Source organism: Psychrobacter okhotskensis (genome assembly GCF_965638355.1).
Classification (GTDB): Bacteria; Pseudomonadota; Gammaproteobacteria; order Pseudomonadales; family Moraxellaceae; genus Psychrobacter; species Psychrobacter okhotskensis.
In genome coordinates this window covers 2,306,859-2,364,529 of sequence record NZ_OZ281822.1, presented here as the reverse complement: position 1 = coordinate 2,364,529, position 57,671 = coordinate 2,306,859, and the positions used below count along the sequence as shown (strand labels likewise).

38 protein-coding genes and 1 tRNA gene (2 of these 39 cut by a window edge) are annotated in these 57,671 nt (G+C 44.8%); 23 read left to right on the top strand and 16 right to left on the bottom strand.

What is annotated here, in order from left to right:
• On the top strand, positions 1–834 hold the 3' portion of the coding sequence (locus ACSUPM_RS09775) for a ribonuclease Z (protein ID WP_201631964.1). 279 nt of this gene lie to the left of the window's left edge; the window shows 834 of its 1,113 coding nt (coding positions 280–1,113); the start codon falls outside the window, past its left edge; its stop codon occupies positions 832–834.
• Positions 835–860: 26 nt separating this feature from the next.
• On the opposite strand, the gene ACSUPM_RS09770 is transcribed toward ACSUPM_RS09775, so the two are convergent.
• Complete coding sequence (locus ACSUPM_RS09770; RefSeq protein ID WP_227502409.1) at positions 861–1,859, bottom strand: ATP-binding protein; 999 nt, start codon at positions 1,857–1,859, stop codon at positions 861–863.
• A 67-nt stretch (positions 1,860–1,926) separates the two neighbouring features.
• Here ACSUPM_RS09770 and ACSUPM_RS09765 point away from each other — a divergent pair, with 67 nt between their 5' ends.
• Positions 1,927–2,937: a serine/threonine protein kinase gene (locus ACSUPM_RS09765; RefSeq protein WP_227502408.1), complete on the top strand. Its 1,011-nt coding sequence runs from the start codon at positions 1,927–1,929 to the stop codon at positions 2,935–2,937.
• A gap of 82 nt (positions 2,938–3,019) precedes the next feature.
• On the opposite strand, the gene ACSUPM_RS09760 is transcribed toward ACSUPM_RS09765, so the two are convergent.
• From ACSUPM_RS09760 to ACSUPM_RS09750, 3 genes are all read right to left on the bottom strand, one after another.
• Positions 3,020–3,104 (bottom strand) — tRNA-Leu (locus ACSUPM_RS09760).
• A gap of 218 nt (positions 3,105–3,322) precedes the next feature.
• Positions 3,323–5,230: a sigma 54-interacting transcriptional regulator gene (locus ACSUPM_RS09755; RefSeq protein ID WP_201583291.1), complete on the bottom strand. Its 1,908-nt coding sequence runs from the start codon at positions 5,228–5,230 to the stop codon at positions 3,323–3,325.
• A 57-nt stretch (positions 5,231–5,287) separates the two neighbouring features.
• Positions 5,288–6,709 (bottom strand): two-component system sensor histidine kinase NtrB, encoded by a 1,422-nt coding sequence (locus ACSUPM_RS09750; RefSeq protein WP_025650534.1) that lies wholly within the window; start codon positions 6,707–6,709, stop codon positions 5,288–5,290.
• 134 nt (positions 6,710–6,843) lie between these two features.
• Here ACSUPM_RS09750 and rimO point away from each other — a divergent pair, with 134 nt between their 5' ends.
• The 12 genes from rimO to ACSUPM_RS09690 all read left to right on the top strand — a co-directional run bounded on the left by rimO (position 6,844) and on the right by ACSUPM_RS09690 (position 22,520).
• Positions 6,844–8,454, top strand: coding sequence for a 30S ribosomal protein S12 methylthiotransferase RimO (gene rimO / locus ACSUPM_RS09745; RefSeq protein WP_201583289.1), 1,611 nt, complete (start codon positions 6,844–6,846; stop codon positions 8,452–8,454).
• Between the two features lie 257 nt (positions 8,455–8,711).
• Positions 8,712–9,437: a UMP kinase gene (gene pyrH / locus ACSUPM_RS09740; RefSeq protein ID WP_010200240.1), complete on the top strand. Its 726-nt coding sequence runs from the start codon at positions 8,712–8,714 to the stop codon at positions 9,435–9,437.
• Between the two features lie 138 nt (positions 9,438–9,575).
• The gene (gene frr, locus ACSUPM_RS09735) at positions 9,576–10,130 is read left to right on the top strand and encodes a ribosome recycling factor (RefSeq protein WP_025650532.1); all 555 of its coding nucleotides are present in this window, start codon (positions 9,576–9,578) and stop codon (positions 10,128–10,130) included.
• A 322-nt stretch (positions 10,131–10,452) separates the two neighbouring features.
• Complete coding sequence (gene uppS, locus ACSUPM_RS09730; RefSeq protein WP_201583287.1) at positions 10,453–11,205, top strand: polyprenyl diphosphate synthase; 753 nt, start codon at positions 10,453–10,455, stop codon at positions 11,203–11,205.
• 267 nt (positions 11,206–11,472) lie between these two features.
• Complete coding sequence (locus tag ACSUPM_RS09725; RefSeq protein WP_025650530.1) at positions 11,473–12,282, top strand: phosphatidate cytidylyltransferase; 810 nt, start codon at positions 11,473–11,475, stop codon at positions 12,280–12,282.
• A gap of 185 nt (positions 12,283–12,467) precedes the next feature.
• Complete coding sequence (gene ispC, locus ACSUPM_RS09720; RefSeq protein ID WP_201583281.1) at positions 12,468–13,676, top strand: 1-deoxy-D-xylulose-5-phosphate reductoisomerase; 1,209 nt, start codon at positions 12,468–12,470, stop codon at positions 13,674–13,676.
• A gap of 351 nt (positions 13,677–14,027) precedes the next feature.
• Positions 14,028–15,404: an RIP metalloprotease RseP gene (gene rseP / locus ACSUPM_RS09715; protein WP_436879892.1), complete on the top strand. Its 1,377-nt coding sequence runs from the start codon at positions 14,028–14,030 to the stop codon at positions 15,402–15,404.
• A 264-nt stretch (positions 15,405–15,668) separates the two neighbouring features.
• Positions 15,669–18,092 carry an outer membrane protein assembly factor BamA gene (bamA, locus tag ACSUPM_RS09710; protein WP_201583277.1) on the top strand — a complete coding sequence of 808 codons (2,424 nt, stop codon included), beginning with the start codon at positions 15,669–15,671 and terminating at the stop codon, positions 18,090–18,092.
• Positions 18,093–18,270: 178 nt separating this feature from the next.
• The gene (gene lpxD, locus ACSUPM_RS09705) at positions 18,271–19,287 is read left to right on the top strand and encodes a UDP-3-O-(3-hydroxymyristoyl)glucosamine N-acyltransferase (protein WP_201583543.1); all 1,017 of its coding nucleotides are present in this window, start codon (positions 18,271–18,273) and stop codon (positions 19,285–19,287) included.
• A gap of 98 nt (positions 19,288–19,385) precedes the next feature.
• Complete coding sequence (fabZ, locus tag ACSUPM_RS09700) at positions 19,386–19,895, top strand: 3-hydroxyacyl-ACP dehydratase FabZ (protein ID WP_227693008.1); 510 nt, start codon at positions 19,386–19,388, stop codon at positions 19,893–19,895.
• A 175-nt stretch (positions 19,896–20,070) separates the two neighbouring features.
• Positions 20,071–20,850, top strand: a complete 780-nt coding sequence (lpxA, locus tag ACSUPM_RS09695; RefSeq protein ID WP_201583275.1) for an acyl-ACP--UDP-N-acetylglucosamine O-acyltransferase — start codon at positions 20,071–20,073, stop codon at positions 20,848–20,850.
• A 317-nt stretch (positions 20,851–21,167) separates the two neighbouring features.
• A complete protein-coding gene (locus ACSUPM_RS09690; RefSeq protein WP_025650522.1) occupies positions 21,168–22,520 on the top strand; it encodes a sodium-dependent transporter in 1,353 nt (450 codons plus the stop codon).
• A gap of 231 nt (positions 22,521–22,751) precedes the next feature.
• Here ACSUPM_RS09690 and tgt read toward each other — a convergent pair whose 3' ends face one another.
• Positions 22,752–23,903, bottom strand: coding sequence for a tRNA guanosine(34) transglycosylase Tgt (tgt, locus tag ACSUPM_RS09685; protein ID WP_025650521.1), 1,152 nt, complete (start codon positions 23,901–23,903; stop codon positions 22,752–22,754).
• Positions 23,904–24,343: 440 nt separating this feature from the next.
• On the opposite strand from tgt, the gene ACSUPM_RS09680 reads away from it, so the two are divergent.
• On the top strand, positions 24,344–24,937 hold the full coding sequence (locus tag ACSUPM_RS09680; RefSeq protein WP_025650520.1) for an SOUL family heme-binding protein: 594 nt from the start codon (positions 24,344–24,346) through the stop codon (positions 24,935–24,937).
• A gap of 79 nt (positions 24,938–25,016) precedes the next feature.
• On the opposite strand, the gene asd is transcribed toward ACSUPM_RS09680, so the two are convergent.
• Entirely contained in the window at positions 25,017–26,150 is a 1,134-nt protein-coding gene (asd, locus tag ACSUPM_RS09675) for an aspartate-semialdehyde dehydrogenase (protein WP_025650519.1), read from the bottom strand.
• Between the two features lie 426 nt (positions 26,151–26,576).
• On the opposite strand from asd, the gene ACSUPM_RS09670 reads away from it, so the two are divergent.
• On the top strand, positions 26,577–27,698 hold the full coding sequence (locus tag ACSUPM_RS09670) for an endonuclease/exonuclease/phosphatase family protein (protein ID WP_198015400.1): 1,122 nt from the start codon (positions 26,577–26,579) through the stop codon (positions 27,696–27,698).
• A 586-nt stretch (positions 27,699–28,284) separates the two neighbouring features.
• Here the strand turns inward: ACSUPM_RS09670 and ACSUPM_RS09665 are convergent.
• Positions 28,285–29,694, bottom strand: a complete 1,410-nt coding sequence (locus tag ACSUPM_RS09665; RefSeq protein ID WP_436879891.1) for a peptidylprolyl isomerase — start codon at positions 29,692–29,694, stop codon at positions 28,285–28,287.
• 163 nt (positions 29,695–29,857) lie between these two features.
• Positions 29,858–32,905 carry an LPS-assembly protein LptD gene (locus ACSUPM_RS09660; protein ID WP_436879890.1) on the bottom strand — a complete coding sequence of 1,016 codons (3,048 nt, stop codon included), beginning with the start codon at positions 32,903–32,905 and terminating at the stop codon, positions 29,858–29,860.
• A gap of 386 nt (positions 32,906–33,291) precedes the next feature.
• Here ACSUPM_RS09660 and ACSUPM_RS09655 point away from each other — a divergent pair, with 386 nt between their 5' ends.
• Positions 33,292–34,389: an aminoglycoside phosphotransferase family protein gene (locus ACSUPM_RS09655; RefSeq protein ID WP_227502406.1), complete on the top strand. Its 1,098-nt coding sequence runs from the start codon at positions 33,292–33,294 to the stop codon at positions 34,387–34,389.
• Positions 34,390–34,463: 74 nt separating this feature from the next.
• Positions 34,464–35,192 carry an N-acetylmuramate alpha-1-phosphate uridylyltransferase MurU gene (gene murU, locus ACSUPM_RS09650; RefSeq protein WP_025650514.1) on the top strand — a complete coding sequence of 243 codons (729 nt, stop codon included), beginning with the start codon at positions 34,464–34,466 and terminating at the stop codon, positions 35,190–35,192.
• Positions 35,193–35,331: 139 nt separating this feature from the next.
• On the opposite strand, the gene ACSUPM_RS09645 is transcribed toward murU, so the two are convergent.
• The 7 genes from ACSUPM_RS09645 to ACSUPM_RS09615 form a co-directional block, all read right to left on the bottom strand.
• Positions 35,332–35,448 carry a DUF2474 domain-containing protein gene (locus ACSUPM_RS09645; protein ID WP_373299586.1) on the bottom strand — a complete coding sequence of 39 codons (117 nt, stop codon included), beginning with the start codon at positions 35,446–35,448 and terminating at the stop codon, positions 35,332–35,334.
• 100 nt (positions 35,449–35,548) lie between these two features.
• Positions 35,549–36,565 carry a cytochrome d ubiquinol oxidase subunit II gene (gene cydB, locus ACSUPM_RS09640; protein WP_201606926.1) on the bottom strand — a complete coding sequence of 339 codons (1,017 nt, stop codon included), beginning with the start codon at positions 36,563–36,565 and terminating at the stop codon, positions 35,549–35,551.
• Complete coding sequence (locus tag ACSUPM_RS09635; protein WP_025650512.1) at positions 36,565–38,058, bottom strand: cytochrome ubiquinol oxidase subunit I; 1,494 nt, start codon at positions 38,056–38,058, stop codon at positions 36,565–36,567. Before ACSUPM_RS09635 ends, cydB begins: the two co-directional genes overlap by 1 nt.
• Positions 38,059–38,478: 420 nt before the next feature.
• Positions 38,479–40,956 carry an esterase/lipase family protein gene (locus ACSUPM_RS09630; RefSeq protein ID WP_201615768.1) on the bottom strand — a complete coding sequence of 826 codons (2,478 nt, stop codon included), beginning with the start codon at positions 40,954–40,956 and terminating at the stop codon, positions 38,479–38,481.
• Between the two features lie 881 nt (positions 40,957–41,837).
• Complete coding sequence (locus ACSUPM_RS09625; protein WP_436879889.1) at positions 41,838–43,028, bottom strand: tetratricopeptide repeat protein; 1,191 nt, start codon at positions 43,026–43,028, stop codon at positions 41,838–41,840.
• 220 nt (positions 43,029–43,248) lie between these two features.
• Positions 43,249–43,887 carry a 2-polyprenyl-3-methyl-6-methoxy-1,4-benzoquinone monooxygenase gene (coq7, locus tag ACSUPM_RS09620; protein WP_201606986.1) on the bottom strand — a complete coding sequence of 213 codons (639 nt, stop codon included), beginning with the start codon at positions 43,885–43,887 and terminating at the stop codon, positions 43,249–43,251.
• A 202-nt stretch (positions 43,888–44,089) separates the two neighbouring features.
• Complete coding sequence (locus ACSUPM_RS09615) at positions 44,090–45,430, bottom strand: MFS transporter (protein ID WP_025650508.1); 1,341 nt, start codon at positions 45,428–45,430, stop codon at positions 44,090–44,092.
• 294 nt (positions 45,431–45,724) lie between these two features.
• Here ACSUPM_RS09615 and ACSUPM_RS09610 point away from each other — a divergent pair, with 294 nt between their 5' ends.
• From ACSUPM_RS09610 to ACSUPM_RS09600, 3 genes are all read left to right on the top strand, one after another.
• Positions 45,725–45,871: a hypothetical protein gene (locus ACSUPM_RS09610; RefSeq protein ID WP_156915673.1), complete on the top strand. Its 147-nt coding sequence runs from the start codon at positions 45,725–45,727 to the stop codon at positions 45,869–45,871.
• A 21-nt stretch (positions 45,872–45,892) separates the two neighbouring features.
• On the top strand, positions 45,893–49,582 hold the full coding sequence (locus ACSUPM_RS09605; RefSeq protein ID WP_201576858.1) for an autotransporter assembly complex protein TamA: 3,690 nt from the start codon (positions 45,893–45,895) through the stop codon (positions 49,580–49,582).
• A gap of 61 nt (positions 49,583–49,643) precedes the next feature.
• A complete protein-coding gene (locus ACSUPM_RS09600) occupies positions 49,644–54,638 on the top strand; it encodes a translocation/assembly module TamB domain-containing protein (protein ID WP_101211703.1) in 4,995 nt (1,664 codons plus the stop codon).
• Between the two features lie 149 nt (positions 54,639–54,787).
• Here ACSUPM_RS09600 and hemP read toward each other — a convergent pair whose 3' ends face one another.
• Entirely contained in the window at positions 54,788–54,946 is a 159-nt protein-coding gene (gene hemP, locus ACSUPM_RS09595; protein WP_227672156.1) for a hemin uptake protein HemP, read from the bottom strand.
• A 300-nt stretch (positions 54,947–55,246) separates the two neighbouring features.
• Here hemP and ACSUPM_RS09590 point away from each other — a divergent pair, with 300 nt between their 5' ends.
• On the top strand, positions 55,247–56,314 hold the full coding sequence (locus tag ACSUPM_RS09590; protein WP_436879888.1) for an NUDIX domain-containing protein: 1,068 nt from the start codon (positions 55,247–55,249) through the stop codon (positions 56,312–56,314).
• Positions 56,315–56,787: 473 nt separating this feature from the next.
• Positions 56,788–57,671: the 5' portion of a lipocalin family protein gene (locus ACSUPM_RS09585; protein WP_201578004.1), read on the top strand. Its footprint extends 376 nt past the window's final position; the window shows 884 of its 1,260 coding nt (coding positions 1–884); it begins with the start codon at positions 56,788–56,790; its stop codon lies off the right edge, out of view.

The window sequence follows — 57,671 nt, the reverse complement described above, 5'->3', positions numbered from 1 at the left end:
TCTGGACGCCACGAACCACTAATGCTTATTGCACCAAAAGCCATCGCCAAACTCCTCGATGCCATTACTTTGACGACCGAGCTATACTTTCCCTTTGCCATCAACTTTATGGCGATAGAAGATGTATTATCAAAAGACAGTGAAGATGAGGGCAAGGTCAGTTTCAGTTTCGGCAGCCAGCATCAGCTTGATATTGATATCACCCCGCTATCACATCGTGTCGCCTCATACGGCTTTGGTATCACGCAAAACATCAGTCAGCGCACGCTTAATACGGACAAGTTGACCGCAGACGGCATTCCAGCAAGTGCACTGTGGGGCAAACTGCAGCAAGGTACAGATGTCATGACCGAAGATGGTCGCCAGCTTCGTTCAGCAGATTATGTCGATAATGCGGTGAAGCGTACACGGGTGGTAGTAGCAGGGGACAATGGTACGCCAGCTTGTCTCAGCGCTGCGCTGGTCGATACTGATTTGTTGGTGCATGAAGCCACTTATACTCAAGAAGTCTTAACCAAGATTCAAACCAAAAATCCAGACTTTGATCCTATGCATAGTAGTGCGCAATTGGTGGGCAAGTTTGCCCAAGATGTCGGACTTAAGAATCTAATTTTGACCCATTTTAGCGCGCGTTATCAAAGCTTTGATAACCCAAATAGCAATACGGCAAACATGGGACATATTCGCTTAGATGCGCAACGTGCGTATCAAGGTAATCTATGGCTGGCAGCGGATTTCGCTCAATATACAGTCGATGGTGCTGCTGATTTGGCAAGCAGTCAAGAGGATAACAGCGTGCAGTATCTAGGCTCTGCACGCGATAATGAAACGTGATTTATAGCTTGTTATTTGCCAGATTATTAGTCGTCAATTGAATCTACGATAGCCAATTGCGTTTTTCCGCTCCAATAGCGACTGAATTGATAAGCGACCCGTCCCGAGCGCCCACCACGTTCCGATGCCCAGCGCAAGGCATCGGCCCTGATAGTATCAGGCAGATTTTCACCTGCCAAATCAAGGGCAGTATCAGTATCATCAAGACTGGCTGAAATTTTCTGTTGCTCTAAATTCAGATAATGCTGAACAATATGTAAATAAGTCGTCTGATCCATGGGATGAAAGGTCAATGATAAGCCAAATCGATCCGATAACGACACGGTTTCATCAATCGTTTCATAGGGATTGACTTCATCTGTCTGCCCGTTATAAATGTCAAGATTGTCTTTCATCATCTGCGGTAGGAGACGACGGCGATTACTGGTGGCATAGACCAGCAGTTTGTCTTGCTCAGAGTCGAGCGCGCCATCAAGCACACTTTTTAGCGCCCGATAACTCTCGTCTTGACCGTTAAATGCCAAGTCGTCACAGTACACCACATAGCGACAACTACAATCTGCGGGCAGCTCATTGATCGCTGCACGAATCTTGTCTAGCACTTGTAGGTCATCCCGAGCAATCTCAATAATGCGCAAGCCTTCGCTATGATAAGCTTGTAGCAATGCGCGAATCAGTGATGATTTACCCGCACCGCGTGTACCCGTCATCAGCACATGATTGGCGGGATAACCTTTTAAGAACTGGCGCGTGTTTTGTACCAATTTTGCCTTTTGCGTATCGATACCATGCAAGTCGTCCAAGCTCAAAAACAGATTGACTGCCAACGGCTTTAAATGTCCGGTGCGGCCACCAACCCAGCGATAAGCGAGCTGAGCAGGATCAATCTCGATAGCTGGCGTGACTTGCTCTTGCAGATATTGACTGAGCAGCGCTAACAAAGGCGCGGGCAGGGCGTAATGAGCAGACGGATCAGAGGCTTCAGATGAAGGAAAAGGCTGAGATGTATTGGCTGATTGCGGCATAATGACTCTAACGGTTAAAGGTGCGTTTACATTAGGAATAGCGGTTTGATAAAGGTATCACCATATCATGAGAAACTGGTCAGATGAAAAAAATACTATGGAAAATAGTGCCAGTAATCTGTCGAATATACAAGCGTTGCAAGCGCACGCTCAGCAAGTATTGCCACTAATTACTCAAGCGTTGTCAGCAAAGCATTATCGTGAAATAGTGCATCAGCGTATTAGTAGCCAGCAAAGTAAGGGTAGCGAGACGGACTATCAAGGCTTAACGCGCGCTCAGCATTCAGAGTTTGGTAGGGTGATGATTAAATGGCAGTTAAATGAGGGTTCTGATCAAAATTTCGCTGATTTAAATCATGAAGCTAAGGTTTTGACATCTTTAGCTTCTTTAACAAAAAATAATCTGACCGCTATTGCTCCGCCCATCCTAGCCTATGACAACTCAACCATTCCCGCATTAAACCACTCTCAGCAGCTAACGATAATTGTCATGCCTTATTATCTCAATGCTAGCTTAGCAATGCGGATCAATGCTAATAATCATTCGTTATTGACCGTTCAACAAAAGCATCATTTTATCGTGCAGTCTGCTCATCTCATCACTAATTTACATAACGTTGGCTGGCTACATAATGATATTAAACCCAGTAATATTCTGCTAGATGGTCTGTTGCCAAATAGTGCGGATAATAGCAGGGTAATGCCTGATTTGTTATTGACAGATTTTGCCTTAGCGCAGCGTTTTCATGCCGCCAAAAAGTTACATCATCTTGCAGGCACATCAGCGTATCTCGCACCTGAGCGTTGGCAGGGGCAGGGCGCAACGGTGCAAAGCGATATTTATGCGTTTGGCATAATGCTGTATGAGATATTAATGGGCGAGCGACCGTTTAAGATAAATACTCAAAGTAGCGATGTATTAAACGAGTGGGCGACACAACATTGTCAACAACCGATTCCAAGACTGCCACTAGAGTATAGTTATTATCAATGTATTGTTGATAGAGCATTGGCGAAGCGGGTGGAGAAAAGGTATCAGATTATGGATGAGATGTTGGAGGGTTTAGAGCGTTTGTGATAATAAATGCCATATTTCAGACACAAAAAAACCTGCTAAAAAGCAGGTTTTGATATTTGGTCTAAGATGTACTATCCGAAAATGGTGGGGCTGGAGAGACTCGAACTCTCACACCTTGCGGCGCCAGAACCTAAATCTGGTGCGTCTACCAATTCCGCCACAGCCCCATTTTCGTTACTCTATCATTATTGGCGTTTAAATTCAAACACAACATAGATAGTTAACTGATTCGGTAGTGCGTCTCAGTGGTTGGCTATTATATAGAGTTTGAATGGTTTGACAAGCCCTTTTCGCAATTATTTTTAATTATTTAACGATTATTTTTGCTTGCTATGATAAATAACTGATTTTACTAAATTTTTAATTTAATGATTTTGCATTTTTATTACTCTTTGGTCTGTGTGTCTGCTGCTGACATATCAAGTTGCTGTAATTTGCGAGTCAGCGTATTACGTCCCCAGCCGAGTAAGTTGGCAGCCGCTATCTTTTTACCACCGCTGTGATTGAGTGCCGCTGTGAGCAACACTCGTTCAAATTCAGGCGTTGCCGTTTGCAAGATGTCAGTTTCGCCTGTTTGCAGTGCGTGCTGAGCCCACTCTGCTAGTGCTTGCTGCCAGCTTGGGTTTTTAGCACCATTCTGAGTTTGATTGCTCTGAATAGAGTTGTCTTGAATAAAGTTATTTTGATGACGGCTATGCAGGCTAGCACTGTGTTGCTGATGATTGTTTTGAGCAAATTCAGACGAGGACAACGTTTGTTGTGTCTGCAGCTCTGTGTTCGCTGGCATCCCTTCAAGCAGCTCTGGCGGTAAGTCATCAATCATGACCGTATCACCAGTCGCCATGACCGTCAGCCACAAGCAGACGTTTTCAAGTTGGCGGACATTGCCGCGCCAGTCGAAGGCTTGCATGATTTGTAGCGCGTCAGGTTGTAGCTGCTTGGATGCGGTATTCATTTGCTCAGCCGCGCGTTGCATAAAATAACGGGTTAAGGCGGGAATGTCTTCGCGGCGCGTCCGTAGCGGTGGCAGCGGTAGGCGAATGACATTGAGGCGATAAAACAAATCTTCACGGAATCGGCCTTGTTTGACCAGCTCTTCCAAGTTTTGATGGGTGGCGGCAATGATGCGCACGTTCACTTTGACCGGTTGCTGTCCACCCACACGGAAAAACTCACCGTTGGCCAGTACTCGTAGCAGCCGCGTTTGGGTGCTAAACGGCATGTCGCCGATTTCATCCAAAAATAATGTACCGCCATCTGCTTGCTCAAAACGACCTTGCCGTGTCGTCGTCGCGCCAGTGAACGCGCCTTTTTCGTGACCGAATAATTCCGACTCAATCAAATCGTGTGGAATAGCCGCCATATTTAGGGCGATAAAAGGCTGCTGGCTACGCGGTGAATGCTGATGTAAAGCACTAGCGACCAGCTCTTTCCCTGTGCCTGATTCACCAGTAATCAAAACGGTAATAGGTGAGTGCGCCAATCTGCCAATGGCACGAAACACTGTTTGCATCGCTTGTGATTGACCGATGATACCGCTGGGGTTGTCATTGGCTGGTGTCTCAGCTTTAATCTCAGCCTTATTTTTAGCGGTCTTATTGGTTTTGTCTGTCGTGTTAACTTTGCGTGCAGATTTGGTTTGCGGCTTTGCGTCAGTATTGAGCTTTGAATGAATATCAGACTTTGCTTGAGTAGCATCGGCTGTCTCAGTGGCTCTGTTAGTCACAGACGCGGTTGCGTGAGTGGCTATCGGCATATTCGGTTGAAAATTAATCGCTTTATAAATCGTAGCGACGGCATCATCTAAGTCAAAGGGCTTAGGCAGATATTCAAATGCCCCTGTCTGGTAGCTATTGATGGCAGAGCTCAGGTCTGAATGCGCGGTCATGATGACAATTGGTAGCGTAGGAAAGTGGTCGTGCACCCAATCGCTAAAAGACAAGCCGTCCATCATTGGCATTCGGATATCGGTCAATATCACATCCGGTAGCTGAGTGGCTGACTCGCGCTGTTGCAAGATATCATTGAGGCGTGTCCATGCTGCTTGTGCTTGGGTAAAGCTGACAACCGTCAATCCAGCGTCTTCAAAAGTATCTGCCAACACCAAGCGCAGCGCTGAATCATCATCGATGAGCCATAAGGTCGCAGGGTTTTCAGCAGGCGCGTTATTGACCGTTACTTTTATGGTCTGACTGTTAAGTGCTTGGCTATCAGATATTTGGTTGTCAGAGATTTTATCATTCGAGCCTTGATTGTCACTGTTAGCTTTGAAGTTGTCGTTATATGCAGTCATGTATCAGGCCTAATGAGCAAGTGATTCAGGGTTGTTGTTTGATAGATTCAGTCGTATTTACGCATCGGTTGCGGGCTGATTAAAAGGCAAGTACAGCGTAAAGCGTGTCTGACTGTTATTGTCATTATAACTGGGATTATAGTTTGCATTGGCGCCTTGTGTTTGATTCGAGCTGACGTCAATCATACCATGATGACAGCTGATGATATCTTGCACAATCGATAGGCCAAGACCAGTACCGGCGGCACGGCTGGTTACCATCGGGAAAAATATCTGTCCAATCAGCGCAGGATCTATCCCTGAGCCATTATCGGTAATGCTGACTTGCAACGCTTGTTTGTGCTGTTGGCTGCCAATCGTATGCTGAAAAGCAATGCGCGTTTGAATATGCAGTTTTGGTTGATACTTGGCCTCAATATCAAGATGACTATGCAAAGTATCTAAGGGCAATTGATGAGCGGCGGCTGGCGCGCTTTGTTGCAGAGCTTGCTCAAGCTCAGTCATCGATTCACAGGCATTATTAATGAGGTTTAAAAACACTTGAATCAATTGATCTCTATCAGCGCATAGCTCGGGCAACGACAAATCATAGTCGCGCTGTAGCAGCACTTGCGGATATTGATTAACGACCAAAGACAAGACATGCTCTAACGGCTCATGAATATTCAGCATTTGCCAATTTGGCAGCTGATTAGAGCCAAGAAATTGACCGATAAGATGGGTCAATCGATCGGTCTCTGAGATGATAATGTCGGTATAGCTGCGGAGCTTCTGCGCTGTCTTTTGCAACTGCTTATCGCTATTCGAAGCTGAGTTTGTGCCAGAGCTTATGTCGCTAATAACAGCAGACAGAGGATGATGCAAAGTAGTCGCTTCGCTGAACTTGATAAATTGTCGCTGTAATAACTGCGCCGCGCCGCGAATACCTGCCAATGGATTTTTGATTTCATGGGCAACCGAACGCAGCATATGACGGGCAACGTTGTATTGTTGCTGCTGACGTTGCTCTTCTGAGATGCGACTCTGGCGGTCTTTACCCCACATCTCGATAATAAAATAAGGTTGCTGCTCATAGATGACAGGCGTCACGCTATAATCGATTGAGAGTGGTAAATTGCCATTGAGTGGGGTATTGATGATGTGATCGTGGTCGATAAAGGGCTGTTGATATTGCTTTGCCTGATGAAATCGCTCGGTCAAGGCGCAGTGATTGTCTGGCTTGTCACGGTCGGTGTTATTATTGTCGTTATCCAGAGTCAGAGCCGTGCGCTCATCCCTCTTTAATTTTTCGGACGCAAGCAGAGTCAATATAGATTGATTGAGCAAGCGTCCACTACTAATAGCCAGTAGTTGCTCAGCTTGGGCATTTAGCCACGTAATGACCAGCTCATCACTGACCCACAAGATAGCGGTGAATAAATGCTGAGATATAAATGCTAAGTTCGGGGTTGGTTTTTTGGTGGTTAAATCAGCTGTCATGACTAAAGCCTAGAATAAAGAGGTGCTAGATTTAATATTTAACCATAAATCAACACACTAGAGCGGCAAAACTGGCGGTTTTTGCAAAAAAAACGTACAATGCGCACAGCCATTTTTCTCTAGCAAGGTCAGCCATGCCTAAAACTTCTACCGAGTCGCTTAATACGACTATTACCACCCCACAGCCAGCTTCCACGCCAACAGCTTCTATGTCCAAAGACACTGCCACTATTTTTAATCCTGCCAAGCCGCCAGCAACGCCTGCGCAAAGCTCAACGGATAGTAGTGAACCTTACCACCATAAAGCCAATCACAATCAAAACCGTAGCATTGAACAAAGCAGCAATGTGGTTTCATCGACATCAAATAAAACAACAGCAGCGACTGCTAATGCACCCGTTAGCACAGCACCAAAGATTGGCTTTGTGTCACTGGGTTGTCCAAAAGCCTTGGTGGATAGTGAGCGCATCATCACAGAACTTAGCCGTGATGGTTATCAGGTTGCCAGTGATTATGAAGGCGCAGACTTGGTCGTGGTCAATACTTGCGGCTTTATTGAATCTGCAGTGCAAGAGTCACTGGACGCCATCGGTGAAGCGATTAGCAAAAACGGCAAGGTGATCGTTACTGGTTGCTTGGGTAAAGAGGCGGACAAAATCCGCGCCATGCACCCAGCCGTGCTAGCCGTGACCGGTGCGCATGCGTATGATGAAGTGATTACGGCAGTGGCGCAGCATGTACCCAAGCCGAACCGCAGTTTGGACGCAAACTATGATCCAAAGATAAATTTAATCAATGAAGCGGGTATCAAATTAACCCCAAGTCATTATGCTTATCTAAAAATATCGGAAGGTTGTAACCATCGTTGTACCTTCTGCATCATTCCAAGCTTGCGCGGAGATTTGGTCTCGCGTCCGATTGATAATGTCATGAATGAAGCCATAGCACTGAAAAATGCTGGCGTGAAAGAGTTGCTGATTATCTCGCAAGATACCTCTGCTTATGGGCTGGATTTGAAGTATAAGACTAGCTTTTGGAACGGTATGCCGCTTAAGTCGAAGTTCTATGACTTATGCCAAGCATTGAACGATTTGGGTATTTGGGTACGTCTGCATTATGTCTATCCGTATCCGCACGTCGATAAAGTCGTTGAACTCATGGGCGAGAAGAAGCTGCTGCCTTATTTGGATATTCCTTTTCAACATGCCAGCCATCGCATCCTAAAGGCAATGAAGCGTCCGGCGCACAGCGAAAACACCTTGGCGCGTATCAAAGCGTGGCGTGAGATTTGTCCAGATATCGTCATTCGTTCGACCTTTGTCGTTGGCTTCCCTGGTGAGACGGAAGAAGATTTCCAGTGCCTGCTTGATTGGTTGGTTGAAGCGCGCCTTGATCGCGTGGGTGCCTTTACCTATTCAGAAGTCGAAGGCGCAGTCGCTAATGATTTGCCAGACCATGTCCCTGAAGCCGTCAAGCAAGAACGCTATGAGCGTTTCATGGCGCTACAGCAAGACATCTCAGCACAGAAGCTACAAGAAAAAATTGGTAGAACCTTGACGGTATTGGTCGATGAGATTGATAGCGAGGAAGGCATTGCGATTTGCCGCAGCTACGCTGACGCTCCTGAGATTGATGGTCATGTCTATGTTGACGATATCAATGCGCAAGTTAAAGTCGGCCAATTCCTAACCGTCACGATTGATGATGCGAGCGAATACGATTTGTTTGCCAGTTATAAAGGTTAGATGACTGTTATTTAACTGACTGCTAAAAAGATTAGGTGACTAATATAAAAGTTAGACAACCGCTATAAAGGTTAAATGACTACGATAATAGGTGAGTGAAAATTGCCCAATGATAGGCAGTTTTTGCTACAATTAGCGCAATTTAGCCTTTTTACACACTGATCACCCAGTATGGGGCGGTAGGTAAATTGCAAGGCTAACTGTATTTGTGTTTTACCGATAATTTTAATTATAATTTAACGAAATAAGGTGACCTCATGTCTGACAAAAACCCGCGTTACTCTCGTATCTTGCTGAAACTCTCTGGTGAAGCCTTAGCCGGTAGCAAAGACATGGGTATTGATACCGAAGTGCTCGATAAGATGAGCTTGTCTATCGCGCATTTGCGAGGGCTTGGGGTGCAAGTCGGTATCGTGGTCGGTGGTGGTAACTTATATCGCGGTGCCCAGCTGCAAAAAGAAGGCTTGGTTGGCCGCGTCACTGGCGATCAAATGGGTATGCTAGCGACGGTTATGAACGGTCTAGCAATGCGTGATGCGCTTGAGCGTCGCAATATTAAAACACGCTTGATGTCAGCCTTACCTATTGGTGAAGTTACTGAAAGCTATAGCAGCCGTAATGCGATTCGCTACCTAAAAAATGGCGAAGTGTGTATCTTTGTCGCAGGTACGGGCAATCCCTTCTTTACCACTGATACGGCTGCTTGCCTGCGCGGTATTGAAATCGAAGCAGGTTTGATTTTAAAAGCCACCAAAGTAGATGGGGTTTATGATAAAGACCCAAGCTTACATGACGACGCGGTTAAGTATGATGGCCTGACCTTTGATGAAGTGTTAGAACAAAAGCTTGGCGTTATGGATTTAACTGCCATTGCCTTATGCCGTGAGCACAACGTGCCGCTACAAGTGTTCGATATGACCAAGCCTAATGCGTTATTAAATGTCATTATGGGCGAAAACGAAGGCACACGCGTTTTTCATTAATATAGCAAGCGTTGGCATGACTGCTATATGAAGTGATAATTCATATAACAGCAAACACCTTAATAATTTTTACCTTAATAAATTTTTATAACTAACAATAATGAATGATTTGTCGATAGCGATAAATAAGGATACATGATGATCAAAGAGATTAAGCAAGACGGCGAAGCGCGTATGCAAAAGACCTTGGAAGCGCTTGAGAGTACCTTTAGTAAAGTTCGTACTGGTCGCGCGCATCCAGGCATGTTGTCAGGGGTGATGGTCAGCTACTATGGTGCTCCTACACCGCTTAACCAAGTTGCTAGTGTCAACGTTGAAGACTCGCGCACGTTATTGGTACAGCCGTTCGACCGTACCATGGTACAAGCGATTGATAAAGCCATTCGTGAAGCTGATTTGGGTCTGAACCCAATGACGGCCGATGTGATTCGTGTACCGATGCCGGCATTGACCGAAGACACGCGCCGCGATATGCAAAAGCTTGCGCGCGGAGAAGCTGAGAACAGCCGTGTTTCTATCCGTAATATCCGCCGCGATATGATGAATGACATCAAAGAGCTGGCCAAAGAAAAAGAAATCTCGGAAGATGACGAGCGCCGCGCCAGTGATGATATTCAAAAAATCACTGACAAGTACATCGAAACTATCGATGGTCGCCTGAGCAAAAAAGAAAGCGATTTGATGGACGTTTAAGTACCGTCTTTGGTTTATTTTTTTTATAAAAATAAACCAAGCGCTTAAAAATTAAGTCTTTTAATGCAGACAATATCATAATAATAGACAGCTAATGGTCAATCACTATTGGCTGTCTATTGCTATATAGACTGTGATGATAAAAACACTAAGCATTACAGAGTTGTTTTAATTATTTGCCAATCGTCATTAGCCCAATTGCTAGACTGGTTTATGATAAGTTTATGAATATTTGGCATTATGCTTTTTTAATGCGATAGAGCGCGTTATGATTGTTTTACTTCAGCACATTATTCTACCTCAACAATAAGTCGTATCGCCCATGTCTACTCCCACCGTTTTGGCTCCTGCCCTCATTCCTCGCCATATCGCCATCATTATGGATGGTAATAATCGCTATGGTAAAGCCAATGCGCTCGGCAAAGGCCAAGGACATGTGGCGGGTAAAGATGCGCTAGATCCCATTGTCGAATATTGCGTTAGCACGGGCATTGAAGTGCTAACCGTCTTTGCCTTCTCTAGTGAGAATTGGCAACGTCCACCGAGCGAGGTGGCTTTGCTGATGCATTTGTTGAGCTTAACGATTAATGAGCAATTGCCGCGCATGCAAAAATATCGCATTCGCTTGCGTTTTATTGGTGATCGCAGTCAGCTTAGTGAAGCGTTGCAAGCATTGATGTTAGATGCCGAGGCAAAAACCGCTGACTTTGAAGCGATGACCTTGGTAATCGCCATTAGCTATGGTGGTCAGTGGGACATTGCCAATGCGGCAAAACAACTGGCGCAGCAAGTAGCAGCAGGGGAGTTGCGTGCTGAAAATATCAGTAAAGAAATGCTTGGCGAATATGTGCAATTAGCGGATGCACCCGCAGTCGATATGCTGGTGCGGACGGGCGGTGAATATCGAATTTCTAACTTTTTATTATGGCAATCAGCTTATGCTGAGCTGTTCTTTACTCAAACCCTATGGCCAGACTTTGCCGCCGATGAGTTGGCAGCGATGGTTGCAGAGTTCGCTCAGCGCCAACGGCGCTTTGGCAAAACCAGCGAGCAGATAGTGACAGAGCAGCGCTAGCGTTATTCATTTATCAGTATTACATTGCTCACTGTCAAGTGGCTCATGATTAAATCAGTAGAATACTCGCTGGCATTTATTGATTCAGATAATTACTGTGTTCAAAGAATAGATGCTCAAAAATCTACCAAGCCATTAGTATTACTTGCTTGTGAAATGACAAAGCGCTTTAATTAGCCTCGATCGCGATTAGTAGGCTAATGTAGATTAGCTGCTATAATGCACTCTTTGACCAGACATTTTTCATTATTATAAGGTTCGACAAGTATGTGGCAACGAATTAAGACGGCAATTGTTCTCGTTATTATCGTTGGTATTGCAATGTTTGCGAGCCAAACTCCTATTTTGTTTGCTCCATTATTGGCCATTGGTGTGATTATCGCGGCGCATGAGTGGACCAAGCTGATGCCAAAGTGGCGCCAGCCTGCGGTGTTTGTGGTATTGGTATTGGTACTGACTTTAGTGTCGCTAATGTTTAAAGTGACTTGGCTGTTTTGGTGGGTGGCTTCACTGGCTATATGGCTGATGGCACTATCTTGGGTGCGCGTTTTCCCAACCCATACCAATTGGTATGGTAGGAAGCTAGCACTGATGGGCGCTGTGATTCTGACAGCATCGATCACTGCTATGTTTTATTTGTGGCAGCTATCAGCATGGTGGCTACTCTACGTATTCTTGCTGGTATGGTGTGCCGATAGTGGTGCTTATTTTGTTGGACGTAAGCTCGGTCGCCGCAAAATGGCACCGAATGTCTCTCCCAATAAGAGTATGGAAGGGCTGGCTGGCGGTCTTGTGACTGGTCTGCTCGTGGTTGTTGTTATTAGTGTCTTCAAACTACAATTAACTGGTGTACCGTTAATCGCATTTGTGTCGCTATCAGCCATCACTATTCTCGCCTCTGTACTCGGTGATTTGTTTGAATCAATGCTCAAGCGCCGCGCTGATGTAAAAGACTCAGGAACGATATTACCGGGGCATGGCGGGATACTTGACCGTATTGATTCGCTATTATCTGCGACGCCAATATTTGCGCTTGGCTTTTGGGCGATACAGCAGCTGGGCTTCATCGTCGTTTAAGAAACTAATGCAGGCTAATTGGTACACGTGAATGAATTGGTTTTTGCCAATAGCTCAGTCTTATTAATTATTATTATAATAAAGCATCGACATAATCTAGCATCGATGCTTTTCTATCATTCATACCTTATTAACTTTCCTGATTTTTTATTTAAATTTTAACAGTAACAATATTGTGGGCACTGATGGTTATGACACAACGCATCGCCGTACTAGGCGCAACAGGCTCGATTGGCGATAGCACGCTAGCAATTTTGGCGGCGCAACCGCTTAATTATCAAGTCTATGCGCTATCAGGCTATCACCGCTTAGACAAATTGTTTGCGCTTTGCCAGCAGTTTTTGCCCAAGCGTGTCAGCGTGCCGACAGCTGCAGTCGATGATTTTGCTGAGCGTCTTAGCGCAGCAGGTCTTGATATCGATGTGGTAGGCGGGGCAGCAGGACTGGTCGATATTGCTACTGATACGCAAACCGATACCGTTGTCGCTGCTATTGTTGGCGCAGCTGGTCTGCCTTCTACCTTAGCCGCCGCACGGGCAGGTAAGCGTATTTTACTGGCAAATAAAGAAGCGCTGGTAATGGCCGGTCAGGTAATGATTAATGCCGTTAAAATGCACAATGCTACCTTGCTACCGCTCGATTCTGAGCATAATGCGATTTTTCAGTGTTTGCCGCTCGCTATTCAACAAGACAACACTCAAATTCATCAGCCAAACCATGGTGTTCGTAAGCTATGGTTAACCGCATCAGGCGGGCCATTTTTGCAGCAGTCATTTGCCCAGATGCAGCAAGCCAGCGTCGCTGAAGCGGTCAAACACCCCAACTGGTCGATGGGCCAAAAGATATCGGTCGACTCAGCAACGATGATGAATAAGGGGCTTGAGTTGATAGAGGCTTGTCATTTATTTGATCTACCAGAAAATAAGATAAATGTCGTCATTCATCCACAAAGTATCATCCACTCAATGGTAGAATATAGCGATGGCAGCTTTTTAGCGCAGCTCGGCAGCCCAGATATGAAAACCCCGATTGCCCATGCCCTCAGTTACCCTGCCCGTATCGATAGTGGCTCGCAGCCATTAGATTTATTTGCATTAAGTGCTCTAGAGTTTATTCAGCCTGATTTGCAGAAGTTTGCGTGCTTGCGTCTTGCCCGTCAAGCTATGCAAGCAGGCACACAGGCAACGATTGTACTCAATGCTGCTAATGAGATTGCCGTCGCTGCATTTTTGGACGGTCAGATTCGTTTGACGGATATTGCCGATATTAATGAGCAAGCCTTAGATGATATACAGGTACCACCATTAAGCGACACGGCTGACATAGAAGATATATTAACAATTGATAAGATAGCGCGCCATCTTACTGACAAACTTGTGGCAAAGTTGGCATAATCGTAGCAAGAGTTTCTTAGGGTCTGTTGAACATTCAAATATTAGGACTGCTGATTGCTAAAATCGTCTCAAACGTTTTATCAAATCAGGCGTAAACCGACGATAATGTCGAGACCTTAGCTAGGTTTACAACAACGTTTGGGGTGATTTTAGCATCAGCCTTTCAGGGCAGGACTATTTTTTGCCAATACATGGCGAAATTATCTACCCTAGAACGACTAGGCGTCAAAAATTTCACTGCGTATTGTCTAAAAAATAGACGCTGCCAGTACCACATTTGAATGTTCAACAGACCCTAGTTTAAAAACGATATTAATAGAAGATGCTAAGAGAAAACACTGAGAAAAGATCATGACGTTTTTATTAACGCTGCTTGCGGCAATATTTGTCTTAGGTCCGCTTATTGCCTTACACGAATGGGGTCATTATATTGTCGCAAGGCTCTGCGGCGTCAAGGTGCTGACATACTCTATCGGCTTTGGCCCCAAGCTTTTTGGCTGGACGAGCAAAAAGAGCGGTATTGATTATCGTATCTCAGCGCTGCCGTTGGGTGGTTATGTCAAGATGCTGGATGAGCGTGAAGGCGCGGTAGCCAAAGATGAGCTACATTTGGCCTTTAATCGTCAACATCCACTAAAAAAGATTGCCATCGTTGCCGCTGGCCCTATCATGAACTTTGTTATCGCGATTGCGTTGTTTTGGGTGTTATTTATGACGCCATCAGAGCAGTTGGCGACGAAGATTGGTGAAGTATTACCCGATACACCAGCGGCTATGGCGCAGTTACCCGTTGGTGATAAAATCGTCGCGATTGACGGCCATGAGGTACAAACGTGGGAAGGTATCAATTATCGCCTTGCTGGACGAATGGGCGAGACTGATAATGTCAGCATTACCTTGCAATCAGAGTCACAGGCTTCCAATACAACGAAAACTTATCAAGCACCTGTCCAAGCATTTATGCAAGGCGCATCGCAAGGTAAAGACGCGCTAACCAGCTTTGGCATGCTACCATGGCAGCCGCAGATTGAACCAATCGTTAGCGATTTGAGTGCTGATGGTGCTGCCAGTCGTCAAGGTCTGCAAGTTGGTGATCTCATTACGGCTATCAATGATACAGAAATCAAAGATTGGATCAGTGTCACCCGTATCATCCGTGACAATCCTGAGACTTTGCTTAATTTCACCGTATTGCGTGAGGGTAAACCCGTACAGCTTCAGATTATGCCGCAAGGTAAAAAAGACAATCTAGGTAATGACTTTGGACAGATTGGTGCTATGGTGGCGCAGTCTGAGATTGTCATTCCCGATGCCTATAAAACCACCATCGTATATGGCCCGGGTGAGTCATTGATTAAGTCGTTTGAGAAAACGGAGCAGTTAGCCGTCATGACGGTCAGCTCAATGGGCAAGATGCTGTCTGGTATGATAGGTTTGGAGAATTTATCAGGTCCGATTACCATTGCGAAAGTCGCTAAACAAAGCTTTGATATTAGCTGGCAGATGGTGTTATCGACAGCAGCGTTGATCAGTTTGAGCCTTGCAGTCTTGAATCTTTTGCCCATTCCAGTATTAGATGGTGGACATATTGTCTACTATCTTATTGAGCTGATACGCGGTAAACCCCTGTCTGAAGGCGTGCAAATGGTCGGTCTAAATATCGGTTTACTCTTGCTGGCAGGTTTCATGGTGTTAGCAATTGGTAATGATATCAGTCGGCTGTTTTGATAAATAATGCGACGATTTCTTAACTAGAGCATGATGGTTTAATGCTTGCATGCTGCTACAGCGCAGGCAGTTCATGTAATACGGCGCTTGTTTTCTATTACCGCTACTGTACTAATTTTATTTTTTAGTTTATTTTATGATGCGTTTTATATAAAGTGTCCTGAGTCTGCCGTGCTGAAGTTTTTCGACTTTATGCGAAATGGGCTAGACAACACGTGCTTTTTACCTTAACTTAAGCAAGTTTTTTATTGACGGATAGTGTTTATGCGTACGCCTTTATTTATGAGCGCGGCTGGGTTGCCGTTAGTTGTAGCAATGATGAGTATGCCGGTGCAGGCTGCAGAATTTGTGGTCACTGATATCGGCTTTAATGGTCTACAACGCCTAACTCCTGATAGTCTCTATCCAGTTTTGCCGATTTCGGTGGGTGATACGGTTAATGATAGTCGTTTGGCCGCCAGTATTAAGGCACTATATGCGACTGAAAACTTCGCTGATATTCAAAGTCGTGTCGAAGGTGGCAAGCTGCGCTTTGATGTCGTCGAGCGTCCTATCATCGCTGAAGTCAACTTTGAAGGCAATAAACTTATCCCAAAAGAAGGGCTTGAGCAAGGGCTTGGTAACGCTGGTTTGTCTGTGGGTGATGTGCTAAAGCAAGCGACCTTGCAAGGTGTTGCCAACGAGCTACAACAGCAATATATTAGTCAAGGTTATTACAATAGCAATATCGAAGTCGATCAGACATTATTAGATGGTAATCGCGTCAAGCTTGATGTGCGCTTTATCGAAGGTAAACCCGCCAAAGTTGTCGATATCAATATCATTGGTAATAAGCACTTTAGTGATGAGCAGATTAAAGACGTTTTTGCTGTCAAAGAATCGTCATGGACGCGTTTGCTGTCTAAGTCTGACCGCTACGCTAAAGAAAAGCTGGCCGCCAGCTTAGAGAATTTAAAAGCCTTATATCAAAATGATGGTTATGTGCGTTTTAACGTTGACAATGCAGTCCTTAATATCAGTGAAGACAAGCGCAGCGTCTTTATCGAAGTCAGCTTGAGTGAAGGCGAGCAATATCAGTTTGGGGAAGTGAATTTCCTAGGCAAGCCGACATTTGAGACCAATGAGCTTAAAGAACTGGTTACTTTTGCACCCAATGAAAAATATTCACAAGCCAAGCTTGATGCAACGACTGCCTCTTTAAAGAGCCGTTATGGTAACGAAGGTTACTATTTAGCACAAATTCGACCGGTACCACGTATCAATGACGAGACGAGAATGGTCGATGTCGATTATTATATCGATCCAGCACGCCCTATCTACGTACGCCGTATCAACTTCACGGGTAACACCAAAACTCAGGATGTCGTGCTGCGTCGTGAAATGCGTCAGTTAGAAGGCGCGCTTGCCTCTAGCGAAAAAATTCAGTTGTCACGTACGCGTCTGATGCGTACCGGCTTCTTTAAAGCAGTCAATGTCGATGTCAAGCCAGTACCCAATCAGCCAGATCAAATGGATGTGAATTTTACGGTTGAAGAGCAGCCTTCTGGTAGCTCAACGATTGCCGCCGGTTACTCACAGAGTGGCGGTGTCACGTTCCAGTTAGACTTGACGCAAAATAACTTCATGGGTACCGGTAACCGTGTTAAAGCAGCGCTATCGCGTTCAGAAACCCGCGACTCTTATAGCTTAGGTTATACCGATCCGTACTTTACGGAAAATGGTGTTTCGCAGGGTCTAAGTGGTTATTATCGTGAGACCAAATTCGATGATAGAAACGTTAGTAACTATGTCACCGACTCTTATGGTGCCACGCTGAACTATAGCTATCCTGTTGATGAAACCAAGCGGGTTAGTGCCGGTCTAAACGTCGATAAAACTTCAGTACGTGGCGGTCGCTTTCTTGGGGTATCAAACGTTCAGCAGATCATCGATGATGGTGGTTCGTTTGAAAACTTCGTCAATAACGAAGGGGCTGACTCGGGTCGTACTGGCTTCAAAAATGACTATCAAACCTATAACTTGCTATTTGGCTGGGATTACAGCACGCTAGATCGTCCAGTATTTCCGACTAAAGGGATGAGTCATACGGTCGATGCAACGATTGGTCTAGGTGATACCAGCTACCAGAAGCTTATCTATCGCGGCAACATATATTATCCTATCTATAAAGATGTAATAGCACGCGGTTATACCAAACTCGGTTATGGTAATGATTTGCCATTCTACGAGAACTTCTATGCTGGTGGTTATGGTTCGGTGCGTGGTTATGAGGCATCGACATTGGGTCCTAAGTCGCAAGGCTATTTTGATGCGATCAATGATGACAGACGCTTTAGAGATGAAGAAATTGGTGGTAATGCTTTAGTCAGCTTCGGTAGTGAATTGATTTTACCAGTACCATTTAAGGGTGACTGGGCAGATCAAGTACGTCCAGTACTGTTCGCCGAAGGTGGTCAGGTATTTGACACTACGGATAAAGAAGATCGTACCTTTATCAACCCTAATAACGGGACTGATACCGGCGTGCCATTATTGACGCAAGATAATAGCTTACGCTTTAGTGCGGGTGCAGGTATAACGTGGTACACACCAATCGGTCCAATTTCACTGAGTTATGCGGTACCGATTGGTGACAAAGAAGGTGATCAGACTGAGAAAGTACAGTTCCAGATTGGTAGTACGTTCTAAAGAGCTTAGTATGCTTTAAGTCATCTAGCACCCCTTAAGTTACCGGTATTTTTTAAATTGGTTGATGGCTTCTATTGAATCAATACCATAAACCAATAAAAAATCAAATCTTCATAGGTCGTTGAGTTGATACTTTAACTTGACGACCCTTTTATTAATCCTAATATTAATGCCAACTATGATAACGATTGAGCAACTTATCACGCGGATTGAGCAGCGTCAGCCTATTGCTAATAAAGCCGAGCTTAGCGCTGAACAGTTACAGCTAACACTCGATAGTGTTGGTAGCTTAACCACTGCTAACGATGCCCAATTAAGCTTTTTGGCAGACCCTCATTATATCTCTAGTTTGACCAATACTCAGGCAGCAGCCGTGTTCGTCACCGCTGAATACCGTGACCAAGTACCAGCAGCATCTATAGCGCTGATAGTGGCAGCGCCTTATTTGGCTTATGCCAGTGCCAGCCAGTTATTTGCCCGTCAAATCCCCTGTGCTGGTATCCACTCTAGCGCGGTCATTGCGGATAGTGCGGTCATTGGTGAAGAGGTCACTATTGGTCCGTTTTGTGTGATTGGCGACAATGTGAGCATTGGCGCTCGTAGTCGTCTTGAGGCTCATGTGGTCGTCGAACCCTATAGTCGTATTGGTACTGATTGCCTTATTCAGTCGCAAGTCGTCATTGGTCATGATTGTATTATTGGTAGTCATGTTAGGCTGCATGCTGGTGTTAGCATAGGCTCTGAAGGTTTTGGCTTTGCCCCGACCAGCAATCCTAGCGTAACGGGTTGGGAGCGTATTGCTCAGCTTGGTCGGGTAATCATCGGTGACCATGTGCGCATTGGCAGCCAAACTTGTATTGATCGCGGCGCCATTGATGACACAGTAATTGGCAATCATGTTATTATTGATAATCTCGTACAAGTTGCCCATAACGTCCGTATCGGTGATGGTACCGCCATCGCTGCTCAAACGGCTATCGCGGGCAGTACGAGTATTGGTAAACGCTGCATTATCGGCGGGGCAGTCGGTATCACTGGTCATATCAATATCACCGACGATGTGACGTTATCAGGAATGACCATGGTGACCAAGTCCATTAAGGTCGCTGGATCGTACTCCTCTGGAACAGCAGCAATGCCAACAGCTAAATGGCGCCGTGCCGCGGTGCGCTTTCGTCAGCTTGGTAATGAGTAGCGTTCATGCAAGTCCTTTAGCCATAAATTTTTAAACAGATCATCTTTAAACACAGCTTTTTAAATAGAGTTTTTTAAATAGAGCAAGGAAGCGTCATTATGAGCAGCAGCCATATCGATATACCGACGGATGAAGACATTAAAAGCTTGGCAGAGCAAGGTCTCACGTTGCCGTTAACTTATCATACGCTTAAGCATTATTTGCCGCATCGTTATCCTTTTATGTTGGTAGATAAGATTATTGCCTGCCAGCCTGGCGAATGCATTACCGGTATCAAAAACGTGACCATTAATGAAGAGTTTTTTAATGGTCATTTTCCGGATGAGCCGATTATGCCAGGGGTATTGATGGTAGAATGTATGGCGCAAGTTTCAGGTGTATTGGGCTTTATTAGCGCGGGACTGACTGCCGAAGATGGTTATTTATATCTGTTTGCAGGGGTGGATAAGGTTCGTTTTAAACGCCGCGTCATTCCTGGCGATCAGCTGATTATCCAAGCCAAAACAGTTATGCAAAAGCGTGGTATCTATAAGTTTGATTGTACGGTTCATGTCGAAAATGAGCTTGCAGCGAGTGCTCAGGTGATGATTGCCCGTCAAGAGCAGTAGCTTATCGTTATTATTTCGAGATAACCACTGGCTAAACTGCGTAAAGATTGCCGCCCATATTGTTAATAGCAAAACTCACTTATAATCTGAACGGGTATTGGCTTAATTTATAACGCTACATTAGTGGTATTTGTTTTACTATTTACTTGCATCAGATGATACAAAGGTCCAAATTATGAGTCAGATCCATCCAACAGCACTCATCTCACCGTCCGCTCAGATTGATGAGACTGCTATCATTGGTCCTTATTGTATTGTCGGTGACGAAGTAACGATTGGTGCACATACCACGCTGCATCGCCATGTCGTCGTGGCAAGACTGACGCGTATTGGCAGCCATAATCAATTTTATCAGTTTGCTAGCATTGGTGAGGATCCACAGGATTTAAAGTATGCTGGTGAGCGTACTTGGCTTGAAATTGGCGATCATAATACCATTCGTGAGGCTTGTAGTTTGCATCGTGGTACTGCGCAGGATGGTGAGCTTACCAAAATTGGTAGTCACAACTTGCTGATGGTAAATACGCATGTGGCTCACGACTGTGTGATTGGCGATCACAATGTATTGGCCAATAACGTCGGCGTAGCTGGTCATGTAACCATTGGCGATCATACGATAATTGGTGGTAACTCAGGTATTCATCAGTTTTGTACCGTTGATGACTATAGCTTGGTCGGTGGTGCCAGTTTGATTTTGAAGGATGTGGCCGCTTTTACCATGGTATCAGGCAATCCAGCAAAGGCACATGGTCTCAATGTCGAAGGAATGCGCCGAAAAGACTGGTCTAAGCACACGATTGATACCTTGCGCCAAGCGTATCGCACGATTTTTAGATCCGGGTTAACGACCGCTCAAGCGCTTGAAGTCTTAAAGCAAGAGCTATTGCCAAAAGAGCCAAAGATTCAATTGCTCATTGATTCCTTACAAAAAAGCCGTCGCGGCGTCGTTCGCTAACCAAACACGAGCTATTGTAGAAACAGCAATTTGTGGTGTTTCAATCTCGAACAGTCGATATACCAAACTGTTGTTAATTAGCGTCAAACTGTCAAAAAGCCATAACCAATTGTTATGGCTTTTTATATTTATGACTACTTGACTTTTTTGGTCGCTTAGCAGAAACTGAGCGTTTACGATATTGTAAACAATTCTTTCATAATGTTGCTAGGCGCGTCACATTGAGGCGTTAATTAAGTAGCCTGTTATATCAGCAGCTAATTATAATAATCACGGATGATTATAAGCAGCATTAATTGAAGCATGAGGACGGCAAAATGGCTATCAATAAACAAGAACATGCGCAGTGGAGCTCAAGTTTTGGCTTCGTACTGGCGGCAGTAGGCTCGGCAGTTGGTTTAGGAAACATATGGAAGTTCCCATATATGGTTGGTGAAAGCGGTGGTTCAGCTTTCGTTATTGCGTATTTATTCTGTATCGCGCTGGTTGGTTTTCCAATATTAGTCGCAGAATGGTTGGTCGGTCGCCGTGGGCAAAAAAACCCTATTAATACTTTCGCTGATGTCGCCGCAAGCGAAGGCAAGTCACGCAGTTGGGGTATTGTTGGTGCCACTGGTATTTTAGGCGGCTTTTTGATCCTATCTTTTTATAGTGTGATTGGTGGCTGGGCGCTGAATTATATTACTAAAGTCGCAAGCGGTAGCTTCGCTGGTCAAGACAGCGATTCTGTTGCTGCAACCTTTGATGCGATGCTCGCCTCAGCTGGTACGCTGACTGTTTGGCATACCGTATTTATGGCGCTGACTGCTTTAATCGTTGGAATTGGTGTCACCAAAGGTATTGAAGGAACTGCTAAGATTTTGATGCCATTGTTGGGCTTGATTTTGTTCATCATGGTTGGTTATAACGTGATCAATGGTGGCTTTGGTGAGGCAGTGGCTTACTTGTTCACACCAGATCTTAGCAAGCTCACCGCTGACGTTATGCTCGCAGCCTTGGGCCATGCTTTCTTCACCCTGTCCATTGGTATGGGTATTATGGTGGCTTATGGCTCTTATTTGGGCCGCGAAGTAAACTTGCTCAAAACAGCACGAACCGTGGTTATTTTGGATACAGTCATTGCACTAGCTGCAGGTCTGGCTATCTTCCCAATTATCTTTAGTCATGGTCTCGATCCGGCTTCAGGTCCTGGCCTTATTTTTGTCAGTTTACCGATTGCTTTTGGTAGTATGGGCGCAGGCACAATTCTTGGAACCTTATTCTTCTTATTGATTACCTTCGCTGCTATTACTTCATCTGTCTCTTTACTTGAACCGACGGTTGAGTTCTTGGAAGAGCGGACATCGATGAATCGTATGATGGCCACAGTCGTTGCTAGTACGGTGATTTGGCTACTGGGTGTTGCGGCATTGTTATCGTTTAATCTATGGTCTGAATTTACCATTATGGGTAATGGTATCTTTGATGCTTTAGATAAGCTTACCAGTAAATTCCTATTACCGCTGACAGGTCTTGCGGGTATTATTTTCGTTGGCTGGAAAATGGATCAGCGTACGATTCAACAGGAGCTGGGTCTATCTAATGGAATGTGGCAGCTTTGGCAAATCGTTGCTAAGTTCGTCGCGCCAATCGCCGTTATCGTGGTCTTTATTACTACGTTAATGGGCTAGGATTTATACGAATTCAAAGTATTTAAATCACTAGCTTTAAAGATGATAAGCAACAAAAAGGGCTTAAGATAATTCTTAAGCCCTTTTTGTATGTATAGTCAGTGAAAAGTAGTATCGAACCATCACGAATTGCTGATATCCGTTTTTCTTGCTTGCTGTGCTTATGCAGACCCTAGCAATACCATTGCGTTTTTAGGATATTTTGACTATATAACTGTTCCAAAAATACGATTAGCGTAAGTTTAGCTCAGGAACCGTTTGTCCACGCTTGCTATAGAATCCGATGACGAACTCATCGAAGGCGTCTTGTTCGATAGCATCTCTAATACCTTGCATCAGACGTTGGTAATAACGCAAGTTATGAATAGTCGCCAACTGCGCGCCTAGCATCTCTTTACATTTATTAAGATGGTATAAATAAGCACGGCTAAAGTTTTGACAAGTATAGCAGTCGCACTCTGGGTCTAATGTGCCTTCATCATTGCGATATTGGCTGTTACGGATACGGACGACACCTGCATTGTCTAAGTCGCCTGTCACGAAGTAATGACCGTTACGCGCGTTACGAGTCGGCATGACGCAGTCAAACATATCTACGCCGCGACGGACTGCTTCGACGATATCTTCAGGCTTGCCCACGCCCATTAGGTAGCGCGGCTTGTCTGCTGGCATGGCGTCTGGGATATAATCTAAGACATCCATCATCTCGTCCTTTGGCTCACCAACAGACAGACCACCGATGGCATAACCATCAAAGCCGATATCGAGCAAGCCTTCGAGTGATTGCTGACGCAAATCGGCATACATACTGCCTTGGATGATGCCAAATAGGGCATTGGTGCTGCCTAGCCTATTATGTTCATCAACGCAGCGCTGTCCCCAACGTAGTGAGAGCTCTAACGATTTTTTGGCTTCATCATGGGTGGCTGGGTAGGGCGTGCATTCATCGAATTGCATGACGATGTCTGAGTTCAAGCTATATTGAATCTGCATCGATTTTTCTGGCGAGAGAAACACTTTCGCGCCATCGATAGGGGATTTGAAGTCGACCCCTTCTTCGGTGATTTTACGCATCGCACCCAAACTAAATACTTGGAAGCCGCCTGAATCGGTCAAGATAGGCTTATCCCAATGCATAAATTTATGCAAGCCGCCGAACTTATCGATGACTTCAGTGCCCGGGCGTAACCATAAGTGGAAGGTATTGCCTAGCACGATATCAGCGCCAATGGCTTCGATATCACGTGGTAGCATACCTTTGACCGTACCATAAGTACCGACAGGCATAAACGCTGGCGTTTGCACATCGCCATGATTGAGGTGAACCGTACCACGGCGGGCACGCGTTGTGCCGCTGGCTGTTTTATGTAAGACAAATTGCATATGATAACCGCTATTTACACTATGAAAATGGCGCTAATTATAGCATTGTTAGCGATTTTTTTGGACATCGATGTTTGCGGGTCATTAATATATAGTCAGTGAAAAGTAATATCGAGACATCACGCACTGCTGATATCTATTTTTTTTGCTTGCTGTGCCTGCGCAGACAGAGGCGACAAAAAATTAATATCAGCAATAGCGTAGATTTTTTTAGAATATTTTGACTCTATATCCATTGGTACGTGTGTTACGACAACAACCAAAAGACACAGACAGTGTCGTTCAGTGCTTGTTAAAGTAAAGAATAAACATTAAAACCACTAAACATTGCTGATGAATGGCGGATAAAGAACATGATCGAAGCAACTTATTTTTTACCTAATCGCTCGCTATTTAGTAGCTCATTGTTCAGTAGCCTATTACTAATATCAGGAGCAGCTATGGCGACCGAAGAGCCTACCTATACCGTTTTGACAAAAACGAAGAGTTTTGAATTGCGTCATTATGATGCCCAGTTGGTGGCACAGACTTGGGTAATGGGTGATCAAGATGCTGCCAGTCGTGCAGGATTTAAGATTTTAGCAGATTATATTTTTGGCAATAATACTGCCCCAACTGGTGGCAGTCGTAAGATTAGCATGACAGCGCCTGTTACGATGCAGCCTAATAACAAAAAGAGTGATGGTGATTCGCAGAAAATTGCTATGACGGCACCAGTGAGTATGCAACAAGCCGATGGCAAATGGCGCGTACAATTTACGATGCCAAGCCAATATACGCTGCAAACGTTGCCCAAACCCAATAATCCAAATATTGAGATTAAAAAAGTACCGGCACAGACTTATGGCGTTATTAAATTCTCCGGATTGGCAGGCAGCAAAAAAGTAGCAGAAAAAACCGATGAGCTGCAGACGTGGATGCAATCCCAAAATTTAAAAGTTACTGGCGTGCCGGAACTTGCCCGCTATAATCCGCCATGGACGTTACCTTTTATGCGTCGCAATGAAGTGATGATTGCTTATCAGCCAAAATGATCCTTTATCATCAAAAATGACGCCAAAAAAAGACAGCAAGCGCTGTCTTTTTTTGAGCTTAAATTTCAGGAAATAAATTTTAGCTTTTTTGCTCACGAATGATATTTAGCATACGGCGTAATGGTTCGGCCGCACCCCATAACAGTTGGTCACCGACGGTAAACGCACCTAGGTATTCTGGCCCCATATTCAGCTTACGCAAGCGACCCAAAGCTACTGTCAAAGTACCTGTCACTGCCACTGGCGTTAAGCGGTTCATAGCGGCTTCTTTATCGTCTTCAACCAAGTCTAACCACTCATTGCCACTGTTTTTTAGTGTCGCCTCGATTTCCTCTAATGGGATATCTTTCTTAAGCTTAATGGTTAAGCCTTGCGCATGACAGCGCATGGCGCCCACACGGACACACATACCGTCGATAGCAATTTTATCTGCTTCAGAGTTACCAAGGATTTTATTGGTTTCGACGCCGCCTTTCCACTCTTCTTTTGACTGTTTGTTTTCTAGCTGTGCGTCGATATAGGGGATTAGACTACCAGCCAATGGCACACCAAAGTATTGCTTAGGAAAGTCATCTGAGCGTTGAGTTTGGGCGATTTTTTTATCAATCTCAAGGATAGCGCTAGCAGGATCAGCCAACTCATCTTTGACCGCATCGTGTAGTACACCCATGCCGTTGATGAGCTCGCGCATGTTGTTGGCGCCAGAGCCACTCGCTGCTTGATAAGTCATCGCGCTGACCCATTCTACCCAGCCTCTATTAAACAACTCGCCGATGGCCATCAGCATAAGTGATACTGTACAGTTGCCGCCGATAAAGTCTTTTTGACCGTTGGCTAGGGCGCTATCAATAACGCTGCGATTGACCGGATCAAGAACGATGATGCTGTCATCTTCCATACGCAGAGTGCTTGCCGCATCAATCCAATAGCCGCTCCAACTGCTGGCACGCAATGGTTGATGGACTTTTGAAGTGTAGTCGCCACCTTGGCAGGTGATAATCACATCACAAGCAGCGAGTGCATCAATATCATGAGCGTCTTTTAGTTGGCTGGTCTGAATACCATCGAAACTTGGCGCATCACCACCCGCGTTACTGGTTGAAAAAAATACCGGCGTGATACCGTCAAAATCTTTTTCTTCCTGCATACGTTGTATCAACACTGAGCCAACCATACCGCGCCAGCCTACCAAACCTACTGTTAAATCACTCATGAAATCTAATCCTATTTTACCATTATTTATTGCATCGCCAGCCGATAACAATGCCGTGAATAGCCCTAAAAAGCAAGGCGTTTTCGCAGATTTTGACTGTTTTTCATACACTAATAACTATGCCCACTATAACTTTACGTTATTATTATGAGGCCGCTATCATATCGGTTGTGCTCATGTTGCATACAGGGCAAGCAAGAATGATGGAAAATATAACAAGCTCACTGTTTTGCATCAGTTGAAATTGTAACGTTTTATGCTCAGCTGCGCATAATTAAGGCTCAATAGTAGGCGATAGTGTTATGAAATGCTAAAGTAAGCACCTACGATTGACTTAGATAATCATACAGGCGTTAGTCATTGACGAGCGATGAGTATAAGAACTATTGGTTTTGTCATCCACTTAATAAACGGTTACTACACATTATGGATCTTTCCCTCTTATATTATGGCGCGCAGTGCTTAGCTGGTTTCATCGCGTTTGTGACGATTTGGGGTTTGTTGCCTCTTGATAATTGGTGGGTGCGCGGCGTTGAGTTCCCTCGTATTCAAATAATGGTGCTTGGCGTCGTTGCTTGGGTTGGCATGCTCGCATTTTGGTCACAATGGCAGCTAGGGCAGTGGCTGTTATTTGTCGTCTTAAGCCTGACTTTGGCCTTTCAGCTGAGAATGGTATTGCCTTATACCAAATTGTGGAAAAAAGAAGTACAAAGTGCCAAGGACAAGCCAGATGGCGAAGATCATCAACTCAAAATTATGGTATCAAATGTCTTAACCCCTAATGACGAAACGCAAAAACTGGTCGATTTAGTCAAGCAAAGACAGCCGGATATTTTAATTACCCTAGAAAGTGATAAAAAGTGGGAAAAAGCCCTGCAGCAAATTGAGCCAGACTATCCGTATACCGTAAAAGTACCGCTGGATAACCTGTACGGCATGCATCTGTATTCTAAGCTTGAGCTGATAAATCCTAAAGTCAAATATTTAATGATTGATGATATTCCCTCTATCCACACGCAGCTGCGCTTACAAAGCGGACGAGTGATTTGGTTATATTGTTTGCATCCTATGCCGCCAAGCCCGACGGAAGCGGATAAGTCAACGACTCGTGATGCAGAGCTGCTTATGGTTGGCAAACATATCAAAGAAAATGAGCAAACGGCGATACTTGCTGGCGATCTTAATGATGTGGCTTGGTCAAAGACAACGCGCCGCTTCCAACGTATCTCAGGTCTACTAGATCCTCGTATTGGTCGTCACTTTATCAATACCTTCCATGTCAATTATCCGTTTTTACGTTGGGCCCTGGATCATATCTTCCATAGTGCTTGCTTTACCGTGGTTGATATCAGACGTATGCCCTCTATTGGCTCCGATCATTTTCCGGTCATGACGACCTTACAATATGAGCCAGAAGAAGCCAGCAATCAAGAGCAAAATGCTCCTACTGCTAATGCAGAAGATGTTAAAGAAACAGAAAATAAAATCGAAGCTGGCAAAAAAGAAGGCTGTAAAGTCTCAAAAGAGCATGCAGCAGAGCAGTCGTAGTTAGAGAATGTCCTAGTATTTTCGCTAAACCTTTATAGTCTTAAGGGCTACGCCAATAGGCTTCCTCAAAACGTAAGCAAATGCTTACGTCAAATAAGGTCTTTAGCCTCTAGTGGTCTTTAACCAATTGCCCTACAATACAATCATCAACACAAGGATAGGCAAGGATGCAGTGTTGAGGCAGTGACAATCTAAGCACAGGTCAGCCCGCTGTCTTATAAGTTACTGTTTACGACTTAGGATAAGTCAGAATGGAAGAAATAATAATAATACACAAAGAAAAGCCCCGAACCAATCGCCCTAGGTTCGGGGCTTTTCTTTGTGTATTATTATGAGCTGATAAATAAAGTAGCAGTTTCTAGCATATCAAATGATATCAGCAGTGCATAATGTATCAATATTACTTTTCACTCACTATATCCAACTTTCTAAGTAATTTACTAAGAACAAAAACAGGCTTTCCTAGGTAAGAAGAAAAAACACCTATGAGTTATTAATACAAAAAAGGGGTACATGCATTGGCATATATCCCTTTTTATTCAACTATTTTTACTAAGATGCCACTTATTAGCGCATTGCTAAGATATTAACCAAGTACTTGGATGTAAGCACCGGCGCGTAGCTCTTGTAGCCAGTCTTCTTTGGCTTGCGGTGCTAGACGTTGATATAACGCTTGACGTGCCATGCTACGGCGATATTGTTCACTAACATCTTCTTGGCGCTGACCTTCTACTTTTAGGATATGCCAGCCAAACTGGGTTTTAAAAGGCGCAGAATAATCACCGACTGCTGTATTTTTCATCACTGCTTCAAACGGTCCAACCATATCGTCTGCACTTACCCAATTTAGATCGCCACCACGTCCTGCAGAACCTGGGTCGTCTGAATAGGTCGATGCCAGACCAGCAAAGTCAGCACCGCTGCGCAGTTGCTCATACAGATCATTAATCTTTTGCTCAGCAAGCGCATCCGTTTGTAGCTCATCTACTTTGATTAAGATATGACGCGTATGCCACTGCGGCACAAGCATTTTATCACTGTCTTTTTTATCAGCGAGCTTAATGATATCAATGCCTTCTGGCGTCACTAATGGGGCACTTACTGCGCCGACATCAAGCTTGGTAATCTCGCTCGATAGCTCGGTCGGGAGAGCGGCGGCTTTATGAAAGCCCATATCGCCACCTTGTATTGGAATAGGGTAGCTACCTTGGCTGGCAGTAACGGCTGCAGCCACGTCGACATTGGGCTCTAGCAAGCGCGCACGTAGTGCTTGTGCTACTTTGAGTGCTTCTTCACGCTGAGCTTCTGACAGTCGGCTGTAGTCATCCATATAAGGCACGCGTACATGGACGGTCTGGTATTCGCTTTGGTTTAGGCGCTTGGCTTCTGGAGAGGCCAAAAATGCATCGATATCCTGCTCGCTAATACGTACACGATTGCTGATTTGACGTTGTTGTAGAGACTGAATCGCAGCATCTTCAATCAGCTTAGCACGCAGGGTCGCATAGCTTCCGGGCTGCGCGGCATCTAGGCGTTGCTGCAAAGCGGCGATACTACCAAGCCCTTCAGCTTGAGCGATTTGACCAAGACGCTGATTAATCTCAGCTTCATCAGGATTTAGACCGACGCGTTTAACCAATGACAGTTGTAGTTCACGCAAGATGAGAGCATTTAATACTTCAGACTGTAGCTGTGCTGAATTGGCAATCGGCTCACCAGCCGCTTGGGCGCGTGCTTGGGTCTGGGTGATTGCGTCCATCAAGTCGCTTTTTAAGATAGCGTTTTCATTGACTAAAGCAATGATACCATCGGTACTGTTGGCTGGGGTCAAGCGATTGACGTTACTTTGCTCAGCAGCAGCGTTTGCTTTAGGCGTTGGTGCTTTTGCACCATTAACGGTAGCAGCTTGGGCACTGAAACTAAATACAAGGCCTGCACTCATACTCATAGAAAGCAGTACAGCTCGGCTGGTCTGACGTAAAGAAAAAAATCTCATGATGCTCCTCATCAATGTCATCGCATCGGATGGTAGTCGGTCAACGCTATCCAATACTTTTAATAAGCAAATACTGTATAAGGTTGTCCATAATAGGATTACGAACAAGGTTGTGTAAGTAGTAACGAAAACAATGCTTTAATATAGCATTATTTACGCTTTTTTAGTCTTTCCATGCAGTCTGGACAGGTTCAAAGCCCAAAACTTTATCAGCGAGCAATCGTGTCAAACGGCTGTTATTGCTACCAAGACCGTTCAATCTAATCTCTGCCATAATCGCTTGTGTTGGTTTGTCTCTGACGTTCAAGTCATTATAGTAACGACGACCATAAACGGCAAAACCAAAACAGCAATCCTCATAATCGATGCCGACCAACGAATCGAGCATTTTATTACGATTATAATCATATTGACCTTGAGCCAATACTCGCCAGCTATTATTGATTGGGAAAACAGCTGAGGCAGTAAAAGCTGATAGCGGCAACTGATTGGTATTTTCATCGCGCTGGCGCTTCACAAATCCGATATTAAACAAGCTGTTATCTGATGGCTGATAACGCAATTCAGTCGTAATATAGTTCAAGTCATAACTGTCAGTGAGCGCGCCGCTGACATCCACCCAAACATTATTATAAGGTTGCGTACTGGTATCCCAGACCATTCCAGAAGAGGAAGATCTAAAAACGGGTTGCTGGTTTTCAAGGGTGACGCGCCCATCATCGATATAAAACTGCTCAGCAATGCTACCATCAAAACGTGTCACACCCGTTGCGTCGATGTAACGATAATTAACCCCAGGGGTAATAGAATGCAAATCTTGCAAGCGATCATGCCCTAAAAACCAACTGTCCGAAAACAACTGCTCGTAGTTGATCGAAGCAATACGAGTGTTAAAGTTAGGGATGTCGTTTTGGTTTTTAAATGGTGAGTAAGTGTATTTCAAGCGTGGGCTTAGTAGGCGATAGCCACCCATCGTATCGTCAAAAGCTCCAAAAGGTGAGCCTGCTTGATAGAAGTTGAGACCTGCGTCAATACTGGCTTGCGGTACAAATACCGATTGGCTACCATCTTCTTCACTAAGTTGGTTGTCTGCCAAGCTGTCCTCGTCATAAGAGGTATATAGGTGTTGTAGGCTGACTTTGGGCTTGATATAACCCCAGGATTTTTCTATTGGATAGGCGGCGCTGAGTTTATTATAAATGCGCGCACCGCTTTTTTCATTCTCAGAACCATCGTCGATAGATTTTTTGAAATAAGCAGAATCATGGACACCCGTGATGTCGAAGCTTTTTGCCCACGGCAATCGATAGTCAAGTTTGAGCTGCGGTAAACGGGAATAAGGCTTGTCTTTGTCTTCTAATGGCTGACCATTGTCGGTAAAAGCATTGAGCGTTTGGAAGGTTTCGACTTTTAACTCACCGTTGACATAGTCATTATAATAATTAAGTCGAGCACGGCGCGGTAAGTTTAAGGTATTGTCTGATAAGCCTAGGGTGTCAAAGTCGTTAATATAATCCTCATCCGACACATAGCTGTACTTAGCATCACCACTTAAGCGTGGAATACTGTTTGATGACCAATAGTGATCATAAAAAAAGCTGGCACGATCTTCGTCGTTATACTCTTTGTCGTTCGGCAAATATGAGCCATTAAAAATCCCTTCGCCATAATTATCAGTCAAATAGCGAAACTCACCTGCGAGCATCGGGTTTCGATCGCTGTAGATATGTGTGTTGATCGTCGCATCATAATTAGGCGCTAAATTGAGATAGTATGGGATATCAACCTCAAGTCCGCTTTTACTACTGATGCTCGCATTCGGTAATAAAAACCCCGTACTACGCCGACTGTCTATGGGGAAGTTAAAATAAGGCAGATAAAACACCGGAACATCTGCAATACGGAAAGTAGTATTGTAAGCTTTACCGCGACCTGTCTCAGTATCTAAATCAATGCTTTTGGCATCAAATTGCCATTTACGGTCAGTTGGTGGGCAGGTACTGAACATGACTTGATCAAGCTCATACTGGCTGTCGTTAGGTCGGTTGAGGCGTTTGGCATAGCCATGTGCTTGGAGTTCTACGCTAGCAAATGCCACATCATTGGCTGTGGACTGTCCCGTTTCGGTATTATAAGCCAAACTGTCTGCGATACCAATAAGACCGCCTTTTGCCGCCTGATCGGTGATATTGCCTGTAGCTGCGTTTTGAGTATTGGTTTGAGTATTGGCACGTGTTACTTGCTCGCCAGTCGCTTGATCGGTGAACATCACTTTGCCTTGCGCAGCGGCAACACCATTGCTTAAGTCCAGTACGATTTTGTCAGCTTCGATATGCTGAGTACCCTGATCGACAATCACATTACCGGACAGCTCGGCATAGTCGACATTGTCATAGTAACCATAATCAGACTCTGTAAATAAAGGCGCTTGATTGTTAGCCACACCGCTTAGATTGGTCGCTATTTGGTCATTATCCATGGCGGCTTCATTGACTGCCCGTTGATAGTTAGCGTTTTGCTGCGGGTAGACCCATCGACCTTCACAGCGCTGGGCACTATCGACAGCATTCGGCAGTAGGCGCAAGTTTTTGCCTACTTTTGGGATGGTTTGCGTGGCAGGTGTTAGGGTGTTCTGGATAGTGTCATCTTCAGACTCTACGGGTTTGTCACTAGCGTTTTGCGTTGATAAGTCAGTATCAGGGGTGAGCTCATAAAATTCTGCCAAACGCCGTAAACTGTCTTGAATACTCTCGTCACTGGTATCGATTGCATCATTGTCGCTGACAGCCGCTAAGGGTTTTTTCTGCGTTTGTGCCTGAGCTTGTGCATCGTCATCACTATTGTTAGCGATTTCAGTGATGTCTAAATTGCCATTATCGAGGGTGCTGCCAGTATCTAAGTCAAGATTACTGCTCTCAGAGGCAGCATTTACAGTCTCTTCGCCTGCTTCATAAACACTACTCTGCGCAGCGGCACGCTGGTAACTAATGTCTTGATTGATGGCGTTGACATTAGCGTTGACATTGGTATTGGCGTCGGTATTGATATCGCCGGTTAGGTCAGAGACATAACTGCTGGTAGTATCAGCGGGCAAAGATGCGGTCGTCTGTGCGTCAGCATTGGTAAGTGCTGCGCTGACGGTCAAACTTGATAAGCCTAAGGCACCAAATAAAACCAAACGGATGCTTTGGTAAAGCGGAGAATATAACAAGGGCACACCTATGATTGCAGAGCCTATTGAATGACGATATTTAGTTTAGTAGCCGTATTTTAGCTATATTTAGCGGCTCATTAATGATTAAAAAATCAGGAACTAATCATATAATCTCAAAAATTTGGGTGTTTTACATATAATGACGACTAATCATAGTCAAAAAAAACCAAATCAGCTACACTATTTACCAAAATTTATAACATCGCCAAGCCGTTTTTTAGATTATTGCTTAGCGCGTTGATAAAACTATGTGTCAATACCTATATTACAACAGATACTGTCAATCAAGCTGCCACTATTTTAGCAAGGTTTTGCCTGACTTATCACTACTTTAATGATTTATGACTTATATTTAACCTGCGATGCCCTCTATGACTGATACCATGCCTTTAAATACCCCTCTGAATGCCACTCTGAACGATAGGAATAACCGCCAACAGCAGCTAGAGAATTGGTTGCAACAAGTGTTCATCGACCGAGAGTTTGTGCTCGACAGTTTGCCTGGTGACGCAAGTGCCCGCCAATATCACCGTATCCAATTGGTTGATAACGATGCTGACACTGCGCGTTATATTGTCATGGATTCTGCTGATGAGCAAGACGCCTTGCAGCAGTTTATTAATGTTGCGAAGCTAATGACACCCGCCATCAATGTGCCAACGCTGGTTGCGCAAGACGTGGCAAAAGGCTTTTTGGTGTTACAAGACTTTGGTACGATTGAGTTTGCCCATTTACTCGTCGAGGCGACGCCTGAACAGATCAACGATTATTATCAATTGGCCATGCAGACCTTGGTTTCCCTACAGACTGTGCCAGTAGAGACTGCCAGAGTGCAGCACCAATTGCCCGATTATGACACAGCATTACTGAACCGCGAGATGGATTTATTTAGCGATTGGTTTATCCCCTATATTGATGTAGAGCTGAATCAGGACTTATGGAATAACGTAAAAACGGTATTGATACAAGAGATTTTACAGCAGCCTGCAGTGATTGTGCATCGTGATTATCACAGCCGCAATCTTATGCAAGACCAAGCCGACCCCACGCGTTTGGGCGTGATAGATTTTCAAGATGCGGTGATCGGCTCTTACACTTATGATTTGGTGTCATTGTTGCGTGATGCTTATGTTGAGTGGTCAGAGCATCAAATATCTGACTGGATTCGTGACTTTTGGCAATTGCAGCAGCAAGCAGCGCTCACCACCGCCGATAGTGTTGAGCAGCTTGAAAATGATATGAATGTGATGGGCGTGCAGCGGCATCTCAAAGTATTAGGGATTTTTATCCGTTTGTCTAAGCGCGATGGTAAAGACCGTTATTTGGCTGATATTCCCAAAGTCATGCGAGATCTAGTACTTGAGCTAAATTGGCTTGCTGAGCATGGTAATGAATCGATGAAGCAAGCGCTACTGCCATTTAATCAATGGCTAAAAGACACGGTATTACCGGCTTATAAAGATAAGTTTGACTCGTTATAAAAAGGGCTAATAAGCTGCGTCTATCACTATCACTATCACTATCACTATCATTATAAATTGAATAAGGAGCGTGCATGTCTACCATTACGCAAGCAATGATTTTAGCTGCTGGCAAGGGAACGCGCTTGCGTCCGTTGACACTTGAGACGCCCAAACCATTAGTCGAGGTAGGCGGTCAGCCGCTGATTGTCTGGCATATTAAGGCACTGCAAGCAGCGGGGATTACCGATATTACGATTAATGCCTCGTGGCTTGCTGACAAGCTTATGGATACCTTGGGTGATGGTAGCGATTACGGGGTCAAGTTGCACTGGTCACGAGAAGATGACGAACCTTTAGAGACCGCTGGTGGAATTTTTCAAGCGTTACAAACAGGTAAGTTACAAGACGAGCCATTTATCTTAGTCAACTCCGATGTCTGGACGACGTATAATTTTGCTCAGTTGCAGGATTATGAGCTGGGTGCTGATCAACGGGCGCATCTATTGTTGATTGACAATCCAGAGCATAATAACGGTGGTGATTTTGCGCTCAATAATGGTCTGGCTAGTGAGCAGCCAATTGGTGATGCAGACAAATATACCTTTGCTGGTATTAGTGTAATGTCGCCACGATTGGTCGATGGGCTGGTAAGCGGGCAACCCGCTGCGCTAGCGCCTCTGCTTAAGCAAGCGATGCTTAAGTTCCAGATTACGGCGGAAGTTATTCGTGATAATTGGATAGACGTGGGTACACCTGAGCGCTTAACGCAGGTCAACGAATTTATTGACAGTCATGGCGTGGCTAACCACCGCGGTGCATAACTTTAGGGGGTATTAATATTAATTAATAATTCTTTAATAGATCTTACTTCAATCAATCTTACTTTAACGAAGATCATAAAAAGCGCCGCATTGATTTACAATCAATGCGGCGCTTTTGTTTAGCGAAATAGGGCAGGTTTTACACGCCCATTGCCAACTTTATTAATTGGGCAATGGTAAAAATAACGGCAAATCCTGCTATATATAGACCAATGAACCATGCCCATTGTGATTGTTTTTTGCTGAGTTTTTTCATAATCGTCTCCCAGTGACGTATTAAGGCGCTAATGATCTTAAGCGTTCGCTACCAAGAATAGTAATAGTAGCGAAGGCTGATTCTCCTTAACATATAGCCGTTAATACATATGTTCGTGATCCGTTTTACCCTTAAATGTGTAATAGGCAAAAGCGGTATAACTCAAGATAATCGGCAACATAATACCCGCACCAATGAGCATAAAGGACAGCGATGTATCAGCAGCGGCCGCTTCATAGATAGTCATTTGGTACGGTACTATATAAGGGAACAACGCTGTACAGACGCCAATATAACCCATCAAGAACAGCGCAACGGTCATTAAGAAGGGGCGATATTCACGCTCAGTCCGTAAATCCTTACGCATGAGAAAGAATAGCAGCAGCACGATAACTGGCATTGGCGCTAGATATAATGCACCCGGCAAACTAAACCAACCCTCGAGGGCTTCGATATCTGAAAAATACATAAACACGGTAACGACAATCATCGCCAATACCAATGCCGATAATATCCAACCAGACACTTTACGTGCCCATACTTGCAGCTTGTGTTCGGTTTTAATGATTAACCACGTAGAGCCAAGCAAGGCATAACCGACTATCAGGGCAAAGCCGCAGACGATAGAGAAGGGGGTGAACCAGTCAAATGGACCACCAGTATACAGACGATTGCTCGCCTCTAAGCCTTGCACCAACGCCCCAAGCATAATACCCTGCGAGAATGTCGCCACTACTGAGCCGACGAAAAAGAACGTATCCCATACATGACGACGTGAAGAGGCTTTGAAACGGAACTCAAACGCCACTCCGCGCATAATAAGACCAAATAGCATGGCAGTCACAGGCAGGTATAAACCGGTCATGATGATGCCATAAGCCACTGGGAAAGCAGCGAACAAACCACCACCACCCAATACCAACCAAGTCTCATTACCATCCCAAAAGGGAGCAATAGAGTTCATCATACGGCTACGGTTTTTGTCTGAGCCGGCAAAGGGGAACAAAATACCACAGCCTAAGTCAAAACCATCCAACAGGACATAGATGAAGACGGATAGGGCAATTAATCCGCCCCAAATTAAAGGTAAATCTAATACATCACCGTAGTTAAACATTAGCGTAACCCTCCATCATCGACGTCATCGGCAGGTTTATCCAAATCTTCTACTTTCTCACTGACGTTACTATCACCACTTAACGTGCGACCTTGACCTTCAGTGATAGAATGCTCATAGAAGTTGTCATCTGCTGGATCTTCATAAGGTTGTGGACCTTTAGCAATCAGGCGTAAGATATAAAAACTGCCTGCACCAAATACAAAGACGTACAGCACAATAAATCCTATAAGTGTCGTTGCGACTTGCTGTGCTGCAACCGGTGACATGCTCTCAGCAGTACGAATCACCCCATATACTGTCCATGGCTGACGACCAGTTTCGGTCACAAACCAACCGGCGAGTATCGCGATAAAACCAAGCGGCGTCATCATCATCCACGCACGGTGGAACCATTTGCTTTCAGGATCGAATTGTTGTTTTTTAAAGTATTTATAAAGGCTAAATAGACCAACAAGCAGCATTAATGTACCGATAGCCACCATAACGCGGAATGACCAAAAGACGATAGGAACGTAGGGCCGATCTTCTGGCGCCCAGTTTTTAAGGCCTTTAACTTCGCCGTCTAATGAATGCGTTAAAATTAAGCCCGAGACATAAGGGATTTTAATTTCATAATGGTTTTTTTCTGCTTTTTGATCTGGAATACCGAATAAGACAAGCGGTGCACCGCGCTCATTTTCCCACAGACCTTCCATCGCTGCGACTTTAGCAGGTTGATGTTCTAGAGTATTTAGACCATGCATATCGCCAATAAATATTTGTGCTGGCGCAACAAAGATGGCCATGACCATCGCCATGCCGAGCATGACACGACCATGTTTGCGATGTTCAACATGCTTTTTGGATTGCAGATAATACGCACCGATACCACCGATAACGAAAGCTGTGGTCAAAAATGCCGCAGTCATCATATGCGCGTAACGGTAAGGGAATGAGGGGTTAAAGATAATTTCAAGCCAATTGGTTGGATAGAGCAAACCATCAGCACCGACCATAAAGCCCTGCGGCGTCTGCATAAAGCTGTTGGCAGCCAAAATCCAAAAACCAGATATTAGCGTACCAATAGCGACAATCGCTGTTGAAGCAAGGTGCATGCGTTTACTGACGCGACCCCAACCAAACAGCATAATGCCTAAGAACGACGCTTCTAAGAAAAAGGCGGTCAATACTTCGTAGGCAAGTAGTGGGCCTATGACGTTACCGGCTTTATCAGAAAATACGGCCCAGTTAGTACCGAATTGGTAAGACATTACCACGCCCGATACCACACCCATCCCAAATACCACGGCAAATATTTTTACCCAGTGCTTATAAACTTCGGCATAAATGGGCTCACCAGTTTTGAGCCAGCGGAACTCTAAGACCGTTAGAAAGCTGGCAAGACCGATGGAAAAAGCTGGAAAGACAATATGCCATGAGATAACAAAAGCGAATTGAATTCGCGCGAGCATCAGCGCATCAAGCTGGTCAATCATAAATGTAGCGAACATAAACGGTTACCTTTATCTGTTAGCTGAATAGCGCTGGCTTCCATGACACGCTCAAGTAACTGTCCGTAAATCAGGATGACAAGTGTTACGGGCAATGGCTCAGTATTAGTTAGCAACCACTATCAATTTATCAAATGCGGCTGAGCTAAGACTGTCTAGCTGAATGAAGTAATTTATATCCCTATAAATTAATATATTACTGTCATTTACAATGAATGTAGTATGCGCCACCCTAAGTGCACACGCAAGTCACCTACGGGACTGGTCGCACACCTACCAGTCACCAAAACTCCCTTGAAGAGATACCCTGTCGATTAATGAACATAGCCCAAAAGCCTAGAGGGTGTTTAGTATTTATTATCAATACCATTTTTAAAATGAGGACACGCCCTAGTCAGTATCTTGTCAATTAGACGAGCCTCATTGCTGCAATTGTTGATGCAAAATCCGTCGCAGGGTCAACACGGTCTGCGGATTTTCTTGAATACTATGACCACCTGTGATGATGGTTTCTGAGGTGGCGCCTTCGAGATGGGCGCTGGTGTAAGGAACGATACCATCTGATAAGCGCTCGGTCAGTGCTTGGCTAATATCTTCATCGACAGTCACCGCAGCGACGAGGGGCTTATTGGTTGACTCAGATGCAGGTTTGGGGCCATCATTTGTGCGCGCACTCTCGCTGTTGTCTTCTAATATCTCTTGAGATAAGTCAATTCTTGCACCGCCGGGCTGCATTTGCGCCAAGCCTCTAGTGATGTCGGCATCATTGTTAGCGATGATCGAATGATAAGTAATGTCGTCATTGATCTTGATATCTTTGGTCAGCTGAATAAAAGACGATTTATCGCTTAACTGACTGGCACCGTTCTGTAGGTACAGTGCACCTAAAGGATTTTGTGCCAAATCCCCTTGAATGGCGAGAGTAGCCAAGTTATCAGTGACGGTCTTTACCAAGCCAACCGGTAAATAAACGATGCGGCGTAGTGCTCGAGTAAACCAGCGATCAGCGTAGTCGGTACCTTGAAAGGGCGAGGATAAAAAGATAGCAGTGTCGACCTGTGGCAGCCTATGTAGCTCAAAACGGTTGCGCAGCTCATCATTAGCAAAGGCTTGTTTTAGCATCTCATCGACTTGGCGTTTACTGCTGTTTTCGAGCAAGTCTTTATCCTCTAAAGCGTCTAAGTTATTGGCCAAATTATCATCAGACAGCATCATGCGAGAGATGATACCGCCCATACTGTGACTGATAATGACGCTGTTTTTGCTAGCACGGTTGCCTCCTTGAGGATCGGTCTGCTGATAAGTGCTCTTGATCAGCTCCTGAATTTGATAGCGGTTCTCTAAAATAGGTAAATTGGTCGGATAAAAAACCTGCCACACTTGATAATTATCGCGCAACTTATCATCATTAAAAATATCGTTGGTCAAATTTACCCACGTGGCGGGGCTAGACGCCAAGCCATGCACCATAATGATGACCCGTTTATCAGGATCGTAAGGCTCTAGCATAAACAGTTTGGGTAAGCTGGCTTCTTTCTGGCGGGTGATTAGATTTAAGTAACCAACGCCATCGAGCTGGTTTTCTGCCAGCCATAGTCCATAACCGGCAGAGAAGTTCGCCGCCAGTGGATAGTTATCACCCAAGATAGTGGCGCTCTCGCTACGATGAGGGTTGTATAAGTGGATATCGAGCTGATGACTGCTGAGCGTATCCAGTATGCTATCGCCAGCGGGCTTAATTAGGCCCGTCATCAATAAATGACCCGTGGGGTAAATGCGTGAGCTGGGCGCACTATCATCCTTTTTGCCATCGACCGTGTCTTTATTCAGTCGTCCCGACAGCGATGAAACCAAGAGCTGACGCACAGTGGTGGTATAGCGATCATTCAGTGACGCGACTAAGCTAATCCCCAGTCCTGGGCGCTTACTGATTGAGTTAAGACCCGAGAGACGTAGATCATAAGTGGACACCAAATCGGCGAGCGCTGAGGTTTGCTTTTGCGCATTTTGAAGGTAGTTACTTTCGTTAGGCAGAAAAATATTGAGATCATAGCGGTCTACTTGTACCTTCATGACCTTGACTTGGTCAGTAGGCTTACCCTTTAAAGGTGCATGGTTTGCAATAGCACCTTGGCTGCCAGTATCGGGCACAGTGGTGCTCATCGGTAGATACTCTACTTTGGTATTGCCCATGAGTTTATTTGCGCCATCTACCGACTGATATAGCTGGGTAATGACGTCATTGCTGGCTGAGTTATAAATGTCTTGGGTTTGGATATCGATGTCAGTTGGAATGCGGTTTTTGGCCTGAGCTTGGCTTTTTGCTTTATCTGCCCCTTCAAAATCATGCGCTAAACTGTCATAAAACAGATAGGTATAGCTGAACTTAATGGCATCGAATAGTCGACCTTGATAACTAATCAAGCAGGCATCTGTATTTTTCTGCTGCTCTTTAGCCTCATCATCGCTCAGAGGTGCATTGGCATAATAAGGATCAAGCGGCGGACGGGCGAGCGTATTCTGACACTCTTTAGACTCGGCAAGCTGGCGAGCTTTGGCGTAATGTAACTCGGCAAAAACGGACAGCGCTGGACGATAATGTTCATTAAGCATACTGTCAGTAAGCTGCGTCAAGCACAAGTCAAACTGCTGAAAACAGGCCTGCTCATTAAGTCCTGCTGACAATAAAGCCGATGCTGTGTCGCTACTGAGCTCATCGTCTGTGACGATATTGCCACGCTGTGCAGAAATGGTCTTTGCTGAGGCTTGTTGTGTCACAGAAACTGTACTACAGGCAGGTAGTAGCGCCACGGCTGTTATTAGCCCTAATAGAATGACAGGCTTTGTTTTTTTAATAGCGTGTGTGGCCGGATTGCTGACAGAGCGAGCGAAAGTCATAGGGGATTCCAGTAAATAATAGTCAAGCCTATAAGATAGATATAGTGAGTGAAACATAATATCGAACCATTATGCACTGTTGATATCCATTTTTCTTGCTTGCTGTGCCTACGCAGACAGAGGCCACCAGACAGAGCCTATAAAAAATTGATATCAGCAATACCGTCGTGCTTTTAGAATATATTGACTATAAGTAGTCAGTATAACAGGATGAGTGTAGCGTAACTTTTTGGATTTCACTAGGGCGTGTTGAACATTCATAAATGGACACTGCTGATCGCTAAAATTGTTCCAGACACGGCGCAAGTCGAAGATTATGTTGATATCTTAGCTAGACTTGCAACACAGTATGGGGCAATTTCAGCATCAGCCTAAAAGGACAGGACTATTTTTTGCTGATTCTTTGATAAAAAGAGGCGCTTAGAATGACTAAACTTACTATTTTTATCTTTGAATCGCCTAAAAAACAGTCTCTGTCAGTGCCATGATCGAATGTTCAACACGCCCTATTATATTTGAAACTTCACAGTCAAATGCCGTCGCTAATGGACAAGATAAAATAAGCGTAATGGGGTATCAAACTTTTAACCTAAAATGAGGACACGCCCTAGATTATCGAACAGATTTGGGGCTAAGGGGATATTGATAGTGAATGGCAGTGATTGATAGGGAGCGACAATAATTGGCAACGACTTTGGCGAAGTTAATTAAATAAGACTGGCTGAACGAGAAATCATCTGCAAAAAAAGCCTTCTTTTCCTATTGATACTAAACCAATATAAAAAGAAGGCACTATATGCTTTACTCTCAAATCATTTTTTAATAAGTCAATAATAACACTATAAGTCACTATTACTAATGAATAATGTTTACAACTGAGTTTATGCCCCTGGTTTTACATCGATGTCAGGTGCTGGGATATCCCAAATATAAAACTTACCATCTTCAACGAGCTTAATTTGTTGACGAATAACGGTATTATTAGGCACTTGTTGCTCAAGACGACGCAAACGTTCTAGAGCGTTGTCGCGGCGATCGCTCAATAAATCTGACTGCGCCAAGCTTTGTTCTGCTTCGGTATAGCCCAATGAGACGGCTCGGTCTAGATATTTTTGACCTTCTTTAAAGCCGCCACCTTCTGACAGCATCATGCCGTATAAGAAGTTGGCTTCACCACTGTCAGGTTTGATTTTGATAGCACGGTCGACATATTTGCCGCCACGTACCGTATAGTCTGAACCTAAATCTAAGTTACGACCCATACCATTGAGCTTAGCCGCTCGAATCAGCACGTCATAAGAGGCGTTTGGCGATTGGGCATAAGGCTCAATCCATTCAGTCAATACTTTGATTTTTTCACGAGTATAGTGACGTTGTGAGCGGTTAGGGAAGTTCGGTGGATAGTGACGGGCGTTAGGAGAGACATCTTCGATAAAGTCATCTAGCAAGCTAACGTCGAGCTTATCAGTACCCAAGCCTTGCTGCTGTGGAACTAAGACCGTCGGTACAAAGCTAACGCTTGAAAGTTGTACTTGCGGTGTTGGGATATTGGGCAACTGACCACCACGAAGATCAATGCCAGTAGCAGTCATTGGACCACGCTCATATACTCGAGTAGTACCTGTTAGCTCAGGGGTCGCTGCTGTTGGTGCTTGCGGTACTGCTGCTGAGGGCTGTGCATTACTTAAAGGCGCCTGACTTTGTTGAGCACTGTTGTTCTGCGGAGCTCGGTTTTGCTGAGCATTGACCGACGCAGGGTTCGTTGGTAGGACGTTGCTTGACTGAGTGCTATTTCCGGACGCCATATTTGATGGTACATCAGTTTGAGCCGTGCTAGTAGCCGCAGTAGCGTTTGGTTTAGCGAGACGAATGACACGTCTGCTTGAATCCATGGCACTAGGGACAGCAGGGTTCGTAGCAGTTGTGCTAGCGTTAGCGCTGCTATCCGCTTCGGCAGCGTTGACAGGGGCAGACAACATCAGTGCACAGGCAGCGGCTAATGCGGTTAGGGTCGCAAATGTAGGCGCTTTGGTAGCATTGCTAGACAAGCTGGATTGGTTGATGGCTTTCATAAAAGTCGTTACCTTGTTTATTAAGTCGTTATTTACAATCGATTGATAGTTGTTTTGTATTATCGACGCTATTTTGTATGCTTAGAAATTTTTTATATTATTGAAGCAAAATCGAACAAATTTTTAATACCCTAGCAAATTAAGCTCAATGCTATCAGTAGTAGGATTGTTAAATTACCTGATTCAATAAACCCGATGAGAGGCGCTACTCGCTATTCATTTATAGATGATAAGCCGTGGCTTTCATCCGATTGGCCATCCAGCGCATGGTCTGACGCACCGGTGGTGAAAGAGCTGCGCCGCCACTTGCTAGCGCCAGCTCGCGATGGTGACATTCTTCAGTATCCATTTGTGCCAGTATTTCTCTTGAGCGTTGATCATGCACGGGTAATTGTCCAATGTGATCTTGCAGATGCTCGCTGACTTGTGCTTCGGTTTCAGCGACAAATCCCAAACTAAACTCGTTAGAGATAGCCCCTGCGACCGCGCCAAGACCGAAAGACATGCCATACCACAATGGGGTGAATAGGCTAGCATGACTGCCCAATTCCTTTAACCGTGTTTCGCACCACACCAGATGATCGACTTCTTCTTCGGCTGAATGCTGCATGGCTTGTTTGACGCCAGTGTCTTTAGCAGTAAAGGCTTGACCATGATACAGGCCTTGCGCACATACTTCACCAGTATGATTGATGCGCATCAATCCTGCCACGTGACGCGCTTCGGTAATGGTCAGCTCAGGAATCTCGTCATTACTGACGGGCAACGGGCGAGTACTGGGATTAGAATGCGGAACAACCGCTCGCAGTGCCTTGTCAACCCCAAGTAATAGCTGGTCAATTTTGGATAAAGGACGCAGGGCCATGATTCACTCCTGATGGCTTTAATTGTTATCAAAAAACTTCTTATTAAGATATTGCTGATATTTGCTTTTTAAAGCAGCAATATTCTGTTCATGCACATTACTATAGCAAACAATATAAATTATCGGCACCACTATTATCGGCTGCATGATTTAGTGAACACCAACGCTACTCATAATCGCTAGATCTTCTAGGCATTTAGTCTTGTCGGCTAAGCTCGTCATCATTAGTATGTATGACCGCATGCTGCACGTGTTTATTAAGCTTAATATATAAAAACGCGCCAAAAGCAATGTTTAGCACACCCGTAACCAAAAATAATTGCGGTAGCGTCAATCCTAAGGTGTTGAGCACCACAATCGCAAAAATCGCTGAGCTGACCATAAATATGGCATTAAAAATATTGTTGGCACCGACGATACGCGCGCGATGACTTTTGGGTGCATAAGCCTGCATAGACGCATATAAAGGCACGATATATAAACCGCCACTAAAGCCTAAAAAGAACAAGTCGGCAAATACGCGCCAACTGCCGCTCATACCAAACAAATCACTAATGCCTAATAATGTTTCAGTATTAACGTCTATGTTGAGACCTGACAAGGAAAAATACAAATCAATAGCAAAAATACTTAAACCAGCAATACCAAAGGGCAGTAAGCGTAAACTGACTTGGTTTTTGGTCAAGGTTTTACATAACAAAGACCCAATCGACACGCCAACAGAAAATAGCGTTAATAGGAAAATAACCACCGACTCATCGCCATGCAAAATGACCTTGCTGAATTCTGGTGTTTGTGTCAAAAACGTCGCACCATAAAACCAAAACCAGCTGTTGCCAAGAATGACGAAGAATAAAAACGGCAGCGAGTACAAATAGCGTACCGTCGACCAACTGGTGGTAAAAATATTCCAATTAATTTTGAGCGTCGGCTGCATGGCTGGCATGGTAGGGATGTAACGAGCCGCCAGATAACCTAAAACAGCGACCGCCAATACAGTGGCGCTAATCCAATACAACGACTGTGATAGCTGGGTCAAGACACCAGCGATAATCATACCAAGGAGGATGGCTAGCGACGTGCCCATCTGAAACAGACCGTTGGCACCGACGAGCTCATCTTCCTTCATCGCTTGCGGTAAGTAAGCGTATTTAATCGGTCCAAAAAAGGTCGAATGCGTGCCCATCAAAAACAATGCCACAAACAACAAGCCGTACCATTCAAAAACAAAGCCGACGGCGGCAATCGCCATAATCACCAGCTCAAGCACCTTAATAAAGCGCGTGAGCTTTGATTTTTCAAACTTATCGGCAATTTGTCCCGCCAGTGCCGAAAATAGGAAGTAGGGCAATATAAATAGCATTGCCGCTAAGTTATTTAAGATACTAACTTCCATACCCAACTGACTGGCAGCGGTATAAGTCAGTACTAATATGAGTGCTTGTTTAAAAATATTGTCATTAAACGCCCCCAAAAACTGGGTAAAAAACATGGCGCTAAAACGGCGGCGCTTAAATAACTGAAACTGATTGGCCATGAAAATTCCTACAGATGGATCGCGGCTGATAGATGAGAGGTAAGGGCTGAGCACAGCATTCGGGTGCCATTAATTATCAACAGTATCAAAAACTTATCGAAATATAGCATAGGTTTTATCAATATTAAGCCGTATAATAGCAAGGCTTTGGCAAAAATACATGCGTCCGAAGCTATGATTTCATAATTAACTAAGTTATGGTTTGTAAATTTTACATGGTTGTCTTTTGAAAAGTTACTTTTTGAAAATTTGAGCGAGATTAAAGCCTCGGTATCACTCAAAGTTACCTATCTTATGTCAGTAAGTTCAGATGAGATAGGCTCAGCGCTAAAACCAGCACTAAAAAAGTACGGTCGCCATAGAAAATCTCAGTTAACTGCTCTACGTTTATTCACCGGTAAGACTTGGCGACTGCTATCGTCATTCCCTTGTGCCGCGTGAGGTGATAGGAAATAAGTATACATGGAACATCAGCCTTCAACTCTAGCGCGCCACTTGTCGGTTACGCAGCACAAAGCCTCAAACACTCATGCTGGTAATCGTGCCAGCGCTGCTACCAATACTGTTAAATGTGCCGTGATGGACGATTTACAGCAGACTGCGCCGTGTATTCATTTTACGCGCTCAGCGCTTTTTAGTGCCTTGGCGAGCAGTTTGGTGGGTTTTGGTATCGCGCCTGCAGCATTGGCTGACACCACGACCAATGCCAATACGAACAGTCAAATTATTGATAGTCAGAACCTTAATAGTCAGAACCGTGATACGCAAAATACAGCCAACCAACCATTTTTCAATACTGTAACGCCACCGCAACCGCCAACCCCTAAACCCCCTCGCACAGACCCTCAGTTCTCCTCTACTGAGGATACACAGCTTGATATCGCCTTAGATGCCTTGCGCCTAAAGAAAGCAGTGGAACAAGGCATCATCGATAAGTCAGTATTGGATGACTATAGCGAACAAAACCTAGGTATTAAGCAGTCTGGTACTAAAGAAAAAGACCTACAAAATTCGCCATCTCAAAGAGTAAATGGTAATGCCAATGCCAATGCCAATGCCAACGCTCAGCAAGATGATGATAATGTCGATGATGCCAGTGATTTGGATAACGACCTTTATGATGTAGGCGAGTTGAGTGACGCGCAGGCGAATGTGGCAAATAAAGATTTGGAGCAGCAAGCGGCGACAGTGCAACAGCAGGGCTATCAGATGATGACGCCTGATGAGATTGATCGCGAGCTGGCAGCGCTGGATAGACAGAATGCGCAAGACATTGACAGCATTAATAATGGTAACGACGTTAACAACACCAATGTCAGTAACATGAATGGCATCAGTAATAACGACCGCGACTTTGATGCGCCTATCGCGACTTTAAATGATACCACCCCGCCTATTGGCTTAGACGTGAGTCTTGATGCGACCAATTTGCCAGCACCGAGCAATCTCGATACGCTGGGCAAAAGCGAGACAGCGGCTGAACAGGCTGAGACTGCTGAAATCATGGCACGGCCCATCAATGTCAGCGATGCTGTCAGTAGTGGAAGCGCTGATAACGACGATGATAGTATGATCGATGATGAGAGGTCAGTAAGTGCAGGCAATGTGACAGGAGGAGAGGGCACGCAGTCAGATATTATCAATCCAGAAGATTATTTGCCTGATTATCAGTCCGAAACCCAAGCCGTCAATCAAAGTATCGAGCAAGCCAAAAAGCCAAAAACCATGGCTCGTAACAAAACCAATATCGTTAAGCGACTCTACAATCGATTTTTTAATGACGGTGCTCAAGCGTTACCGCACGTCGAGACGACGGTTTACTTGCAGCAAGTTGCCGCTGACGATGCGACTAATACGCCGCAAAAACTCATCGAAGCAGACGAAGACACGCAACCGATTAAAAACATCAAAGCTGCGCTTGATGACACCACTGTCCAATCTGTCGTTGACTTTACCGCAGCCTTACCGCGTCTGCGCCAAACTGCACAAGATGCCGCGCAAGCTGTTGGTTATTATGATGTGACCATGCGCTTACGTCAGCCTTATAGTGACGTCATTGAGGTTGTCATTGAAGATCTAGGTGAGCCGGTCATTGTCGACAGTCGTATTATCGAAATTCGCGGTGAAGGTCGCGAGCAAGAAGAATACCAAGCGTTGGAAAAAGAGCTACCACCGCAAGAAGGCGATGTATTCAATCATCGCGTTTACAAAAACAGTAAAGCGGCGCTAGAGTCACTCAGCAACACTTATGGTTATTTTGACCAGTATTGGCTGAACAAATCAGTCGATATCATTTTGCCAGACAATACCGCCGATGTATCGCTGGTTTATAATACTGGTGACCGCTACGAGTACGACGAAGTGGTGTTCTTTACTTATGATGCAGCGACCAATACGCTGACCCGCGACCCTGATAAGCTACCTGTCGAATTGTCATTGTTGCAGCAGTTGTTTGACTTCAAACCCGGCGAGCCGTTCTATCGCCCTGATGTTACTAAGTTTAGTAACGACTTATCAGCGACACGTTATTTTAATACTGTCAATGTCGAGTCTATTTTGCCACCCAATGACAGCAGTGAAAGCAGTACCTTAGCGTTCGATAATGCGCCTGGCAATGCGGCTGGTAATACTGGCAACGACGATGTTGACAGTGAGGTCAATGCTTCAGAAATTATTGATGATGTAGCCGCAGCAAATAATGGGGCAGAAAGTAGCAGTAATACGAATGGCACTGTTCAAAATGGTACTGTTCAAAATGACACTGCGCAAAACAGTGATGCAGCAAATAGTAGTGATGGCGATGCTAATAGTGGCAATAGTGGGGAGAAAGTTAATCCCGCAGATATCGCTGCCATCGAATTTGAAGCAGATGAGCAAACACTGGATAAACTCCAAGCCATCAAACAAAAAGCCAATCGCTTAAGCCGCTTACCAGATGATCGGGTGTTAGATGAAAAAGACCAAGAGACCGACACGATTTTAGGTAAAATCAGTGACTCTATCAGCAACGTGGCACAAAAAATCTTCCCAGACGAAAAGAGTATTCTTGCGGATGAAAACTTTGTACCACCGACGCTAGCAGGACGTAAAACGCCGCAACAAGTGCAAGAGAGTAAAAAAGTCCCACTATATGTCTTTGTCTCTTCCAGTAAGCCACGCGACGCCCAAGTAGGTATTGGTTATGGTACCGATACCGGTGTACGTGCGACGGCTAAGATAGATTACAATCTGCTCAATCGTCAAGGCTATCAAGCTGGCGCAGAAACTGAGGTTTCTAGAATTAGTAAGAATGTCTCGGTCTATGGCAGCCGACCGTGGAAGCATCCGCTTAATGATAAGCTAGATGCGCGCCTCACCTATGAAGAGGAGGTCATCGATCAAGGCAAAGGTAACTTTGATTTGTCTACCCGAACGCTAAAAGCTTCATTGGCACGTAATATTCGCCGTGACAGTGGCTGGAATCGTAGCTACTCTGTACGTTATCGCTTAGACGAGCTAGAGACAGGGGTTGATGAGACGAAGTTAGAAGATCTGCCGATACGCTTTACCTCTTCTAGACCAAAGCAGCAAGCGTTGTTATTGGGCTATGGTATCAATAAAACCGACGTGGATAGTGCGACCAATCCGACTCGTGGTATCCGTCAGTACTACTCTGTGGAAGCAGGCGCTGAAAAGGCGTTGAGCGATACAGATTTGGCGATTGTACGGGCGGGTGTCAGCGGTATTTATAGTTTCGGTGATGACAAAAAGCATCAAGTACTTGGCAGTCTCAATGCAGGTTATATTTGGGCCGATGATTTCTATGAAGTGCCTTATAAATTACGCTTCTTTGCAGGCGGTGATCAAAGTATTCGTGGCTATGATTATGAGAGCTTATCGCCTATCGACAACGGCTATCTGACTGGTGGGCAAGTGCTCGCCGTCGGTAGTGCGGAATATAACTATGAGTTTAAACCTGGCTTCCGCGCCGCCGTCTTTACCGACGTGGGTAATGCCTATGACAAAAACTTCGAGACTGATACAAAGGTCGGCGTTGGTGTTGGTATTCGCTGGGCATCACCTGTTGGTGTGGTGCGGGTCGATGTTGCCGCTGGTGTCACAGAAGAAAGTGTTCCTGTCAGGTTGAGTTTCTTTATCGGATCGCCTTTATAAGAGCCTCGTCAATCGTTTTTAGCGATTGTTGGCAATCATTTTTTTAACGTAGTTGAGTGTGATGTTGACCAAAAATACCCCGCCTAATAATTCACCGGATGAAGATCCGGCGCAACGTGATGCCCGTGCTGTAAGGCGTTGGTATCCGCTGTCTTTTTTGCTCAAGCTACTGGTACTCATGCTCATCGTACTGGCGATTATGTTCGCCATCTTTTTTTATGCGGCTGGTACTGAATCAGGCACCAAGTTCTTATTAGAAAAGATTAGCGCTGAGACGGGTATTAAGTTTAAATATGGGCGCGGTAATTTGCGTGATGGTCTGTTGGTCACAGATATCGATATCGAGGCGACCGAAGACCTTGAGATCTTGGTAGACCAAGCTTATGTCAAAATAGGCTGGCGTGCGGTATTTGCTAAAGAAGTCCATCTGCGCGATGCCGACATTCAGCGTATTGAGATTATCAATAAAAAACCGCCAACAGGTGAGCCATTTGATTATAAAACGCTCAAGCTACCGGTGAATCTGCGTTTTGATCAAGCCAAAATAAAAACGATTGTCTATAAACAAGTGACCAAAGATCCTATTGTCATTCATGATATCAGCGCTCGTGATTTGACGTGGGTTGGCAGCATGGTCACGGTAGGTCGCGGCAATTTACAGTATGCAGATATCGTCAAGGTTAGTGCTTTGCAAGGTGAGATTGATTTGCAAGGTGACTATCCGTTGGACTTAAGTGCTATTGCTGAGGTCAGTGCCTTAGAAAAAGCCTACATTGATCCCCTTAATATTACCGCTACCGGCAGCTTAAAACGTACCGTTGGTAAGGTGCGTAGCCGCTACAATGATAACGATGTCAGCGGTGATTTTGTGGTGCAAGGACTCGATAAGGATTCACCGTTTCAGGCAAAACTGCAATGGGACGACATTCTGATTCCTTATGCCGAAAGCCAAGCCATTCGCCTAAAAAGCGGCACAGCCACTGCCTCAGGGGTCATCTCTGAGATACGTTTGCGTATCAATACTGAGCTGACTGCCAAAGATATTCCTTCAGGGCATTATCAAGGGCGGGCAGTGATTGCCAATAGTCAACTGCGCATTGATCGTTTGGATGCTCAGGTTCCAGCTGGAAACCTAATATTACAAGGTATTTTAGACTGGAAAAATAGCTTCGATGCAAAGGTACGCGCGACTGGTAGCAATTTTGACATTCGCCGCGCGATTCCTGACGACTATGCTGATTTTAAAGCCTACGCTCCGCAAAAACTCAACGGTCGATTGTCGCTACATTATCAACAAAAAAACAGTGCAGGTAACTTAGAGATTGACGCGGATCTACGTCAGCGTGATGGCGAACATGTTAATGCCAATATTGCACGTGGTAAAACCTCTGCGAAGGTTAAACAGGTAGCGCCTTGGTATATCGATGCCACTTGGCAAAATCTGATCCGTCGTAATGTCCCGAATATCGGTAATATCGATAGTCCTAGTGGTCAAGCTGATGTCATCGTGCGCGGTTCGACCCTCTCTGTCGATGCCAATGCAGTCATCAATGAGCTTAATGCTGCTCCCAAAGGCAACTATGATGTGCGCGTCCGCAAAGCTGGCAATGTCATTGACATCAATCGTCTCAAATATAATGGTATCGTCGGTGATTTATCAGGTACTGGGCAGATTCAACTGGCGACCAAGAAGCGCCCATTAACGTGGCAAATTGATGCCCGTACTAATGGTTTATTACCCAAAAAGTATCGTAGTGATCTACCGCTTGAGCGTCTAACGGGCAGTATTAGTGCCAGTGGCCGCTTAGTGAATATCAGCAAAAGCGGGGTTAAAGGTCAGCGTCATATTATTAATTTAAACAATACCGATTTGCAGGCGCAGCTTGATGCCACGCAAGACGGCCGTGCTATCGGCATCACTGGTGGCGGTGATGCCAAAGTTGACATCGTTGGCGGCGAGCTTTCTATGTTCGATGCGCGTTTTGATGGTCAGGTCGATACGGCGGATGTGCCAAAGGGTCGTCTGTCTATCAATGCGGCTGGCACGCCAAGGCTGATCAGTATTCGTAAGCTCAATTATAAGGGTGAGGCTGGCGCAGTGAATGCGAAGGGTGTCATCGATTTGCGAAAAAATATTGGTTGGACAGTGGATGGTCGCTTTGATGACTTCAACTTGGGTTATTTTTTACCCAACAATCCGGCCATTATTACTGGTGATTTAAAAACCAGTGGCGAGTGGCAAACAGCACCAAAAAACAAAGCGAATGCCAAGGGTAAGCTAAATAGATTTGCAGTAAATTTTGACGGTGTATTAGATGCCGAGCAATTACCAGCAGGCAAACTGACTATCGATGCCAGTGGCGATGCCCAGCTCATCCGTATCAAACGCTTCCGTCATGTCGGCGCTGCAGGTAGTATCGATGCCAGCGGCACCGTCGATGTGCGTCAAGGTATCGCTTGGGATATCAAAGCGGTAATGAATCGCTTTAATTTGGGTTACTTCCTCAAAAGTACGCCAAGCGCTATCACCGGTACTATCGATACTGATGGTCGCTGGAGTGACGCTCAGCAAACCATTAATATCAAGCAGATCAACTTGACTGGCATGTTAAAAGGTCAGCCGCTCAGTGCCAAAGGCAGCTTAGCCGCAAAAATGCGACTGCCAAAAGACTTGGCGAGCTATTTTAAACGTTTACAAAAGCAAGATGCACAGGCGCAATATAAGCAAGTGAACGCCTTAATCGAGAGTTTAAATGCCAATAACCTCGTCTTACGCTGGGGCGATAACTACATCACTGCCAATGGCAATGCCAAGCAATTACAAGCCAAGATTAATATCACCAGTCTCGATCAGCTCTCTAGTAAGCTGACCGGCAAAGTGACTGGCGGTGCGACCTTATCGCAGCCTGCGGGACAAGCGTTACCCACTATCTATATTGATTTGGTCGGTGAGCGACTTGCGCTGCCGGGCTTTATCTTGCGTCAAGGTCGTATTCGCGGCAAAATCGTGAATTTAGCAAACAGCCCAAGTCAGCTTATTATCAGTGCTGAAGGCTTAGATGCTGGCGGGCAAAGCTTCAAAAGCGTTAATGCGTCTTTTAATGGTACTGAGCAGGCACATGTGGTCGATCTCAATGTCGCTAACGAGCAGCTCGATATTGCAGCAAGACTCAAAGGTGGTTTTAATCGTAATACACTCAGTTGGTCTGGGGTGATTGGTAAAGGTCGTGTTAAGTCCAGATATGCCACCTTGAACCAGTTGCAGCCAGCGCAGTTGATTGTCAATTTGCCTAATAAGCAAAACGGCAGTGACCGCGAGCTTAAGGTGCAACTTGCCGCGCATTGCTGGCAGGCGGCCGATCAAACCGGCAAGCTGTGTTTACGTGAAAACCTAATCGCTTCACCGTCTGGTGGTCAGGTCGATTTGGCATTGCAAAAGCTAGACGCCTCGCTATTTTCAGTGTTTTTACCCAAAGATATTGATTGGCAAGGGCAGATTAATGGTAAGGCGATTGTCGGCTGGCAACGTGGTCGTCCACCGACTATCAATACCACTTTATATTCTGATAATGGCAAAATCGGCTTGCTTCAAGATGGTGACAGCGCTCCTGTAAGCTTGTCATACAAGCGTGTGTCACTGATTGCCTTGTCAGTACCTGAAGGTCTTAAATTACGGACAGATATCAATACTGGTCGCGGCGCGCGCGGTTACGCGGAAGTCATCGTCGATCCTTATAAAAACCCCAAACCCATTTCGGGCGCATTAGTGCTCAATGAGCTTAATTTAGCGATTTTTAAACCTTTCTTCCCCGGTATGCGTGTGCTTGAAGGCAATATCACTATGGCGGGCGGACTTGGTGGCACGCTAGAAAAACCACAGTTCTATGGTGATGTGAAATTGGCCAACGGTCGTATCGCGATGCTTGACTTGCCAGTCAATTTAAGAAAAGTTAATGTCGATGCCAAGATTCGTGGAACGCAAGCAACTATCGACGGCACCTTTAATAGTGGTACGGGTAGCGGCACGCTAACGGGAACAGTAAACTGGCAGCAAAAACTACAAGCCAAATTGAGTGTCGTTGGTGAGCGCTTAGTATTGACCCAGCCACCCTTGCTATTGGCTGAGATTAATCCTGATATCGATATTATCGTGCGTCCTGGCGACCGTTACGTCAACATTACAGGAGCCATCAGCGTGCCATCAGCGACCATTCGTCCGCCAGAGGCTAGTGAAGATATCATTACGCAAACAGAAGATGCGGTCGTCCTAGATCGTCGTCTCATTGGTAATATCGACGAAGTCTTAGCTATCTCAAAACCGTGGTCGATCAATGCTGATATCGGTGTTGATTTGGGTGATGACATTAACTTCCGTGGCTTTGGAGCGGTTATTCCGTTGGCAGGTGCGATTAATATCACTCAAAACGGCACGGGCATTATGCGTGCCACAGGGGTGGTGCAAGTATCACGTCGTACCAATATCAATGCTTTCGGTCAGAGTCTAGAGCTTAACTATGGGCAGGTGCGCTTCAATGGGGATGTGATGAAGCCTAACCTGAGTATTGAAGCTGTCAAAGTCATTAGCGGAAAAACAGTTGGCGTGCGCGTCAAAGGCAGTACTGAGAGTCCAAACATTATCGTCTTTAATAATGCTGGTCTGACCCAACAGCAAGCAATGAATGCGTTGGTCACTGGTCGTATCGATAATAAGAGCGCCACGCAAATCAGTGAGCAGGGCTTTAAGTCGCAAGTGACGAATAACTTAGCGGCCGCTGGGCTGAGCTTCGGGCTGAGCGGTACACGCAACTTAACCAACCAGATTGGTCAAGCCTTTGGTCTACAAAGCTTGACTGTCGATGCCTCTGGCGGGAGTGAAGACACTAACGTCAATGTCACCGGTTACGTGACCCCTGACTTATACATTCGCTACGGGGTAGGTGTCTTTAATGCGCAGAACAGCCTATCTGTTCGTTACCAGTTGACCCGTCGAATTTATGTCGAGGCAACGTCGGCGGCAGAAAACGCGGTTGATGTGGTTTATAGTTGGCAATTTTAGAAGGCAATTTTGGATAATACTGTTATCAGCTAATGGTTGATTTATTAACTCTAATATTGCCCAAATAGTATTTACTGTATTTTAGCCAATAAAAAACGCCTTTCGATAAAGGCGTTTTTTTCATTGTAATATTTCTGAGGCTATATGAACTATTTGGTCAAAATTAAGCGGTTATTGCGAGTTAAGCGTAAGCGATATTCCTCACCTTCGTGCTCAATACGTACCTCTTTGGTCAAGGCAAACAGATGCTGTGATTGCAAAGTCGGTAGACGGTTTTCGCGGCAGTTTAAGTAACGAGAGATAACCATGCTCATAATAAATTCCTTTTGATAAAACAGTTGAGTAGTCGACATCAGAGAGTAATAGTCATTAACGATAATAATTATCATTTAGATTGGATTGTTTTGCAAGGTAATTGATAAAATAAAATGCAGTCATTATGTAAACTTATATAAACCTACGATGATAAAGCCAGATTGAATTTATTTTTTATTATTTATATCAATGACTTAAATTAATATCAGCTTATTATCGCAAGTGACTATTCATAACAAACAAAGCAAGCATTCGAGTCATAACAAATAAAACAAGCATTTGAGGACAGTATTATGGTGAACGCCGCAATAATTCAACAAACTAGCCATCAAAAAATCGTAAACGTCGCTGTCGCTGTTATTCATTATCAGGCACAGTATTTGCTCGGATTTCGAGATGCGGCTCAACATCAGGGCAACCGTTATGAGTTTGTAGGTGGAAAGATAGAGGCGAATGAAACCGCAAAACAGGCATTAATACGCGAAGTCGCTGAAGAAACTGGAATCGATATTCACGACAATACTGTCATCAAACTTGGACGGCTGCATCATGATTATGGGGATAAGCAAGTGAGCTTGCAGGTCTATAATATTGAGCTAACAGCAGAGCAATATGAGCAACATCGACATCTCAGCCATGGCTTAGAAGGGCAGGCGCTGGCATGGGTCAATAAATCTGGGCTATTGGCAGGGAAGTATCATTTGCCTGCTGCCAATAAAACGATTTTAGAATGGTTGCGTCTACCCGCACAGATAGCGATTAGCTATCCTTTGGCACACTTTAATGATCTGCCCAATCCAGCAACAGAATGGTTGACCTATCACAAGGAAAAAGTAGGGACCCATGCTTGGCTATACATTCGAGTTAAGGACTCAGACTTTGATAATAGCGTAAAGCAATTGATGGCTTTGCGTCCAGACATTCAAGTGATTCTGCCATTTGAGCGTCGCCTTCATTCATTACAAGCCGATTATCAGATCGTTGCTCATCAAATCTCTCAGACTGCGCTCATGAAATGGTTTGATAATGAGCAAGACAGTTCCGTAGGTGAGCAGGCGTTACCTCTCGATCGACCATTAATAATCAGCTGTCACGATGCAGCCAGTATCCATGCCGCTAATCAGCTTGCTAGTGTTCGTTTACAGCAGCAGCAAGCACCAGTGATCGGTGTGTTTTTATCACCAGTACTAGCGACCCAAACGCATCCCGATACTGCGCCATTAGGTTGGGTAGCGTGGTCAGCTTTGGCACAGTTGGCTGACATGCCAGTCATTGGTTTGGGTGGCTTGTCACCAGCTATGATTGAGCAAGCTGTCCAGTACGGCGGTATCAGCGTGGCCGGTATCCGCCAGTTCGTTTAGGCGTTTTTTTAGCAAGTTTTTATTAATAAATACCAAGTTAACTATGCTCATCAAGTGCTTGTACAAGGCCTATCACGTCAAGCACAGTAGCTACCATTTATCAAAGTAAATTCTTAATAATAATAAGCTTCCCTTATATTTATCCAATCGGTAACTATGTGTTTATTCTCTAATCTAAATACAGAATTACTTACAAACCGTTGCGTTTTCCTACATTGCGACACTGTTTTAATCATAGCACTGCCATTAAGATAGGCTATCAAATTAGAGAGTCTTCAAGCTGTTTTTATAGATGACGTTTTTGGCTTTTAATAAACCAATTGTCTGGTCAAGCGACTCTCACTACTCATAATAATATTTGATTTTTCTCACATTATCTTTATTAGTAACAATATTTTTGTGTAGAAAATCAAATAATATTTATTTGATAATGAATAAGTTTTTAACCATCACCAATAATTAATGGTATCCCTATGAAAACCAATAAGTTACCTCAGTCATCATGGTCTGATGCACAGGCAGCCGGTTCTCAATCACAGCAAACCAGTCAGTTAAAGAACCATTATCAGGATAATGGGCAACACGTAAATAGTGCCAGCAATGATGCAAGCTATAACCATGCTATCAATGGTAATAAAAGTCTCAATGCGAGTAATGACAGCGACAGTTATAACGGCGAACATTCAAACCATTTGGCAAAAACATCGTCTTTGCAAGACAGCTATTTTGGATACAAAAGCATCGACAAAAGCCTTACACAGGCAAAAGAGTTTGCTATGATTGAAAACGGTAATATCAACAGTAACGATTCAAAAAATAGCGATATAGAGGATTTTGACACGGCTAATGGCTTCAAAAAAGCTAGCGGCTCTCAAAAAATCCGTGGCTACAAAAAAGCGCAGAAGAAGCAAGCACAGGAATCTAACAAAGTAGATGTACTGATGTCAGAGGAACAAGCGAATATTTCAATAGAAAAACCTCAAAACACAGATGATTTATCATTGACGACGACCTCATATAAAGAAATACCGGAGCGCATATTTATGAATGGGCTTATTAAGCATACTGGCATTGCCCTAGCGATTATTATACCGTTGGCGGCGTTTTCGGCTTATGCTGCGCCGTTACCAGCGACTAGCGCGTCCACTAGTAAAACTTCTGCCACGGCGACGACTGATAAAACCACAACGCAAACCTTGTCTGTGAAGCCCAGCGACATCATCCATAAGTCTGCGAACACACCGACCACCGTCGACAGTGTGGATCTCAAAAAGTATGCAGGCACGTGGTATGAGATAGGTCGGTTACCAATGTACTTTCAGCGCAACTGTGCTAGTGATGTAACCGCAAACTATGC

Coding starts and splice junctions, on each gene's coding strand:
- ACSUPM_RS09770 (WP_227502409.1), bottom strand. CDS start 1,859: ATGCCGCAATCAGCCAATACATCTCAGCCTTTTCCTTCATCTGAAGCC.
- ACSUPM_RS09765 (WP_227502408.1), top strand. CDS start 1,927: ATGAGAAACTGGTCAGATGAAAAAAATACTATGGAAAATAGTGCCAGT.
- ACSUPM_RS09755 (WP_201583291.1), bottom strand. CDS start 5,230: ATGACTGCATATAACGACAACTTCAAAGCTAACAGTGACAATCAAGGC.
- ACSUPM_RS09750 (WP_025650534.1), bottom strand. CDS start 6,709: ATGACAGCTGATTTAACCACCAAAAAACCAACCCCGAACTTAGCATTT.
- rimO (WP_201583289.1), top strand. CDS start 6,844: ATGCCTAAAACTTCTACCGAGTCGCTTAATACGACTATTACCACCCCA.
- pyrH (WP_010200240.1), top strand. CDS start 8,712: ATGTCTGACAAAAACCCGCGTTACTCTCGTATCTTGCTGAAACTCTCT.
- frr (WP_025650532.1), top strand. CDS start 9,576: ATGATCAAAGAGATTAAGCAAGACGGCGAAGCGCGTATGCAAAAGACC.
- uppS (WP_201583287.1), top strand. CDS start 10,453: ATGTCTACTCCCACCGTTTTGGCTCCTGCCCTCATTCCTCGCCATATC.
- ACSUPM_RS09725 (WP_025650530.1), top strand. CDS start 11,473: ATGTGGCAACGAATTAAGACGGCAATTGTTCTCGTTATTATCGTTGGT.
- ispC (WP_201583281.1), top strand. CDS start 12,468: ATGGTTATGACACAACGCATCGCCGTACTAGGCGCAACAGGCTCGATT.
- rseP (WP_436879892.1), top strand. CDS start 14,028: ATGACGTTTTTATTAACGCTGCTTGCGGCAATATTTGTCTTAGGTCCG.
- bamA (WP_201583277.1), top strand. CDS start 15,669: ATGCGTACGCCTTTATTTATGAGCGCGGCTGGGTTGCCGTTAGTTGTA.
- lpxD (WP_201583543.1), top strand. CDS start 18,271: ATGATAACGATTGAGCAACTTATCACGCGGATTGAGCAGCGTCAGCCT.
- fabZ (WP_227693008.1), top strand. CDS start 19,386: ATGAGCAGCAGCCATATCGATATACCGACGGATGAAGACATTAAAAGC.
- lpxA (WP_201583275.1), top strand. CDS start 20,071: ATGAGTCAGATCCATCCAACAGCACTCATCTCACCGTCCGCTCAGATT.
- ACSUPM_RS09690 (WP_025650522.1), top strand. CDS start 21,168: ATGGCTATCAATAAACAAGAACATGCGCAGTGGAGCTCAAGTTTTGGC.
- tgt (WP_025650521.1), bottom strand. CDS start 23,903: ATGCAATTTGTCTTACATAAAACAGCCAGCGGCACAACGCGTGCCCGC.
- ACSUPM_RS09680 (WP_025650520.1), top strand. CDS start 24,344: ATGGCGACCGAAGAGCCTACCTATACCGTTTTGACAAAAACGAAGAGT.
- asd (WP_025650519.1), bottom strand. CDS start 26,150: ATGAGTGATTTAACAGTAGGTTTGGTAGGCTGGCGCGGTATGGTTGGC.
- ACSUPM_RS09670 (WP_198015400.1), top strand. CDS start 26,577: ATGGATCTTTCCCTCTTATATTATGGCGCGCAGTGCTTAGCTGGTTTC.
- ACSUPM_RS09665 (WP_436879891.1), bottom strand. CDS start 29,694: ATGAGATTTTTTTCTTTACGTCAGACCAGCCGAGCTGTACTGCTTTCT.
- ACSUPM_RS09655 (WP_227502406.1), top strand. CDS start 33,292: ATGCCTTTAAATACCCCTCTGAATGCCACTCTGAACGATAGGAATAAC.
- murU (WP_025650514.1), top strand. CDS start 34,464: ATGTCTACCATTACGCAAGCAATGATTTTAGCTGCTGGCAAGGGAACG.
- ACSUPM_RS09645 (WP_373299586.1), bottom strand. CDS start 35,448: ATGAAAAAACTCAGCAAAAAACAATCACAATGGGCATGGTTCATTGGT.
- cydB (WP_201606926.1), bottom strand. CDS start 36,565: ATGTTTAACTACGGTGATGTATTAGATTTACCTTTAATTTGGGGCGGA.
- ACSUPM_RS09635 (WP_025650512.1), bottom strand. CDS start 38,058: ATGTTCGCTACATTTATGATTGACCAGCTTGATGCGCTGATGCTCGCG.
- ACSUPM_RS09630 (WP_201615768.1), bottom strand. CDS start 40,956: ATGACTTTCGCTCGCTCTGTCAGCAATCCGGCCACACACGCTATTAAA.
- ACSUPM_RS09625 (WP_436879889.1), bottom strand. CDS start 43,028: ATGAAAGCCATCAACCAATCCAGCTTGTCTAGCAATGCTACCAAAGCG.
- ACSUPM_RS09615 (WP_025650508.1), bottom strand. CDS start 45,430: ATGGCCAATCAGTTTCAGTTATTTAAGCGCCGCCGTTTTAGCGCCATG.
- ACSUPM_RS09610 (WP_156915673.1), top strand. CDS start 45,725: ATGTCAGTAAGTTCAGATGAGATAGGCTCAGCGCTAAAACCAGCACTA.
- ACSUPM_RS09605 (WP_201576858.1), top strand. CDS start 45,893: ATGGAACATCAGCCTTCAACTCTAGCGCGCCACTTGTCGGTTACGCAG.
- ACSUPM_RS09600 (WP_101211703.1), top strand. CDS start 49,644: ATGTTGACCAAAAATACCCCGCCTAATAATTCACCGGATGAAGATCCG.
- hemP (WP_227672156.1), bottom strand. CDS start 54,946: ATGGTTATCTCTCGTTACTTAAACTGCCGCGAAAACCGTCTACCGACT.
- ACSUPM_RS09590 (WP_436879888.1), top strand. CDS start 55,247: ATGGTGAACGCCGCAATAATTCAACAAACTAGCCATCAAAAAATCGTA.